General features: G+C 61.2%; 46 protein-coding genes, 1 tRNA gene, 1 other RNA gene and 5 pseudogenes (1 of these 53 running past the window's edge). 21 read left to right on the forward strand and 32 right to left on the reverse strand.

Annotated elements, in window-relative coordinates:
- Positions 1-41: 41 nt before the first annotated feature.
- The gene (locus AIOL_RS00310; protein WP_082152345.1) at positions 42-1,763 is read right to left on the reverse strand and encodes a tetratricopeptide repeat protein; all 1,722 of its coding nucleotides are present in this window, start codon (positions 1,761-1,763) and stop codon (positions 42-44) included.
- A 168-nt stretch (positions 1,764-1,931) separates the two neighbouring features.
- On the opposite strand from AIOL_RS00310, the gene AIOL_RS00315 reads away from it, so the two are divergent.
- Positions 1,932-2,417, forward strand: a complete 486-nt coding sequence (locus AIOL_RS00315) for a DM13 domain-containing protein (RefSeq protein WP_049641061.1) — start codon at positions 1,932-1,934, stop codon at positions 2,415-2,417.
- A 106-nt stretch (positions 2,418-2,523) separates the two neighbouring features.
- Positions 2,524-3,482, forward strand: a protein-coding gene (locus AIOL_RS24130) for an IS630 family transposase (protein ID WP_152912289.1) whose coding sequence is annotated in 2 segments (ribosomal slippage) — positions 2,524-2,865 and positions 2,868-3,482 — 957 coding nt in all. Because the reading frame shifts where the segments join, the coding sequence is not laid out codon by codon here.
- Positions 3,483-3,494: 12 nt separating this feature from the next.
- Here the strand turns inward: AIOL_RS24130 and AIOL_RS00330 are convergent.
- The 4 genes from AIOL_RS00330 to AIOL_RS00345 all read right to left on the reverse strand — a co-directional run bounded on the left by AIOL_RS00330 (position 3,495) and on the right by AIOL_RS00345 (position 7,062).
- On the reverse strand, positions 3,495-4,412 hold the full coding sequence (locus tag AIOL_RS00330; RefSeq protein ID WP_049641063.1) for an alpha/beta hydrolase: 918 nt from the start codon (positions 4,410-4,412) through the stop codon (positions 3,495-3,497).
- A 215-nt stretch (positions 4,413-4,627) separates the two neighbouring features.
- Complete coding sequence (locus AIOL_RS00335; RefSeq protein ID WP_049641064.1) at positions 4,628-5,800, reverse strand: hypothetical protein; 1,173 nt, start codon at positions 5,798-5,800, stop codon at positions 4,628-4,630.
- A 57-nt stretch (positions 5,801-5,857) separates the two neighbouring features.
- Positions 5,858-6,637: an alpha/beta hydrolase family esterase gene (locus AIOL_RS00340; protein WP_049641065.1), complete on the reverse strand. Its 780-nt coding sequence runs from the start codon at positions 6,635-6,637 to the stop codon at positions 5,858-5,860.
- A 140-nt stretch (positions 6,638-6,777) separates the two neighbouring features.
- Positions 6,778-7,062 carry a hypothetical protein gene (locus tag AIOL_RS00345; RefSeq protein ID WP_152912290.1) on the reverse strand — a complete coding sequence of 95 codons (285 nt, stop codon included), beginning with the start codon at positions 7,060-7,062 and terminating at the stop codon, positions 6,778-6,780.
- Between the two features lie 272 nt (positions 7,063-7,334).
- Here AIOL_RS00345 and AIOL_RS00350 point away from each other — a divergent pair, with 272 nt between their 5' ends.
- From AIOL_RS00350 to mdoH, 4 genes are read left to right on the forward strand one after another with little or no spacing between them, the layout of a single operon-like run.
- Complete coding sequence (locus tag AIOL_RS00350; RefSeq protein WP_049641067.1) at positions 7,335-8,699, forward strand: tetratricopeptide repeat protein; 1,365 nt, start codon at positions 7,335-7,337, stop codon at positions 8,697-8,699.
- A gap of 21 nt (positions 8,700-8,720) precedes the next feature.
- Complete coding sequence (locus tag AIOL_RS00355) at positions 8,721-9,980, forward strand: OpgC family protein (protein WP_049641068.1); 1,260 nt, start codon at positions 8,721-8,723, stop codon at positions 9,978-9,980.
- Entirely contained in the window at positions 9,980-11,509 is a 1,530-nt protein-coding gene (locus AIOL_RS00360) for a glucan biosynthesis protein (protein ID WP_049641069.1), read from the forward strand. Before AIOL_RS00355 ends, AIOL_RS00360 begins: the two co-directional genes overlap by 1 nt.
- Entirely contained in the window at positions 11,506-13,395 is a 1,890-nt protein-coding gene (gene mdoH / locus AIOL_RS00365) for a glucans biosynthesis glucosyltransferase MdoH (protein ID WP_053101192.1), read from the forward strand. Before AIOL_RS00360 ends, mdoH begins: the two co-directional genes overlap by 4 nt.
- Before the next feature lie 122 nt (positions 13,396-13,517).
- Here mdoH and AIOL_RS00370 read toward each other — a convergent pair whose 3' ends face one another.
- The 10 genes from AIOL_RS00370 to AIOL_RS00415 all read right to left on the reverse strand — a co-directional run bounded on the left by AIOL_RS00370 (position 13,518) and on the right by AIOL_RS00415 (position 28,419).
- On the reverse strand, positions 13,518-13,811 hold the full coding sequence (locus AIOL_RS00370) for a hypothetical protein (protein WP_049641070.1): 294 nt from the start codon (positions 13,809-13,811) through the stop codon (positions 13,518-13,520).
- 19 nt (positions 13,812-13,830) lie between these two features.
- Complete coding sequence (locus AIOL_RS00375) at positions 13,831-14,658, reverse strand: alpha/beta hydrolase family esterase (RefSeq protein WP_053101122.1); 828 nt, start codon at positions 14,656-14,658, stop codon at positions 13,831-13,833.
- Positions 14,659-14,676: 18 nt separating this feature from the next.
- Positions 14,677-15,129 (reverse strand): rhodanese-like domain-containing protein, encoded by a 453-nt coding sequence (locus AIOL_RS00380; protein ID WP_049641071.1) that lies wholly within the window; start codon positions 15,127-15,129, stop codon positions 14,677-14,679.
- Between the two features lie 9 nt (positions 15,130-15,138).
- Positions 15,139-15,651 carry a YHS domain-containing (seleno)protein gene (locus tag AIOL_RS00385; RefSeq protein ID WP_049641072.1) on the reverse strand — a complete coding sequence of 171 codons (513 nt, stop codon included), beginning with the start codon at positions 15,649-15,651 and terminating at the stop codon, positions 15,139-15,141.
- Positions 15,652-15,911: 260 nt separating this feature from the next.
- Positions 15,912-17,438, reverse strand: a complete 1,527-nt coding sequence (locus tag AIOL_RS00390; protein WP_049641073.1) for a complex I subunit 4 family protein — start codon at positions 17,436-17,438, stop codon at positions 15,912-15,914.
- An 18-nt stretch (positions 17,439-17,456) separates the two neighbouring features.
- Positions 17,457-19,052, reverse strand: coding sequence for a complex I subunit 4 family protein (locus AIOL_RS00395; RefSeq protein ID WP_049641074.1), 1,596 nt, complete (start codon positions 19,050-19,052; stop codon positions 17,457-17,459).
- Positions 19,052-21,295 carry an NADH-quinone oxidoreductase subunit L gene (locus tag AIOL_RS23870; RefSeq protein WP_053101125.1) on the reverse strand — a complete coding sequence of 748 codons (2,244 nt, stop codon included), beginning with the start codon at positions 21,293-21,295 and terminating at the stop codon, positions 19,052-19,054. Before AIOL_RS23870 ends, AIOL_RS00395 begins: the two co-directional genes overlap by 1 nt.
- Before the next feature lie 14 nt (positions 21,296-21,309).
- Complete coding sequence (locus AIOL_RS00405; protein ID WP_152912292.1) at positions 21,310-25,065, reverse strand: DUF2309 domain-containing protein; 3,756 nt, start codon at positions 25,063-25,065, stop codon at positions 21,310-21,312.
- A 5-nt stretch (positions 25,066-25,070) separates the two neighbouring features.
- Positions 25,071-26,531 (reverse strand): complex I subunit 4 family protein, encoded by a 1,461-nt coding sequence (locus tag AIOL_RS00410; RefSeq protein WP_049641076.1) that lies wholly within the window; start codon positions 26,529-26,531, stop codon positions 25,071-25,073.
- Positions 26,532-26,676: 145 nt separating this feature from the next.
- Positions 26,677-28,419 carry a SulP family inorganic anion transporter gene (locus AIOL_RS00415; protein WP_049641077.1) on the reverse strand — a complete coding sequence of 581 codons (1,743 nt, stop codon included), beginning with the start codon at positions 28,417-28,419 and terminating at the stop codon, positions 26,677-26,679.
- 324 nt (positions 28,420-28,743) lie between these two features.
- Here AIOL_RS00415 and AIOL_RS00420 point away from each other — a divergent pair, with 324 nt between their 5' ends.
- Positions 28,744-29,475, forward strand: a complete 732-nt coding sequence (locus AIOL_RS00420) for a response regulator transcription factor (protein ID WP_049641078.1) — start codon at positions 28,744-28,746, stop codon at positions 29,473-29,475.
- 21 nt (positions 29,476-29,496) lie between these two features.
- Positions 29,497-32,286, forward strand: coding sequence for a PAS-domain containing protein (locus tag AIOL_RS00425; protein WP_049641079.1), 2,790 nt, complete (start codon positions 29,497-29,499; stop codon positions 32,284-32,286).
- Positions 32,287-32,433: 147 nt separating this feature from the next.
- On the opposite strand, the gene AIOL_RS00430 is transcribed toward AIOL_RS00425, so the two are convergent.
- Positions 32,434-32,718, reverse strand: a complete 285-nt coding sequence (locus AIOL_RS00430; protein ID WP_152912293.1) for a hypothetical protein — start codon at positions 32,716-32,718, stop codon at positions 32,434-32,436.
- Positions 32,715-33,809 (reverse strand): LacI family DNA-binding transcriptional regulator, encoded by a 1,095-nt coding sequence (locus AIOL_RS00435; RefSeq protein WP_152912294.1) that lies wholly within the window; start codon positions 33,807-33,809, stop codon positions 32,715-32,717. Before AIOL_RS00435 ends, AIOL_RS00430 begins: the two co-directional genes overlap by 4 nt.
- Positions 33,810-34,248: 439 nt before the next feature.
- Between AIOL_RS00435 and AIOL_RS00440 the strand changes: the two genes are divergently transcribed.
- The 4 genes from AIOL_RS00440 to ffs all read left to right on the forward strand — a co-directional run bounded on the left by AIOL_RS00440 (position 34,249) and on the right by ffs (position 36,990).
- Entirely contained in the window at positions 34,249-35,256 is a 1,008-nt protein-coding gene (locus tag AIOL_RS00440; protein ID WP_049641082.1) for an ABC transporter substrate-binding protein, read from the forward strand.
- A gap of 45 nt (positions 35,257-35,301) precedes the next feature.
- Positions 35,302-36,084 (forward strand): ABC transporter ATP-binding protein, encoded by a 783-nt coding sequence (locus AIOL_RS00445; protein ID WP_049641083.1) that lies wholly within the window; start codon positions 35,302-35,304, stop codon positions 36,082-36,084.
- Positions 36,081-36,845: an ABC transporter permease gene (locus AIOL_RS00450; protein ID WP_200898711.1), complete on the forward strand. Its 765-nt coding sequence runs from the start codon at positions 36,081-36,083 to the stop codon at positions 36,843-36,845. Before AIOL_RS00445 ends, AIOL_RS00450 begins: the two co-directional genes overlap by 4 nt.
- A 48-nt stretch (positions 36,846-36,893) precedes the next feature.
- Positions 36,894-36,990: signal recognition particle sRNA small type (gene ffs, locus AIOL_RS24135), an RNA gene on the forward strand.
- A gap of 48 nt (positions 36,991-37,038) precedes the next feature.
- On the opposite strand, the gene AIOL_RS00455 is transcribed toward ffs, so the two are convergent.
- From AIOL_RS00455 to rlmB, 3 genes are all read right to left on the reverse strand, one after another.
- On the reverse strand, positions 37,039-37,491 hold the full coding sequence (locus AIOL_RS00455; protein WP_235438815.1) for a CoA-binding protein: 453 nt from the start codon (positions 37,489-37,491) through the stop codon (positions 37,039-37,041).
- Positions 37,492-37,717: 226 nt separating this feature from the next.
- Positions 37,718-38,023, reverse strand: coding sequence for a hypothetical protein (locus tag AIOL_RS00460; RefSeq protein ID WP_049641085.1), 306 nt, complete (start codon positions 38,021-38,023; stop codon positions 37,718-37,720).
- Positions 38,023-38,793 (reverse strand): 23S rRNA (guanosine(2251)-2'-O)-methyltransferase RlmB, encoded by a 771-nt coding sequence (gene rlmB / locus AIOL_RS00465; RefSeq protein ID WP_049641086.1) that lies wholly within the window; start codon positions 38,791-38,793, stop codon positions 38,023-38,025. Before rlmB ends, AIOL_RS00460 begins: the two co-directional genes overlap by 1 nt.
- A gap of 156 nt (positions 38,794-38,949) precedes the next feature.
- Between rlmB and AIOL_RS24750 the strand changes: the two genes are divergently transcribed.
- Positions 38,950-39,033: transfer RNA gene (locus tag AIOL_RS24750), tRNA-Tyr, on the forward strand.
- Positions 39,034-39,349: 316 nt separating this feature from the next.
- Here AIOL_RS24750 and AIOL_RS00470 read toward each other — a convergent pair.
- A pseudogene (locus AIOL_RS00470) lies at positions 39,350-39,703 on the reverse strand (integrase core domain-containing protein); the annotation flags it as partial.
- 14 nt (positions 39,704-39,717) lie between these two features.
- Between AIOL_RS00470 and AIOL_RS24755 the strand changes: the two are divergent.
- Positions 39,718-39,828 (forward strand): annotated as a pseudogene (locus AIOL_RS24755) (integrase core domain-containing protein); the annotation flags it as partial.
- On the opposite strand, the gene AIOL_RS26295 reads toward AIOL_RS24755, so the two are convergent.
- The 5 genes from AIOL_RS26295 to AIOL_RS00485 all read right to left on the reverse strand — a co-directional run bounded on the left by AIOL_RS26295 (position 39,818) and on the right by AIOL_RS00485 (position 43,317).
- A complete protein-coding gene (locus tag AIOL_RS26295; protein WP_082152347.1) occupies positions 39,818-40,099 on the reverse strand; it encodes a class I SAM-dependent methyltransferase in 282 nt (93 codons plus the stop codon). The pseudogene AIOL_RS24755 and the gene AIOL_RS26295 overlap by 11 nt on opposite strands.
- 14 nt (positions 40,100-40,113) lie before the next feature.
- A complete protein-coding gene (locus AIOL_RS25350) occupies positions 40,114-40,272 on the reverse strand; it encodes a hypothetical protein (protein WP_160314372.1) in 159 nt (52 codons plus the stop codon).
- Complete coding sequence (locus AIOL_RS00475; protein WP_049641088.1) at positions 40,269-41,042, reverse strand: ABC transporter ATP-binding protein; 774 nt, start codon at positions 41,040-41,042, stop codon at positions 40,269-40,271. The genes AIOL_RS25350 and AIOL_RS00475 overlap by 4 nt, the downstream gene beginning before the upstream one ends.
- Entirely contained in the window at positions 41,039-42,100 is a 1,062-nt protein-coding gene (locus AIOL_RS00480) for a FecCD family ABC transporter permease (RefSeq protein ID WP_049641089.1), read from the reverse strand. Before AIOL_RS00480 ends, AIOL_RS00475 begins: the two co-directional genes overlap by 4 nt.
- A gap of 62 nt (positions 42,101-42,162) precedes the next feature.
- On the reverse strand, positions 42,163-43,317 hold the full coding sequence (locus AIOL_RS00485; RefSeq protein WP_049641889.1) for an ABC transporter substrate-binding protein: 1,155 nt from the start codon (positions 43,315-43,317) through the stop codon (positions 42,163-42,165).
- A gap of 212 nt (positions 43,318-43,529) precedes the next feature.
- Between AIOL_RS00485 and AIOL_RS24145 the strand changes: the two genes are divergently transcribed.
- Positions 43,530-44,531, forward strand: a complete 1,002-nt coding sequence (locus AIOL_RS24145; RefSeq protein ID WP_160314373.1) for a cyanophycinase — start codon at positions 43,530-43,532, stop codon at positions 44,529-44,531.
- 323 nt (positions 44,532-44,854) lie between these two features.
- On the opposite strand, the gene AIOL_RS24760 is transcribed toward AIOL_RS24145, so the two are convergent.
- Together AIOL_RS24760 and AIOL_RS00495 are read right to left on the reverse strand one after the other, a co-directional pair.
- Complete coding sequence (locus tag AIOL_RS24760) at positions 44,855-45,190, reverse strand: hypothetical protein (protein ID WP_235438816.1); 336 nt, start codon at positions 45,188-45,190, stop codon at positions 44,855-44,857.
- 699 nt (positions 45,191-45,889) lie between these two features.
- Positions 45,890-46,885: pseudogene (locus AIOL_RS00495) on the reverse strand (IS110 family transposase); the annotation flags it as partial.
- A gap of 88 nt (positions 46,886-46,973) precedes the next feature.
- On the opposite strand from AIOL_RS00495, the pseudogene AIOL_RS00500 reads away from it, so the two are divergent.
- Both AIOL_RS00500 and AIOL_RS24150 read left to right on the forward strand, forming a co-directional pair.
- A pseudogene (locus tag AIOL_RS00500) lies at positions 46,974-48,387 on the forward strand (IS1182 family transposase); the annotation flags it as partial.
- Between the two features lie 446 nt (positions 48,388-48,833).
- Positions 48,834-49,223 (forward strand): NUDIX hydrolase, encoded by a 390-nt coding sequence (locus AIOL_RS24150; protein WP_082152349.1) that lies wholly within the window; start codon positions 48,834-48,836, stop codon positions 49,221-49,223.
- Between the two features lie 458 nt (positions 49,224-49,681).
- Here AIOL_RS24150 and AIOL_RS00505 read toward each other — a convergent pair whose 3' ends face one another.
- The gene (locus AIOL_RS00505) at positions 49,682-51,448 is read right to left on the reverse strand and encodes a helix-turn-helix domain-containing protein (protein WP_049641091.1); all 1,767 of its coding nucleotides are present in this window, start codon (positions 51,446-51,448) and stop codon (positions 49,682-49,684) included.
- 381 nt (positions 51,449-51,829) lie between these two features.
- Here AIOL_RS00505 and AIOL_RS00510 point away from each other — a divergent pair, with 381 nt between their 5' ends.
- Complete coding sequence (locus AIOL_RS00510) at positions 51,830-53,140, forward strand: hypothetical protein (protein ID WP_049641092.1); 1,311 nt, start codon at positions 51,830-51,832, stop codon at positions 53,138-53,140.
- Between the two features lie 85 nt (positions 53,141-53,225).
- Positions 53,226-53,432: a hypothetical protein gene (locus AIOL_RS24765; RefSeq protein ID WP_152912296.1), complete on the forward strand. Its 207-nt coding sequence runs from the start codon at positions 53,226-53,228 to the stop codon at positions 53,430-53,432.
- A gap of 112 nt (positions 53,433-53,544) precedes the next feature.
- Here the strand turns inward: AIOL_RS24765 and AIOL_RS00515 are convergent, their stop codons facing one another.
- Entirely contained in the window at positions 53,545-54,510 is a 966-nt protein-coding gene (locus AIOL_RS00515) for a LysR family transcriptional regulator (protein ID WP_082152350.1), read from the reverse strand.
- Here AIOL_RS00515 and AIOL_RS00520 point away from each other — a divergent pair.
- Complete coding sequence (locus AIOL_RS00520) at positions 54,504-55,730, forward strand: MFS transporter (protein WP_152912297.1); 1,227 nt, start codon at positions 54,504-54,506, stop codon at positions 55,728-55,730. The two genes, AIOL_RS00515 and AIOL_RS00520, sit on opposite strands and share 7 nt — an antisense overlap.
- An 82-nt stretch (positions 55,731-55,812) precedes the next feature.
- Complete coding sequence (locus tag AIOL_RS00525; protein WP_049641095.1) at positions 55,813-56,544, forward strand: 3-keto-5-aminohexanoate cleavage protein; 732 nt, start codon at positions 55,813-55,815, stop codon at positions 56,542-56,544.
- 59 nt (positions 56,545-56,603) lie between these two features.
- On the opposite strand, the gene AIOL_RS00530 is transcribed toward AIOL_RS00525, so the two are convergent.
- Both AIOL_RS00530 and AIOL_RS00535 read right to left on the reverse strand, forming a co-directional pair.
- Entirely contained in the window at positions 56,604-56,870 is a 267-nt protein-coding gene (locus tag AIOL_RS00530) for a hypothetical protein (RefSeq protein ID WP_049641096.1), read from the reverse strand.
- 206 nt (positions 56,871-57,076) lie between these two features.
- Positions 57,077-57,671: pseudogene (locus AIOL_RS00535) on the reverse strand (IS1182 family transposase) (it continues 882 nt past the right edge of the window).

Genomic DNA, 57,671 nt, shown 5'->3' on the forward strand with positions numbered 1-57,671 from the left:
AAAGGGCGGTAGGGAGGGGGTAACTCGGCGCGCAAACCCGGTTAACCATCCTGCGCCGCGAACGTGATAGGCTCTTCGCGCTCTTCTTCAAGCACGACATCCAGCCCGACCTCAAGCTTGCGGCGGATACGCTCTGCGTCCTTCTCTTCGGGCTCAAAGGATAGCGCGCGGCTCCACTGGAATTCGGCCTCTACACGCCGGCCAACGGCCCAATAGGCATCGCCCAGATGGTCGTTGATGATGGGGTCCACGGCCAAAAGTTCGGTCGCGCGCTCCAGGTTCACCACGGCGTCTTGGTACTGCCCCATCCGGAATTGCACCCAGCCAAGGCTGTCGACGATGTAGCCAGAGTTGGGCTGCGCCGCGACGGCCTCTTCGATCATCCCCAGCGCCTCTTCCAGGTTGATGCCCATCTCGACAAAGCTGTATCCGAGATAGTTCAGCACCTGCGGCTGGCCGGGGTTCAGCTCCAGCGCGAAGCGGAAGTCAGCCTCGGCCTGGTCCCAGCGCTTCTCGCGCTCATGGGTGATGCCGCGGGCGAAGAAGGCAAGCCACTGCATGCGTCCGGGCTCTGGGTAGAGCGCAATGGCGGCGTCATAGGCCTTTGTCGCCTCGTCATAGCGTTCCTCGCGGCGCAGGGCGTCGCCCAGCGTCATGTGAACCTCGGGGTTTTGCGGCTCCAGCTCGGTCAGCCCTTTGAGCACCTCGATCGCAGCGTCGGTCTTGCCCGACTGGCGCAGCGCCTCGGCTCGGCCGATCTCGGCTGCGCTGAAGGAGGGGTGATCATGCGGGATCTTGTCATAGCTTTGGGTGGCCAGCGTGTGCTGGTTCAGGCTCTCCAGGATTGCCGCACCCAGCAGGATCGCGTCCACATGGTCGGGCCGCAGGATCTCGGCCAGGCGCGCGTAAAGCAGCGTATAGCTGTCATTGGCCTCGCCGTTCAGCGCGCCGGCCACGACCACAAACACCTCTGCGGCGCCGTCCTTTGCGTTGCGGACCGTGTCAAAAGCCAGGGTCTCTCCGGCCTCAAGCGCGCCCCGCACCTCTTGCAGCCCCGGGTCCAGATCGTCGCCAAAGGTGGCGTCAATCAGCTCGACCGCGTCGCCGTTCCGCTCAAGCTGGCTGAGGACCTGCGCAAAGGCGATCACGCCGCGGCGGCTGAGTTGCAGCGGGCCCGCGGCATCGCCGGAAAGGATCTCTTCGGCGCCCTCGAAATCCCCGACAACGGCAAGGGCCAGGGCCTTGTGGTAGAGCCCGAAGACCTCGACGCCCTGCGATTCCGCCATGGCGTTGAAACGCTCCAGCGCGCCGGTCATCCGGCCCGCGCCGAGCTCTGCCCAACCCGCCAACAGCCCATCGACCAGCGGACCAATCGTCATGCCAGCGTCGATGTCTTCCACGACGTTCTCGAACCGCTCGCGCTGGAACGCGTCCACCAGCAGGGCCATATGCGCGATCTGGCTAGATGCGCCGACCTGCAGCAGCCGCCGCGCCACGGCGGCGGCGCGGTCGCCATCGCCCAGGCTGATATAGGCCAGGATGGCGTTCTCCATCAGGACCGGGTTGCGCGGGTCGGCGATAATGGCGCGCGCGAAGTAATCCGCCGCAATGCGGAAATCGCTGTTCGAACTGGCCTGCCGCGCAGCCAGGTAGGACCCCGCCACACCCTGCGCCTGTGCCGGTAGGATCGCCTGCGCGCCTAGGAATAAAGCGGTGGCGGCGGGTAAGATGTTTCGGATTGCCACGAATATTGCCTCTCTCATCTTTGCCGCGAAGCCTAGCCCGCACGCCCGCGCGACGCAATGGAGCGATGACCCGGAACCGCGCTAGCCCGCGCGCTTGTGATCATAGCCCGAAACCGTGGCGTTTCTACCGCGCAGAGGCTAGCATGCAGGGATTAACGCATGTTGTAGGCTGTAGGGGTATTTCTGATGTGGCGGATGGTTGCGGTCTTCTTGTTGGGCGGGGTGCTGGGCACGGGCTTTGGCGTGGCGCTTGGCTTTCTTGCCTTTCCCTACGTGTTCCCGCCCCCGGCGGCGATGGACCAGCTCACCGAGGCGGATGCCGAGACCCTGGTGGCCACAGGCACGTTTATCCACGCCAACCCCGCGGACCCGATCCATTTCGGCTCGGGCGGGGTCGAGGTCTACGAGAGCGTGGTCTTCCTGCAGAACGACTTTAAGGTCGGTCCGGGCCCCGATTTCCACGTCTATCTGGTGCCCAGCGCCGAGGTGCGGGCCTCTGGAGACGTCAAGGACATGATGTTCGTGGACCTGGGCAAGCTGCGCGCCTTCGAGGGCAGCCAGCGCTACGAGATCCCGGCCGGGGTGAACCTCAAGGACTACCCCAGCGTGGTGATCTGGTGCCAGCAGTTTGGCGTGCTGATCTCTCCCGCGGATCTGGCGTTCGAAAGCTGACGCCCTCGCGCCAGCCCCCCGCCTAAAGCGTTTCGACAAAAGTTTGAATCGGTTGGATTCCCACAGAGCTTGAACTGTGATTCACCTTGATAGGGAGGATCACATCATGCCAGCACCATTGTCGACAGAACTGCGCGACCGCTTTGCGCGTTTGATCAGGGAAGGACTGTCCGGGAGAGAAGCCTCACGCCGCCTTCAGGTTTCTGCCGCCACTGGCGCTCGATGGGCCGGTCGAATCCGGAGTACCGGGGCTGCCACTGTTGCACTGATGGGACGTCCTGCGGGATCGGGCAAGCTGGCCGACCATATAGAGTTCTTTAGGGAGTTGGTGACGCAGGACCCGGACATCACGTTATTCGAACTGCGTGATGCACTCGCTGATGCGGAAGGGGTTGCGGTCCATCATTCCGCCATTGCGGGGTTGCTCAAGCGCCTCGGCTTCACGCACAAAAAAAGTCGTTGGTGGCCTCCGAGCGCCGCCATGCCAAGGTAAGGCGACGGCGGGCTGATTGGTTTGCTCATCGCATTCCGGCCGTCGGGGCCTCACCGGATCGTGTTGTCTTCATTGACGAAACCGCCGTGAAGACGAACCTCACGCGGCTACGGGGCTGGGCGTCACGCGGCGAGCGCCTGACCATGGACGCGCCCTTCGGCAGTTGGGGGACGCAGACACTGATTGCCGGTCTGAGCTATGATGCGCTGATCGCACCCTGGGTCATCAAAGGCGCAATGGACGGTCCTGCTTTTGCCGCCTACATCCGCGAAGTGCTGGTGCCCGAAATCACACCCGGCACGGTGGTGATTCTCGACAACCTGGCCACGCATCGCAACAAGGAAGCAGCAGCCGCGCTAAAGGCGCATGGCTGCTGGTTTCTGTACCTGCCGCCACACTCCCCAGACCTCAACCCGATTGAACAAGCTTTCTCGAAGCTCAAGGCCCATCTCCGACGGATCGGAGCACGCTCGTTCACATCCGTCTTCAAAGCCATCGGTGAAATCTGTGACCTGTACGATCCGGAAGAATGCTCGAACTACTTCAAGGCCGCTGGATATGTCTCAAACTAATGTCGAAACGCTCTAGGTGTCCAGGAACGCCTTGATATTGCGCGACACTTCAGGCGCGCGCAGATAGCCGTAGGACTTGTGGTAGTTCGGCTCTTTCGAGAGCCCGACATAGGCGTTCTCGACCAAGTCATCGACCACGCGGACGCCGTCACGATTGGCCGAGAAATCGTCGCGCAGGTGCCCGTCTATGGCGACCACATCGCGCCGGTCCCAGTAGTTGACCCAGGCGCCGCGCACCACGGAGGGCGTGCGCACGGCGTCACGCTCGCCGCCGATCATGCGCCGCACATAGGGCAACCCCAGGGGAGAGCCAATCGTGGCGAGCTGCGCCAGGCGATAATCCGGCTCGCGCTGGCCAAGGTCGCGCAGCACGTCATAGGCAATGATCGTGCCCATGGAATGCGCAATCAGCATGATCTCCTTGCCCCGGTGCCGCTCTAGCGCCTCGATCAGATCCGCCTGAAGCACCATGCGCGCCAGTTGCATTGTCTTCGGCTCCGCGCGGTTCAGGATCTCGCGATTGGTATCGTAATAGAAATCAAGGTCTTTCAGGTGGCGCTGCAGGATCGCGCTTGCCAGCCCGTCCGTGCCCAGCCGCTGCCGCGCCAGGTCCGCCAGCCCACCCAGTAGGCTCGAGCCGCCGATGCGCACCATATCCACCAGCCCAGCGTCATAGTCGTTTAGCTCTTCCGTCGCCTCGATATAGGGCTCGGTGTTGAAGAGGTCGTCGAACTCGAACCCCTGCTCGTTATGCAATGAGTGAAGGTAGAGCAGGTCCGCCCAACACACCATGTCGAATTCGAACACCGCGTCTGGCATGCCGCAGGTCTTTGCAAGGCCCTCCTGGATGGCAGACTTCCACCACTTTTCGAGAACCGATTTCTTGGGCTTATTGGCCAGACCGTGGATACCGATGATCACTTTTGACATAAGAGGAACCCTTTTGCACAAATAACTTTAGGGTTGATATTATGACGGCGGAGGCACGCAGAGGCAAGTGTGGGGGCGCTTCGCAAGGGCAAACCGGTGAGCGACTCAAATCCCGGTTTTGCGCAAACTCGCGACATCAGATGTGCCAGAACCAATGCGGCGAAGCCGCCCGAGCTTGCCGCGCGGCAGCGGCTCCACTCAAACATGTGAACGTGTCACGGCAAGAGCGCCCTTGCCTCCTCCCAAACACGCGCAACCGGGCCGCCGAAATACACGTCGCGCACATGCATCGGCGCGATCAGCTGCGCCGCCACAAACAGCCCCGTCAACAGGAAGGCATTCAAGCGTCGGACCAATCGGACCCGCCCCAAGCGGATCGCCACCGCGAACAGCAGGAACGCGGCGAACACATGAAAGCTGATCCAGCGCCCATGATCCGTGGACACCGCAAATAGCGGCAGGAACAGCAGGAACGGCAGGATGATCAACGCGGCGCAGAGCCGCCGCGCATCGGTGAGATAGGCGACATAGGCGAACGGGGCGACGCTGGCCGCGTAGGCCAGCAGGAACCAGAACATCAACTCGGGCGTGGTGCGGGAATAGACAAAGTCGAACCCATGGACCGCGTCGTATTCCAGCCAGCGGATCGCGCCCTGGCACATATGCTCGGCCACGCCGCGCTCCAAAAGAGGCGCGCAGACCGTCATGAAGTCCTCAACCCTGCTGCTGCCCATGGCGCTTAGGAACAACAACAGCGCCGCGGTGCTGGTAAGCGAGAGCAGCACGACCTTGCCGCGCGCGCCCGGTGTGCCGGGCGCCAGACAGAGCACGCCCCAAAACACCGGCAGGAACAGCAAGAGCGCCTCATGCGCGGCCGCCGCGACGAGAAACAGCGCGCAGCCTAGGGCCGTCCACACTAGGCTCGGGCGGATCACCCCCTGCGCGAACAGCAGCAGCGCGGCGAAGGCCAACATCTCTTTTCGCGCAGAGCCCAGCGGGTCCGTCACCCAGAACGCCATGAAGAACGCCGGAGAAAGCGCCAGGATCAACGGCGCGGCGCCGCCCGCCGACAGCGCCAATCGCAGTGAAAGCACGTAGACGAGCGCAACCACGACCACCTGGACCACGATCACCAAGAGCACCGGATCCATGGCCAAGGCATCCGACATCGGCAGGATGACATCCCCGGCAAAGCTGCGGCGGACGGGGCCGTTCTGGCCATTGATCAGCCAGTCGCCCTGCTTCCAGGAATGCCCGCCCGCGCGGTAATCCAGCACGAGGTTGTAGACAAAAAAGAGGTAGCTGAGCGGCGCCAGCACCAGCAGCCAGAGCCGCAGAAGCCCCTCGGTGTTCAGCCACCCAATCCGCTTGCCTAACGACGCCGTCATTCTGCCGGGCTAGAGGCAAACGCGCCAAGGTGCAACGAGCGCCCCCGCGCGACCACGCTAGCGCAGCCCCAGGATTTCGCCCACTTGTATCGGGATCCAGTCATGCGGAATGAAATGCCCGCCGGGGTGCACATCCAGCACCACCTTGCCGTCAGCACAATCCCACCGCGTGCGCTCAAACGTCAGAAAGGGCCGCGCGTTCCAGGCGCCCTCGGAAACGCCCTCGCCACAGCCCATCCGCTGCCGCCAAAGGGCCACCGGATAGGTCTGATCGCCGCCAGGGCCCATCGGGAAGGCCAAGACCCCGTCACCCAGGCCGAACACCTGCCGCATCTCTCGCGGCGCGCGGGCGCAGGTCTCGCGCTGCGACAGCGTGCCCGAAACCGCCAGAAGCCCGGCCACGGCGACGCGGCTCTCGCAGACAAACCGCCAGGCCATGTTCGCGCCCCAAGAATATCCCGACACGAAGATGTTTTGGCGATCGATGGGATAGCGCTTGGCCACGTCCGCAAGCACCGCCTCGGCAAAGTCAGTGTCACGAGAGCCGGGGCGCCGGAACGCCCAGCTGCCGTTCAGCCCGTTCGGCGCGACCAGCAGCACATGCTCGGCCACGTAACCGACGGCAATGCGACCGTGCCGGACCGTAAGGCTTCCCTGCCGACCCCAGCCGTGAAAGTGCAACAGAACCGGCAGCGGCGACACGCCGTCCCAACCATCGGGCACGCGCAGGTGATAGGATCTGTCGCCGACCGCGCAGGGCGTCTGCCCGGCGCACTCCGCTGCGGCTGCGGAGAGACCCACAAGGCATAGGAGCGCCGAAAGGAACAGTCTGGTCATCGTTGCGCCCCTGCCGCCAGCCGCGGCGCATGCTCACCGCCTGCGCACCTAAGCGCATCGGGCCAGGCCTGTGCAATCCGAACCATCTGCTGGCGCGCGTCACATCTGTGTGACGCGCCGGCCCTGCATCTGGCCCAACTTCACGCGTCGGTGGTTTTCGCGACCTTGGCCTTCGCCGTTTTCTGCCGCATGCGCCGCGCCCAGGTCAGGTAGCGTTCCTCAAGGGCGTGTTCCGAGACCTTGAACGCCAGCCAACTCGCCAGCGACATTGCCCCCCAGACCAAGAGCTCTGCGACCTGCCAAAGCGCGCCATGCATGATGGCCACCGCGCCGAATTCGCGGATGAACTCCAGCGCCGCCATGGCCTGGGTGAACAGGTTCACGGTGATCAGCGCGAAACAGGCGATGGCAAGGCCTGCAAACACAAAGATGCAAATGGCGGGCCAACGTGTTATGTCCAAAATGCGCATGGGCTTAGGATAACCGCTTCGCGCAGCATGCGCAAAGCCCTTGCGGCGATCCACGCGGTGCAAGAATCGCCTCATATTTGGGACCCACGCCCCAAATGGGCATGCTCACGAAAAGTTCAGAAATGATCACAAAACTGAGGCCTGGCAATCAGTTGATATGCGCTTTGTTCTGGTTCGGATAATGGTGCCCAGGCTGGTCACTCTCTGGCGGAACAAAAGGTCGACGCATGCTCATAGATATCTGCTCTTGCCCCACAAGCCTCACTGAACGTGAGGCGCTCGACGCCTGGAACGGCGTAGTGCTGGGCGTTCTGTCCCACGGGCAAGCAACCGGCGGCCATCTTTCGAACCTGCTCGAGCTGGCCCCGGGATTCGCAATGGGCCACGCGATGAAGGGCCTGGCCTGCCTGATGCTGGGCCGGTCCGAAATGCTGCCCCCTGCACGGGCGGCCGGCGCCGAGGCCCAGCGCGCACTGGCGCTTGGCGGCGCGACAGAGCGCGAACGGCTTTGGTGCCTTGCGCTAGAGGACTGGCTGCGTGGCAAGCCCAGCCAATCGGTGGCGCGGATGGAGGCGGCCCTGCGGATCGACCCCGCCGACACCATCAGCATGAAGCTCAGCCATGGCATTCGGTTCATGCTGGGCGATCACCACGGCATGCTGCGCTCTATCGGGCGCGTGCTGGGCGCCTATGATCAAACGCACCCGCTCTTCGGTTATGCGCTTGGCTGTCACGCCTTCGCGCTGGAGGAGACCGGCCAGTACCGCCAGGCCGAGATCACCGGGCTGCGCGGACTTGAGTTTAACACCGACGACGCTTGGGGGCTGCATGCGGTGGCGCATGTCTATGACATGACGCACCAGGTGGATCGCGGCATCGACCTGATCGAAAGCAACGCAAACGCCTGGGGCCATTGCAACAATTTCCGTTTCCACGTCTGGTGGCACAAGGCTTTGTTACACCTCGACAAGGGCGAGGTGGACGCCGTTCTGGACCTCTATGACACCAAGGTGCGCGACGAAAAGACCGACGACTACCGCGATTTCTCTAATGCAAGCTCGCTCTTGATGCGGCTAGAGCTTGAAGGCGTGGATGTGGGCGCGCGCTGGGTCGAACTGGCCGAGCTGGCCGAGAGCCGCACGGATGACGGCAGCCTGACCTTTGCGGATCTGCACTATATGCTGGCGCTGATCGGGGATGCGCGGCCCGACGCCGTGGCGCGGCTCAACCTCTCGGTGGCCAAGAACGCCAGGCAGGGCGACGACATGGCCGCCGTGATGCACCGCCCAGGCATGGCCACCGCCCAGGGCCTGGCGGCCTTCGGCGACGCACAATACGACGCCGCCTTTTCGCACCTCAAACACGCCCAGCGCGACTTTCAGGCGATGGGCGGGAGCCACGCGCAACGCGACATCTTCGAGCGCTTGACCATCGAGGCGGGCCTGCGCGCGGGGCGCCTGGCGGAAAGCGAGATGCTGATCCGCGCCCGCTCGGCGCTGCGCGACGGCGCCGCGGACGCATTCACGGAAACGCGCTTGGCCGAGATCGCGCGGTTGAACGCGCTCGCCACCTCCTCTACTGCCGCCGAGTAATCCTGGAAATGACTGACTGATATGGCCGCCGCAGACCTCTCATTTGCCAACTCACCGCTCGCGCACGCAGCCGCGGCTGCGCCGCCGGCGTCCAAGCGCGACGTGCGGCTGGATTTCTTTCGGGGCGTGGCGATGTTCATCATCCTGTTTGCCCACACGCCGGGGAACTGGTTCACCAGCTGGATCCCGGCGCGCTGGGGCTTCTCGGATGCGACCGAGATGTTCGTCTTCTGCTCTGGCATGGCCAGCGCCATCGCCTTTGGCGCGACCTTCGACCGGGCAGGCATGCTCTTGGGCAGCGCGCGGGTCGTCTACCGCGTCTGGCAGGTCTACTGGGCGCATGTCGGGCTGTTTTTTGCCACCGTGGCGCTGGTGGTGTTCTTCACCGATCTGGACGTGAACACCAAGAATTACTGGGGCAACCTGAACCTCTGGATGCTGTTCGTGGAGGGCAAGAACTGGGAGAACCCCAACATCCTGTTCAGCTTCATGACGCTGCAATGGGTGCCGAACCTCTTCGACATCCTGCCGATGTATATGGTGATCCTGGTGATGATGCCCGCGGTGATGCTGCTGCAGCGGGCGCATTTCGGGCTGGTGGTCGCGGCATCGGTGGTGATGTGGTTGTTCGCGCAGCGCAGCCTGACCGAGGCGCTTGGCCTGCCCTATCTGAACTTCACCGCCGAGCCCTGGGTTGGCGATGACGACTGGCAGCGGCGCTGGTTCCTCAACCCCTTCGGCTGGCAGCTGGTGTTCTTCACGGGCTTTGCCTTCATGCGGGGCTGGATCCCCAAACCGCCGGTGAAAATGTGGCTTATCGCGGCCGCGGCCCTCATCGTGCTGGCCAACATCCCGCTGTCCAATATCGGGGTGCGCGAGTTCGGGTTCGAGTGGGCCCGTCAGTGGCGCGTCGACAACCCGCAATGGTTCTCTAAGACCGATTTCGGCGTGCTGCGCTATGTGCAGTTCCTGGCGCTGGCCTATCTGGGCTGGGTGATCGCGGGCGACAAGGGCGACCGTATCCGCGCCGGGACAAGCGCGCTGGGGCGCGCCTGGGCGCCGATGCTGGCGATCATCCTCAAGGTCGGGCAGCAATCGCTGGCGGTCTTTGTGGTCTCGATCATCGTGGGCCGCCTGAACGGGTTCCTCTTGGACATCATCGGGCGCGACATCTGGACGATGGTGGGCATCAACTTCTTCGGCATGGCGCTGCTGGTGATCACCGCCTACGGCGCGGGCTGGTTCAAGGCGCAGCCCTGGCGCGCAAAGAGGCCCGGGTGATGCTGCGGCGCGAGTTCATAGCAAGCCTTGCGGCCTTGGTCGCCACGCCCGGCCTTGCGCAGGAAAGCGTCGAGCCCGGTCTGCAAACCAAGGGCAATGGCATGCCCTTCGACGCGCAGGGCGTGGTCGATCTGGCCCGCGGGCTGAGCCGCCACAACTACCGAGCGCCGCGCCGGGTGCCCACGGCCTGGACGGATATCTCCTACGAGGATTACGTCTCGATCTGGTTCGACGGGCGCAACGCGCTTTGGGAGGGCCAGGACGAGACGCCGCTGCGCATGGATGTCTTCGCGCCGGGTCTCTACTTTCCTAACCCCATCGACATCTATGTGGTCGAGGAGGGCGTGGCGCGATCCTTGGCCTTCGATCTGGGCGTCTTTGACAAGACCGACAAGTTTCCCGACCTGCCTATCGACGAGACCCTTGGCTATTCCGGCCTGCGCCTGCGCGCCGAGCTGGAAAAGCCCGGCATCTACCAGGAGTTCGCCGTCTTCCAGGGCGCCAGTTATTTCCGCGCGATCGGCACCGGCGACATCTACGGCACCTCGGCCCGCGGGCTGGCCATCGACACCGCCGAGCCGCAGGGCGAGGAGTTCCCCGAGTTCCGCGCCTACTGGCTGGAAAAGCCCGCCCCCGGCGCGCCGAGCTTCACCCTGCATGCGCTGCTGGACAGCCCCAGCTGCACCGGCGCCTACACGTTCCAGATCACCCCCGGCGCGCCCCTGACGATGGAGGTCACCGCGCGGGTCTTCCCACGCCGCGATTGCGACAATATCGGGATCGCGCCGCTGACCTCGATGTTCCAATACGATCAGACCAACCGGCACATGTTCGCAGATTTCCGCCCCGCAGTGCATGACGCGGACGGTCTATTGATGCTCAACGGCGCGGGCGAGACGATCTGGCGCCCGCTGGCCAACCCCAAGGCACTGCAGGTCAGCGCCTTCGTGGATGAGAACCCGCACGGCTTCGGCCTTATGCAACGGGCGCGCAAGTTTAGCGACTTTGCGGATTTGCAGGCCCTGTACCACCGCCGCCCGGGCGTGTGGATCGAGCCGTTGGAGGGTTGGGGCAAGGGCACGGTCTCGCTGATCGAGATCCCAACGCCGTCTGAGATCTACGACAATATCGTCTGTTATTGGCGCCCGGAGGGCGGGCTGGGCCGCGGCTCTGAGGCCGAGTTCCGCTATCGCCTGACCTGGGGCGACGAGACCGCTTATGGCCAAGGCCTAGAGGTGCTGAACACCATGATCGGCGCGGCGTTTGAGAACAACGGCACCATCGTGGCGATTGACTTTGCCCCCGGCGAGGGCGTGCCCGAGGACCTAAGCGAGATCACCAAGGTGATCCAGGCCAGCGCGGGCGAGGTCTCCACCGGGGTCCTGCAGCGCAACCCCGAGACCGGCGGGCCGCGGCTCGCGTTCAAGTTCCACCCCGGCGACGAGAAGCTGATTGAGTTCCGCGCGCAGCTCCGTGTTGGAGACGCGGCGCTTAGCGAGGTCTGGCTTTACAGGTGGACCGCCGCATGACGCGCTATGCGTCCGAATACATGCCCCAGCGCGCACCGCTGGAGATGTCGCCGCAGACCTTCCGAGCGGTACCTGCCTCGCGGCAGATGCTGCGCTCGTGGCGCGCGATGGACCTGATCTGGCGGCTGTCGGCCTTCATCCCGACCCTTATCGTGACGGCGCTGCTCTGCGTGTCGATCAAGCGCTACTTGGACCTGGGTGGGGTGCCATTGCTGGAAGGCGTGGCGCTGGCCCTGGTGGGCCTGACGCTGGTGTGGCTGGTCTTTTCGGTGAACACGGCCTGCCTTGGCCTGCTGCGCGTGGCCTTTGTGCGCTCCGCAGCGCCGTCCAGCCAGGCGCCACGCAGCCCGATGAGCGTCGCCCTTTTGGTGCCGGTCTATAACGAGGCCCCCTGGGACGTCTTCGGCAACGCCTCGGCCATGCTCAAAGAGCTGACCGCCCAGCCCGACAGGGACCGCTACACGCTCTTTATTCTCAGCGACACCCGCGAAGACGAAAATGCGGCGCAGGAAGAGCGTGCCTTCGCCGCGCTGCAGGCAGAGCACTTCCCCGGCGCACGGGTCTACTACCGGCGCCGGCTTGAGAACACCGACAAGAAGACCGGCAATATCAACGATTGGATCGAGAACTGGGGCGCGGCCTACGACGCGATGCTTGTGCTGGACGCCGACAGCCTGATGAGCGGCCCCGCGATCCGGCAGCTGACCCAGGCGCTGGCCACCGACCCTGACGCGGGGCTGATCCAAAGCCGCCCGACCCTGATCGGGGCGCAGACGCTCTTTGGCCGGGTGCAGCAATTCTCGAACTCGGTCTATGGCTGGCTGCTGGCCGAGGGGCTCGATAGCTGGTCGCAGCACGAGGGCAACTACTGGGGCCATAACGCGATCATCCGCACCCGTGCCTTCGCCGAAAGCGCCCGCCTGCCCTATCTGAAGGGACGCCGCGGGTCCCAGCACCTGATCCTCAGCCATGACTTCGTCGAGGCGGGCATGCTGCGCCGCGCGGGCTGGGCCGTGCGGTTTCTGCCGCGCGTTGGCGGCAGCTACGAGGAAACGCCGCAGACGCTGATCGACTACATCCAGCGCGACCGGCGCTGGTGTCATGGCAATATGCAGCACCTGCGGCTGCTGGCGACGCGCGGGTTCCACGTGATCTCGCGCATCCATTTGCTGCAGGGCGCGCTGGCCTTCCTGATGTCGCCCGCCTGGCTGTCCGTGGTGATCCTGTGGTCCTTCGTGGGCATAAGCCAGGAGGTCCCGGGCAGTTACTTCTCAAGCGCCAACCCGCTTCAGCCGATCTGGCCCGAGCAGCAGCAGAACCTCGCCTGGTTCTATCTGCTGTTCGTCTACGGCATGTTGTTGTTCCCAAAGCTGGTGGGCGGCGTGCTGTTCGGCCTGCGTCGCCGCACGCGGGTGGCCTATGGGTCCAGCCTGATGCTCTCGGGGTCGATGCTGTTCGAGCTGGTGCTCTCGGTGCTCTACGCACCCATCATGATGGTGCAGCACACGGTCGCGACCCTGCTGGCGCTGCTTGGGCGGTCGGCGTCCTGGGCGCCGCAGAACCGCGGCGGCGAGGGCTATGGCTGGCTGCAGACCCTGCGCTTCCATTGGGTGGAGACGCTGCTGGGCGCGGCGCTGCTGAGCGGGATCGTGCTCATGAGCGTCTCGGTCCTGATCCTGCCCATCGCGGTCAGCCTGGCCGCCGCAGTGCCCCTGTCCAAGCTCAGCGCGATGCGCATTGACCGGATCGGGCCGCGCATTTTGCGCCTGGACACCCCGCACACATTGATCGAGCCACGCATTGTCTGCTCGGCCCGCACCGAGCGCGCCTGGCTGAAGACCCTCCTGACCGAGCGCCCGCAACCAGAGGCGATTGCGGCGGAGTAAGGCGGCACGCGCCAGCCCTAGGGCCAAGTCAGAGCCCTCGGAGAGCGATTGGACCCAGGGGCCATGGCAATGGAGAATGGTTGGCGAATGGAGTGATCTGGCCAATCCGCGGCAAGACTACGCTAAGATTGCCGCCGCCCCAACCGCCAGATAAGCGGCACCGCCAATGCCAGCAGCACCGGCGCGAAGGCGCGGTAGGTGACCTGCAGGTTGAACCCCAGATAGGACACCCAGGATCCATTAAACAGCAGCAGGCTTTCCTCGATGCTCGACCCTGCAAACCCGGTGCCCGCGCTCACCGCCACCTGGATCGCAAAGAGCGACGCAGCCGCGCCCAAGAACCCAAAGACGCCCCAACGGATCGGCATCAAAGCCCCCAGGACAAGCCCGCCCAACGACATCACCAGGATCAGCATCGCGCGCGCTCCCCCCTGCCTAAAGCGCCTCGAACCAGTCCAGCACCATGCTGGCCCAGCCCCTCGGCACGGAATGCCCGCCCGGATGCAGCGCAAGCTCCAGCGCCGAGCCCTCGGAGCAGCGATCCCAGATCCGGCGCCAGAATCGCCCGTGTGTGACAAAGCGGTCCGCCTTGCCGAAGACGCAGCCATTGGTCTGCCGCCAGATGTCCATGGCATGAAAGATGTCGCCCTGAGCACGGGCTTCCGGGTCATTGATCGGCAGGCGGTTTACCGCCCTGCCCTCTAGCGGCACCGTCCCGTCCGACCAGCCATGGGTGTGCAGCATGCGCACCGGCCCGGCGCAGCCCGTCGGGTGCGGGCGCCAAAAGTTGCCGCCCAAGGGCGCAAAGGCCGCAAAGCTCTCGGGCGCAAGGCAGGCGGTGTAGGCGGTCATCGAGCCGCCGATAGAGAAGCCCACCAGCAGCACCTTTGAGGGATCGACCGACATGCGTTGAACCACGTCGTCGCGCACCGCTTGCAGGAACGCGACATCGGCGCCCTGATCCGCGCTGGGATGAAAGCGCCAGCTGCGCCCGTTGCGCCCCTCGCGCGGGACGCCATCCGGCGCCACGACCGCATAGCCGCGGTCCATGAAGGCGTTCAACATGCCAGAATTGCGCAGCGCCCCGGCGCCGCTGCTGCCCCAGCCATGGATATAGACCACCGCACCCACCGGCGCCTCGGGCGCGGCGTAGTAATAGGCGCGCTCGCCCACCATACAGGGCGTCTCTTTGGAACAGGCATGCCCGCCAGAGGCGGGCAACAAAAGAGCCATCAAGAGGCCAAGCAACGCCCTAAGCGTCATGTTAGAGCATCCAATTCGCTATTCATATTGCACGACTGGCAGGCCGCCCTTTAACCAGCCGGGACCGGCGGAGGAACCAAGCATTCCCTCGGGGATGTCGACAATCGGGCCAACCTGGGCCTGCTCCAAGAGCCGCGTCATCCGGGCCGAGCGCACGCCGCGGGCGCATATCACGGCGACGGGCTGCGTTTCTGAGGTGCGTGCGGCCTTCACCCTCGCAATGAATTCGTTGTCCCGCATGTCTATGGGCACGGCATGCGCGCCCAGGCCGGTCTTTTTCCACTCATCCGGGCGGCGGATATCCACCAGCAGGATCTCGCCCGCGGCGGCGGCGGCCAGCGCCTCGGCCGGCGTCATGACCTCGGCGGTCTCGGCACGGGCGCGTGAGACCTGCACGCCGGTATAGGCCCCCACGCCAAGGATCGCGGCACCACCAAGGGCCAGAAAACTTCGGCGTGAGAGCATGTTCATGCGACCATTCTAGTTGGTCGGCGCACTGGAGGTAAACTGCGGAATGGTGCGCGACGAGGCGCCCGAACCCTCAATGCCCGGCCAGTTATTGCCCGCCAGCGAGATGTTGCCCGGGATGTCCTCCTCCCAGAAGCCCACTACGTTCTTGGTGATGTTCAGATAAAGCTGGCCGTCCACGATGCGCCACAGGTTGGGGTTCGCGGGCACCTTGCCGCCCTTGGCGACGCCATAGGCGCAATGCCCGTCGAAGGCAGGCACATACTTGGCCGGATCGGCAACAAAGGCGTCGCGATTGGCGGCGCTCGAGAACGCCCAGGTCGCGCCGTTGTATTCGGCGGTGATGGTGGAATTGCCAGGCACGCCCTTGGGCTGCGAGGAGCCCACCGAGGACTGATCTAGACCGAAATAGGCAACAACATCATACCCAGAGACGGCAAAGCCCGTCTCGTCAACATATTGCTCGCCGGCGAAGGCGAAGGAAGAGCTCGCTGCAAAGACAGCGGATGCGATGAGCCATTTCATGGTAATCTCCTATTGGGTGTGCGTTCGACCTCTCTTAGCGCAGCCGAACGGCCCCGTGCACCACACCTCGCGCGTGTGTGATCAGATGTGTGAGTTCGTGGGCGGCAGGTCGATGCGCGCGGGCATGTTCCACGCAAATGCCAGCATCGCAAAAAATGCTCCGCCATGCTCGGGCGGGCGAGAGGCCCAACTTCGCATAACGGAGCTTGCAAGTTTGTCCGCAGCGCAAAGGGGATAGCGTCGCGGACCGATATTTTCGCTCAGTCCTGCTCGACCACCAAAGCGGTCTGCACCGGCGCGTCCTTGACCTGCAGGGCAGAGGCCATCTGGTCAGTGGTCCCAGACACGGTCGGCACCGCCAGCATGGGCGCCAGGCCAATAACCAGCGCGCAGGCCACGGCGATGCCAGCGCCCCAGCGCTCGTTGCCGTTCAGGTCGCGCACCCGGCGCACGGCCTCGGACTTCGCAGGCCCGAAGAAGGCGCGCTCGTAGAACCACAGGATGTAGCCCGCGCCCAGGATCACGCCCAGCAGCGCCACCGCACCCGCCCAGGCGCCATAGCTGAACACGCCCGAGAGCAAGGCGAACTCGCCCTGGAACCCGCTCGTGCCCGGCATCCCGATCGAGGCCAGCCCGGCCACAAAGAACGCCACCGCCAGCAGCGGAGCGTGCCGCGCGATCCCACCAAGGCCGGTCAGCTCGGTCGTGCCCAGGCGCTGATAGAGCCCGCCCGCCAGCAGCATAAGCACCGTCGAGGCCAGGCCAAAGTTCACCATCGCCATCACCGCGCCCTGCAAACCGGCCGCGTTCAGCGTGAAGATGCCCGCAACGACGAGGCCCACATGGCTGACCGAGGCATAGGCAAGCATCCGGCGCATATTGGTCTGCGCCAAGGCGATCACGCCCGCATAGAGCATCGCCGCGATCCCGATCCAGACCAGCACCGGCTGCCAGGCCAGCGCCACGTCCGGCGCAATCGGCAGCAGCACCTTGATCATCCCGAACGTGCCCATCTTCAGGCCCACCAGGAAGATCGCGATGCCCGCCGGGCCCTCCATGGCCACGGTCGGCAGCCAGGTGTGAAAGGGCGGCAGCGGCGCCTTCACGGCAAAGCCGATGAAGAGTAGCGCAAAGATCATGGTCTGCATCCCGAACGGGATCTCGACCTGCGACAGCTCGACCAGGCTGAACGAGCCATAGTTGGCGCCAAGCGCTGCGATGGCCACCAGAAGCGGCACCGAGCCCATCAGCATATACAGCACGTATTTCATCGCCGCGGCGTTGCGCGCCGGGCCCACGCCCCATAACCGGATCAGGTAGTAGGAGGGGATCAGCATCAGCTCCCAGAAGAGGAAGAACAGCACCATATCCAGCGCGGTATAGACCCCGATGGCCGCCGCCTGCAGCAGCAAGAGGTTGGTCCAGAACCAGCGCGCCGAGCTGGCGGCGACGCCCGCGCCGCTCACCATGGCCAGGCCGATCACCAGGGCCGTCAGCGGCAGGAACAGCACGCTTATGCCGTCCACGCCGAGGTGGAACGAGGCGCCCAAAGCGGGCATCCAGCTTGCCTTTTGCACCAGCTGCGTGGCCGCGGCCGCGCTTGGGTCATAGGCGATCACCGCGATCAGCCCCAGCAAGAGCTGCCCCCCGGCCGCGCCCAGCGCGACCATGCGCTGCTGCGCCGCCGAGCGAACCGCGTAGAGGCCCCCCACCGCCAAGAGCGGCAGCAGGATCATCAGCGTCAGGATCGGGATCCCGATCTGTTCTGTGGCGAATACTTCGGTCATTTCATTGTCTCCCTTCGCCTAGTCTGTGGTTTCGCCGCCGAGCACCTGCGCGCCAGAGGCAAGCAGCGTCTCGTCGCCCGTCGCGTCGTCTGCCTCTTCGGCATGCGCATGGGCCTTGTCGGCGTCATGGGGGTGGAAAGTGGCCGAGATCGCCTCGACGCTGCCGCGCATGGTCGAGATGAACGGCGTGGTGGCCAGGCCGATCCAGAGGACAACCGCCACCAGACCGCCCACGATGAAGCGCTCGCGCCCATCGAGGTCCAGCACCACGCGCTCCTCACCGCTTTCGGTCTTTGCAGGCTCGCCCAGGAACCCGCGCTGATAGAAGCGCAGGAAATAGGCCGCGGCCAGGACCGGGCCGATGCCCACGCAGACCGCCATCAGCCAGTGCTTCTCGAACGCGCCCAGCAGCACCATATGCTCGCCGTTGAAGCCGCTGGTGCCGGGCATGCCGACCGCGGCCAGCGCAATCACCAGGAACCCAAGCGCCAGGTATGGCGCGCGGGCATGGATCCCGCCCATCTGGCTGAGGTCCGGCGTGCCGACCCGGCTGCTGAGGAAGCTCGCGATCAGGAACAGCCCCGCGCCGGTGATGCCCAGGTTCAGCGCCTGCAGCAGGCCGCCCTCGATCCCGGCAACGTTCAGCGAGAACAGCCCCAGCGTGACCACGCCCATGTGGCTGACGCTTGCGAAGGCCATCAGGCGGCGCAGGTTGGTCTGCACCAGCGCGATCAGCGCCCCGTAGACCAGGCTCGCGAACCCGAAGGCTGCCATCAGCCAGTACCACTCCGCCGCGGCCTCAGGCAGCAGCGGGATGACAAAGCGGATCAGGCCGTAGGCGCCCAGCTTGATGCCCACCAGGAACACGCTCATGCCAATCAGCGGCCCGTGCTCTAACACCTTGGGCAGCCAGCTGTGCAGCGGGAACAGGGGCGCCTTGATCGCAAAGCCCAGGCAGAGCACGAAGAAGATCAGCGTCTGCAGGGTCGGGTCAATAGTGCCGTTCGCGATGGCGATCAGGTTAAAGGTCGCCCCCTCTTGCACGCTAGTGGCCATCAGCAAGAAGCCGATGCCCAGCGCCAGCGCCGAGAGCCCCATATAGGTGAGGTAGTTGCGGGCCACGTCATAGCGCCGCTCGCTCGTGCCCCAGCTCTTGATCAGGTAGTAGGCCGGGAAGATTTCCGCGACAAAGAAGATCCAGAACCAGGTCAGGTTGGTCGCCGCGAAGGCCCCCATCAGCGCCGCCTGGCTAAAGAGCAGCGCCGCAAGGTACCCGCGCAGGTTAGAGGTGACCGATTTGGTGGCGTAGACCACCGCGAAGAGGCTCAGCAGAGCCGTTGCGGGCAGGAACATGGCGCTGACCCCGTCCACACCCAGGGTGTAGCCGGGCAGCAAACCATTCTCTGCCAGTTGGATCGCCGCAGAGGCTGGGTCATGCACCCACCACACCATCCCGGCGAGGACCAACTGGAAGGCCGACACGACCAACGCGGTTGCCAGCGCCGAGCTTTCCTTGAGGTATTGGATCACCACCGCCACGATGGCCGGCAGGAACACAAGCAGCGACAGAATTGGAAAGCCAATCTGTGCCGAGGCTGAGATTTCAGGCAACATCACAACATCACTCCCAAGATAATGCCACCGACCACGGCGATCACCGTGACCCCTAGAACGGCCGGGCGCCCAAGCATCTCTTCGATGCGATAGAGCGCGCCGCCCATGCTGCCGCCCGTGCGGGCGACGCCGCCGTGAAGCCGGTCAAAGACTGTCTTCTCGATCCAGCCCGTGATGCGGGTCGCGATCTCGGTCAGGCGACCAAAAAAGCCGGACCCGCGCGGGATCTCATCCGCCGTCACGGCAGACGCAGCGCCACTGGGCTCGGCCCCCAAAGCCTCAAGGCGCGCCAGCAAACCGGCCTCCTCGTCACTCTTCTTGCCAAGCACGTCATCCATGCCCTGCGCGCGCGCCGCCAGAAAACTTGCCTCCCAGGCCGCGTCCACGCCGACCGAGCGCGTCTCTGGGCTTGGCGTGCCGGTCACGGCGTCAATCGCGTCGCGGTCGAACCCTTCCAGCGTTCTGCCAAGCTGCACCGAACGGCCCACCACGAACTTGTGGTAGAAGTCGTCCAGCCAGAAGCGCTTTTGCGCCGCCACATAGAGCCCACGGGTGTTCAGCAGGCTGTCACCCGGCAGCTCGGGGGCGTAGCGCTCGGTATAGATCGAGGCCGCCCAGGCGGTCAGCATCAGCAGGCCAAGCACGGTGATCACGACCCAGCTCATCAGCGTGCCGCTGTCACCCAGCGGGGACACGTTGACCACCGGCGCCAGGAAGTCCTGGAACCAGCTCCCGGGCGTGCCGCCGGGCAGCAGCCCAATCAGCGCGGCGACGATGGCGCCCCCTAGGATGAACAGGACCGGGATCAGGATCGGCGCCGCCGAGCGTGTGGGCTCGTGGGCGTGATCATGGCTGTGGTCATGCGTGTGGCTGTGATCGTGGCTGTGATCGTGGCCGCAAGCCGCGTGATCATGCCCGTGGTCATGCCCATGATCGCCAAAGATCCGCTGCGTGGCCGACACCGCATGGCGCAGCGTCGCGAACAGACCCATCACGAAGATGCCGATCAGCAGGTAGTAGGAGGGCGCAAGACCGCTCTCGTTGCCAAAGGCCGTGATGCCGAACCCGCCGCCGATCAGACCAATCGAGCCGATCAGCACGAACCAGAACATCACCGGCACAGGCGCGGTGGGCGAGCCCGCCGCGGCCTTTGGGTCGGGATTGCTGTGGAAGTAGCCCAAGATCGAGGGCGCCGTCAGGAAGAGGTAGGTCTTCAGAAAGGCATGCGCCACCAGATGGAACACCGCCACCGGGTAAGCCCCCAGACCGCAGGCCACGAACATCAGGCCCAGCTGCGTCACGGTGGACGAGGCCAGGATGCCCTTGATGTCGCTGTTGGTCATGCCGTTCAACGCGCCCATGATCGCGGTGATCGCTCCGATGATGGTCACGGCAGCCAGGGCCACCGGGGCCATGTCGTAAAGCTCGTGGCTGCGCACGATCATATAGACCCCCGCGGTCACCATTGTGGCGGCGTGGATCAGCGCCGACGAGGGCGTCGGGCCCTCCATCGCGCGCGCCAGCCAGGTCCCCAGCGGGAACTGCGCCGACTTACCAATCGCGCCGCAGAGCAGGCAAAGCGCGATCGCCGTGGCCATGGCCGGGCTGATCTCGCCCAGGCGCGAGAACACCTCGGTATACTGCACCGACTGGAAGTTCATGATGATCAGGAAGATCCCCGCAAGGAAACCCGCATCGCCCACGCGGTTCATCACAAACGCCTTGGTGCCCGCCGCCGCTGCCGACTTGCGTTGATAGAAGTGCCCGATCAGCAGGTAGGAACAGAGCCCCACGCTCTCCCAGCCCACAAAGAGCAGGATGAAGTTGTTGCCCAGGACCAGGATAAGCATCGCGAAGACAAACAGCATCACCGCCGCGAAGTAGCGCGAGAAGCTGTCGTCATTATGCATGTAGTTCTTCGAGAACACGCCGATCAGGAAGCTAAAGCCCGAGATCATCAGCGCCATCAGCGCCGAGAGGCTATCGACCATAAAGCCGATATCCACGCTCATCTCGCCCAGGGTGAACCATGTGTAGGCCGTGACCTCACGCGGGCTGGGGTCGATCAGCACCGCGACAAACATGATGGCCGCACCGACCATCGCGATGAAGAGCGCCCCAATGGCGGTGTTTTGCACCTGCCGGTAGTCGAGCGCCTTCTCCCCGCCAAGCAGGTTCAACCCGATGACGGCCGCCGCGCCCAGAGGCAGCAGCAGGGTTATGAACAGGATCAGTTCAAACATTGATCTCTCTCCCTTTACTCAAGCCAAGGCTTGGTGGGTTCGGTGATGCGCGCAGGCGGCAGGAAGCACTGGTACTTGCCCTTGAACCAGTCGTAGCTCTCGGCCACTTCCGGGATCTCTTGCAGGTCGCTGTCGTCCCATTTCTCAAAGCCCACGCCGGGCACAAAGCGCAGCAGGTCCCCGGTCGCCGGGTCATGCACGATCAGGATCACCCATTCGCCGTCCAGAAGCTGCTGGATGCCGGGCTGGCGGCCATAGATCGCGCCTGCGATGTTGGGGTCAGCATCCACGATCAGATGCAGGCGCATGGGCTCATGCACCTCGGTCATCTGACGCGGCAGGCCGGTGCGCAGGTCGCTATGTGCGCCCTCCATCACCCCAATCAGCCCGCTGACGTTATGCGGCACCTTGCTGTCAGAGCCATAAACGCCCGGATCAACCGTCGAGAAGTAGTACTCAAGGTTGATGCCCGCGCCCACCGGACCCACGGCCAGAAGGATGCGCTCTAGCACGGTGCCCTCTGGATCGGTGGTCGGGTCATACGAGATGACGAACGACCGCCGGTCAAAGAACACGCCCTGCGTCAGCGCGCGACGGCCCACAACGGCGCAGGCGTTGGTGGCGTGCCCAAGCTCTGGGCGGATCTGGCTGAAGTCAGAGGCCCGCTCCATCGTGTGATGCAGCGAGGTGTCCAGATCGCTGTCCTTGGGCGCCGATGCGAACCTGCGGCAACGCTCGCGCGCCGCGCGGCGCACCGCCTCGGCCATGTCGCGCTTGACCGCCTCGTAGTTGGGGCGCAGCGCGTCGGGGATGTCGACCTCGTCCGTGAGCGTCACGATCTCGGTCGCCGTATTGTGGAAGCCGCCGACGAACCAGGTATCCTCCGGGATGTGGATACCACGCTCGGCCAGGACCTCGCGCACCTTTGGGTTATTGGCCATCACAGCCACGGCCCGCGAGTTCGGCTCGCCGCCCTTGCCCCCACAAGCGCCGCAGTCATAGGCGTTGATATAGGGGTTGTTCTCGGACGACGACCCGTGCGCGCAGATCACCACGATGGGCGCGAAATCGTCCAGAAGGCCGATATTCTGCAACAAACCCATCACGCGGTCCGCCTGCTCGGTCACCGTGAATCCGAAGTTCACGATACCATCGGGCGCCCTGTTCTCGTCGCGATCCACGGCCAGCCGCGTCTCGACATCCGGCACGAAGGCCTTGCCCATCTGGTCCATCGCGCCGAAATACTTCAGCGGGAAGAACATCCGCCCAAGCAGGGGGATGGACATCAAAAAGCCCGAGACGTCGATCAGGAAGTAGCTCGAGATCGGGTTGCGCTTCATCTCCCAATAGGTGTCGTGGAAGACCTCGGCCCACTTGGCGCGGCGCGTGTGCTTGTCCAGCGGCGCGCCTTCTTCGTGCGAGCGCGCGATCTCGAGGATGCGGTGCTCTGGCGTGACCGGTGCCGGGCAAAGCGGCGTGTGGCCATGCTCGTCGAGCCCGCGATACTCCATCGCAACGCCAAAGAAGCCCGCGGCCCCCAGGGTCTCGTGCCCCGGATCCAGCTCTTCGTAATGGCGGTGGATCGATTCCTCGCGCTCGTCGATGCAAAAGACGATCTGCGATTTAGGCCGGCTTTCCTTGCGGCTCAGCCAGCGCCCGCGGCCCCGGTTCAAGGCCAGCGCATTGCAGATCTCGTCACGATAGTTCTTCTCGAAGGCCAAGAGCCAAGCCGGCCCGTGATCCTTGCCCGCGAACTCGTCCATCGCAGTCAGCAGCCCGTCGCGGTTCTTCTTGGACATCTTGCGGATCTCCGCGGCGGGAACGCCCAGATGCTGCGCCAGACGGTAGAGCCGCCAGCCCTTGTCCGCAGCCGCGCGGGTTTCATTGCCGCGGTGGCGCTCCGCCCAGACCTGGTCGGCGAGGGCCTGCCAGCGCTGCGACAGGTCCCGGCGGCGGCCCGTGGCCTGCACCAAAGCCTGCGCCTGCTGCGTCAGGGCATCGCTGAGATGGCCCGCGTAAAGCTCGCGCCGGACAAAATACTCGTCCAGATGGCTCGAGAAATGCGCCCGCAGCGCCTCCATGCCCGGCTGCAGGTTCCAATTGCTCGTGGCGGCCTTGGTCACCAGAAGGTTCTGATAGAACAACCGCACGGCCAGATACTGCATTAAGTCAATGGGCTGCGCCTGCTGGCGGCCATAACCGCCGTTCTCCTGGCGCCAAAAGATCATCCCGGCCCAGCCGCGCAGATGCGCCAAGGCGCGCCCGCAATAATCCGACCAGGCACTTTGATCGATGCCCAGTTCGACAAGCTGGCTGATCACCGCATCCGTGGCGCTGAGCGGCAGTTGCCCCACCGCGCCGCGCCAATCGGTGACGCCGTCGAAGTCAAAGCTGCGATCGTTGCGCACCAGGTTCCGCCAGCTGTCGAAAAAGCCCGTCGCCCGGCTCGGCATGTGCCAAGAGGCCAGCCCCTCGTCCAAGAAGGCAGAGCACACGCCGATCATGTAGTCATTGACGTGCTTGGTGATCTCCGCATCCGTGATCCGCTCGAGGAAGTCGGCGTGGTTCTCGCCTGCTTCCAAGGCGCTGAGATCCGCGGTCAGCATGTCCTCGGCATAGCGGGTCATCTGCCCGCGCGGGTCGATGCGGCGCAGGTCATCGGGCAGCTTCGCCTCGGCGCCGGTTTTGGCGCCGCGCTGCGTGAGCAGCGTGGTCAGCGCCGCGTAGCCTGCCCGGTCGATGCTGTCCTCACCCAGCCCATGCAGGATGGTCCAGGCAACGCGGGCGCGTTCGACTTCAGCAGGACCGCGCGCTTCTATCTGGTCCAGAGCGTCGATCTCTTCGGTCACGACCTCTTTGATCGCGGCGCGCCTTTTGGGCTCGGTGGGGATCAGCGGACCGCCGAGCTGCGCCATCGTTTGGGCATCCGCATTGACGCGGTCCATCTCGGCCTCGTCAGAGCCTTCGGTCGGCGCCTGCAAATCAAGCTGATCAAGGACAGCGTGGAACAGGTTGCGCGCGGCCCAGGCCTCGGGATGCGCATTGATGAACGCCGCCAGGTCAGAGGGCGTTGCCTCAATGTCGAAGAGATCCCGCAGCGTCGCCTCGACCTCGTCCTCGAGCAGCGCCATGTCCGGCCCGCTTTCCGCCAGTTCGAGGCCCAGCGTCGCGCCCAGCCAGGCCGCGAATTCAACGAGGTTGTTGATCTTGCCCAGCTCGGCTGCGTCCTCGCGTGCCGCCGCCACCAGCGCGGTGCGCGCGGTCTCTGAGATGCCCGCATCCAGGCTGCTCAGCGCGTCGTCGCCAAACAGCTTGTCCTTGAGCTGGTCCGGCGAGAGCCCATCGAACCCATGCACCATGTTGAGGTGATAGATCTCGCCCGCGGTGATCTTGCCGGCGGAGGTCTTGGCGACCTCCTTGTCGAGATCCAGGTCCTTGCGCTGGCTCAGGGCATCCCGGATGTCGCCATCCGTGATCCGGCCCCGTGCGTGGTAGTCGCGATAGGCCGCATTATCCAGATAGCCACGACCGCCCGAGAAGCTCTCGGACTTCTTGATCGCGTCCTCAAAGTGCATGCTCTGGAGCCCCAGAAGCGTGTTGTTGTGCACGAAGGTTACGCTCATCGGCCCCTGCTCCGAGAGCATGTGGGCGATATGGGCGACATGGTGGCTTAGATCCTGACGATCCTTGTCCGATATCACCCGCGGGTCAAACACCCCGGTCGCGCTGCGCACGATCTGCCTTGTGGTGTCTGCTGCGTCCAATGCCATCACGGTCACCTCCCAATCATTGTGACAATCTCGGCGATCGTCGGGCTAACGTAGATAAGGGCCAGCCCTGGGATGATCCCCAGAAGCAGCAAGAGGCCCACCAGCGGCACCGCCGTTGCGGTTTCGCTCGCGTTCAGGTCTCCAATCGCACCGTGGCGCGGATCCGGACGACCGGTGAAGAGCTTGGCGATCACCCGCAGCGAGTAGGCCGCGGTCAGCAGCACGCCCGCGCTGATCAGCAGCACCGCCAGGCCGAAGCCCTCGAAGGCGCCCACGATCACGTGGAACTCGGCCACAAAGCCCGCAAAGCCGGGCAGGCCCATCGCGGCCAGCAGCGTCAGCGAGGTCGCCAGCGCCAGCTTGGGCACCTGACGGCCGATCCCGCTCAGCGCGCGGATGTCGCGCGTGCCGGTGCGCTCGTAGAGCACGCCCACCAGGAAGAAGAGCGCCGCGCTAACAAAGCCATGGGCGACCATCTGCATGACCGCTCCGGTGAAGCCCGCAATGCCCGCGCCCGCCAGGCCGATCAGGACAAAGCCCATATGGCTGACCGAGGAATAGGCCACCATCGCCTTCAGGTCGGTCTGCCGCAGCGCCTGCAATGCGCCATAGATCAGGCTGATCACGCCCAGCGCGAAGAGGATCGGCACGAACCAGGCCAGGCCCTCGGGCAGCATCACGCCCGCACGGAACAGGCCATAGGCGCCCATCTTCAGCATCACCGCCGACAGGAACATCGAGGCCGGAACCGGCGCCTCGACATGCGCCAGAGGCAGCCAGCCATGCATCGGCACGATGGGCATCTTGACGCCCAAACCAATCAGGAAGCCTAGGAAGATCACGATCTGCATCTCGGTCGACAGGCCCGCGCCCGCCTCGGCCAGCACGGCCATCGAGAAGTTGTGATCCGCCACGGTGGCATAAACGGCGACGATGCCCAGCAGCATCGCGACCGAGCCGGTCAGCGTGTAAAGAAAGAAGCTCAGGCTTGCGCTGTCGCGCCGCGCGCCGCCCCAGACACCGATCAGGAAGAACATCGGGATCAGGGTGAATTCCCAGAACATGAAGAACAGGAACCAGTCCATCGCGCAGAAAACGCCGATCACGGCGGTCTCGAGCAGCAGGAACCAGGTAAAGAACCCCTTGGGGCTCTTGATGTCGGCCTTGGTGGCCATCAGGCAGCAGAATGTGATGATCGTGGTCAAGAGGACCATCACCAGCGCGATGCCGTCCACGCCCAGCGCGTAGGTCATGCCCATCTCGGGCACCCAGGCCAGATTCTCGGTGTATTGCATGCCACCGGCGGCCGTATCGAAGCCAAAGGCCAGATACAGCGCGCCCAGCAGGCTGAGGCCCGCCGCGCCAAGTGCCACTCTGCGGATCAATTCCTTCTGCGCGCTTGGCAGCAGCAGGACCGCGGCGGCGCCGATCAGCGGCAAGAGAAGGATGAAACTTAGCAAGCCCATGTGCTTAATTCCCTTCGTCGTTTCGTTTCTCAAGGGCAGTCGGTCGCAGAGCCCGGTCGCAAGGACCGGTGTCAGCAGACTGCTTCATCATGCGGGGAAGAAGAGCGCGGGGCCTTCGAAAGGACCCCGCGCCGCTTCGGTTTGTCTAGGTCGCGACTAGGGTCGCCAGCTTGTGGTCGTTGGTCGGCTTGTGCCGATCCGTGCCGATGACCTCCATCGTGCCACCGGTGCCGCGGGCATACTCTTCCGAGATGTCGCTCAGCTTCTCGCGCACCGTGTGGTCGACCATATTGGCCGCGCTCATGTCGAGCGTGACGGTCTTGCCCTCGGGCAGCTTGTCGAGCGCGGAGCGCACGGTGATCAGCGAGGTGAAGACAACCGGACCCGAGAATTTGACGTTCACGTCGCCGCCATTCTCTTCCACGTCCAGGCCGGTTTTAAAGCTCAGTACACCCATGACCACGTTCACGATCATCAGGCCGATGGCCTCCAGCTTCATCTCAAGGCCGATGAAGAGGTAGAACACCGCCACCGCGAACACCGCATGCACGGCCAGGAACAGTGGGCCGGAGCCAAAGCGGTTGGCGTTGCCAGCGCGCACTGCGTTCAAGGCAATCGACAGCCACATGCCGCAGAACACGCCGAACAGCAGGTCGACAAAGACCACACCCAGCACCGTGGCGATCATGAACACCAGCTCATCTTTGCCGGTCTCGGCGATGTGCTTGAAGATGCTCGGATGCGCCAGCCGGAAGCCGATCACGATCAGCATACCAGCCAGGGCGGCCAGCGGGATCATGTTCAGCACGAAGGGCAGCGCCACCAGGAACAGCAGGATGAACGAGCCATGGAAGATGTTCGACCAGCGGGTGCGCGCGCCGACCATGATGTTGGTCGAGGAACGAACCACCTCGGCGATCATCGGGATGCCGCCGATAAAGGCAGCGCCCGAATTCGCGATCCCCTTGGACCACAGCTCGCGGTTCATATTGTTGCGGCGCTTCCAGGGGTCCTTCTTCTCGATGGCCACGGCGGTCAGCAGGCTCTCAAGCGAGCCAACCATCACGAAGCTGACCACGAAGAGGATCGAAGCAGAGTGCAGGATCATCTCGAAGTTCGGCGTGGTGACAATAGCGCTCACATCGGTCGGCACCTTCACCAGGGCCACGATCGGCTCGGCGGCGCCACCGTTGAAGAACGCGGCAAGCGGGATGGTCACGGCCATGATCGCCAGCGGGGGCGGGATGAACTTTGCCAGCGGACCGGCGATCTTGGGCCAGTACACCATCAGGGCGACCGCGATGGCGCCGATGATAGCGGCCTGCGGGGCCGCGCTTACGACGGCATCCGGGATCGCCAGGAAGCTGTCGAACATCTTCTTTGGCGCCTTCACGCCCAGCGCCACGAAGAGCTGCTTGGTCATGATGATGATGCCGATGCCCGCGATCATGCCCTCCACGACGGAGAACGGGAACACGTTGGTCATCGGGCCCGCGCGCATCGCGCCCAGAAGGATCTGGATCAGACCGGCGACCACACCAACCGCCAGCAGGTACTGGTAGGCCAGGGTCGGATCACCGCCCGAAAGCTCGCGCATGGCCTCAAAACAGCCCAGCACGATCACGATCATACCGGCCGCCGGGCCGTTGATCGTCACGTATGAGCCGCCGAGGAACCCGCCGATAATGCCGCCCACGATGGCGGTGATCAGGCCGGCCACAGCGGGCACGCCCGATGCGGCGGCAATCGCCAGGCTCAGCGGTAGAGCCACAAGAAACAGAATGAAGCCCGCCATAACGTCGAACTTCGCGTTCTGAAAAAGACCGGACACATAGTCCTTGGGCGGATCGCCCATGTCCAGGTCCGTGTTGGTGTCGCTGTTTGCCACTTGGTGACCTCCTCCCAATCATGTACCGCGGAATGGCATTCTGCGGCCTACTCCAGTCGGTAAACGCCCCCCTCCCGGAGCGTCACGCAGACCCAAGCCAGGCATCTGCCCGTGGGTCTCTCTGCACTGTATGCAATCGGGTACATCGGCAGCGTTGAGTTTTGTTGGTGGGGGTTTAGATTTGTTAAGAAAATGTTGGGAAACCATACAAACAATTGACAAATGACCAAACAGGCCAAAAAATATATGCAAAACCATAGGATAGAACGACCGTTTGCGACCATTCTAGTGACCTGAAAGTGCGGCAATTTCCGGGAGGGTGGATTGCAAAAAAAATCTCCGAAAACAATTCTGATCGTCGATGACGAGGCCGAGATACGAAGCACGTTGACCAGCTATCTCACGGGCGAGGGCTTTGAGGTCGAGGCGGCGGCGGACGGGGCGGAGATGGCCGATTGCCTGGCCCAGAACACGGTCGATCTGGTGCTGCTGGACCTGGGATTGCGCAACGAATCCGGGCTAGACCTGCTCAAAAAAATCTCTGCCGAAACGGACATCGCCGTGGTGATCCTTACCGGAAAATCTGATCCGATAGAGCGCGTTGTGGGGCTAGAGCTTGGCGCGGACGACTATATCGTCAAACCCTTCCTGCAGCGCGAGCTGCTGGCGCGGATCAACGCGGTGCTGCGTCGGGCGGCGCCTCGGCCCGCGGACATTCAGCCCCCCGCGCCGTCCAAACCGCGTCAACTGCGCGTCAACAATTGGAACCTGGATATGCAGCTCCGGCTGGTCGAGACCAATGATGGCACGCGAATCGACTTAACGGGCACCGAATTCGAGCTGCTCGCCGTGTTGGCCAACAATGTCGGCGAGGCGATGAGCCGCGACCAATTGAGCATGGCGGCCTTGAACCGCGCCTGGGATCCCAGCGACCGCAGCGTGGACATCCATATCTACAACCTGCGACGCAAACTGGCGCGCACGATCGGCCAGGACGACTCGATCGTGACCGTGCGCAACTACGGCTATACGCTCGCGGCCGAAGTGCACTCTTAGTGCGCGACGGAGCCTGAGGGAATGTTCACCTCGCTACGCGCGCGTTTTGTCGGCTTGCTGGTGCTCGGGCTGACCTTGGCGGTCCTGGCGATCGGCGTTCTTTTCTTTCAGTACCGGGCGCAGATCGCGCATACCGAACAGCTCGGCCAGGCGGCAGCCGTGGCCACAACGCTGGACGAGCTATTCGCGCATGTGATTCACGCCAGCAATACCAGCCGCCGCTATGTGCTTAGCGAGGACCAAACCCAGCTTTCCGCCTATCAGGACGCGGTGGCTGCGGTGCCAGCCGTGCTGGACCGGATCCAAGGGCTCACACAAGAGCAGACCGGGTTCGAAGAGGCGTTCGAAAACCTCACCTCCCGACTGGACCACAAGCTTTCGCATCTGGGCGAGATCCTGGACCTGCACCGGGACGCGAATGTGGCGCAGATGCGCAGCCTCCTGATCGGTGGCGACGGATTGCAGCGCCTAGAGGCCTTTCGCGACGCGGTGGCGGCGTTCCGCAGCATCGGCTACGGGCTGGCCGACACGCAGCTCGAGCAGGTGCGCATCGGCGTGCTGGTGCAGGTCGCCATCGTGGTGCTGATGGTGTTCTGCGGGATCGTCTGGGCCGCGATCCTGGGCAACGAGGCGATCCGAAACATCCTGGTGCCGGTCTCTTCGATGAACGCGCAGATCAAGCGCATCGCCGCCGGTGACTTCCGCGATACGTTGCCCGTTGGGCGGCGCGACGAGATCGGCGGCCTGGCCGAGCAGATCAACATCATGACGGCGCAGCTTCGCACCGCGCGGGACGAACGCGAGCAGGCCCAGGCCGAACTCGCCACCGAACGGCAGAACCTGGTGGACGCGATTGAGGCCATTGACGAAGGCTTTGCCGCTTATGACAGCGAGGGGCGCTTGCTGCAGTGCAACCGCCGCTTCCTTGACTATTACCCAACCCTCAAACCCATCGCCAAGCCCGGCATCACCTACGAGGCGCTGCTGCGCAAAAAGGCAGAAAGCGGGGCCGAGCCCGTGGCCGTGGGCCGCGAAGACGCATTCGTCGCCGAGCGACTGGCGGACATCCTCGTCACCAACACCGTGAGGGAATGCGTGCTGGCCGATGGCCGCGTTTTGCAGCGCTCCTCTTACCGTACCAGCTATGGTGGGCTGGTCGCGGTCTATGTGAACCTCACCGAGATCAAGCGCGCCGAGGAAAGGCTGCGCGAGTTGAACCGCGAGCTGGACGCGCGCGTCCAGAAGCGCACGGTTGACCTCAACACAGCCAATGAGAAGTTGCAGCTTGTGAACGCCGAGCTTGGCGCGATCATCCTTTCCGCCCCGGTGGCGGTGGTGGTGCTTTCACCAGAGCGCCACGTGACCACCTGGAACCCCGCGGCAGTGGACATGACGGGCCTGCAAAAGGCGTCCGTAGAGCCGAGCCTGGCCAACATCGTCGAGCCCAACAAACGCAACCAGATCGACGCCTTCCTGAACCGGGTCTATGCTGGCGAAAGCCCCGCAAGCACCGAGATGCGCCTACGCCACCAGAACGGGCAGACGATCGAGGCCAATCTGTCAGCCTCGGTGCTGACGGACGGCGCCGGCGAGCCCATTGGCGCGATCTTAATCATGGCCGACCTCACCGAGTCCCGGGCGCTTCAGCAGCAGTTCCAGCAGAGCCAGAAAATGGAGGTGGTGGCCAAACTGACCGCAGGGCTGGCGCATGACTTTAACAACCTGCTGGCCATCGTGATCTCTAATATCGAGCTATTGGAAAGCCGCGTCCCCGACGACCAACACACCCAGGAGCTGCTGCGCTCTGCCAAGAAGGCCAGCCTGTCCGGCGTGGCGCTCAACAAAAAGCTCCTGGCGTTCTCGCGTGATCAATCGCCGGAACTGGAAGGGCTGGATCTTGTGCAAGAGCTGACCTTCCTGGAACCGCTCTTGCAGGTCACCCTGGGAGAAGGCGTCAAGCTGGACATCGCGCCCCGCGAAGAGCTGTGGCCGGTGCTGACCGATCGGTCGCTGCTGCAATCGGCGGCGCTGAACCTTGCGGTCAACGCCCGCGACGCGATGTCGGGCGACGGCGTCTTTGACATCTCGGCGCGCAATGTCACACTGGATCGCAGCGCGGGCGGTGTCGACTTGGCGGGGGACTTTGTCAGGGTCTGTTTCTCGGACAGCGGCGCGGGCATGTCGGCGGATGTGATCTCGCGCGCGTTCCAGCCGTTCTTCACGACCAAAGATTTCGGCAAGAGCAGCGGCCTGGGCCTCAGCATGGTTTACGGCTTTGTTAAGCAGACCGGCGGCGACATCCGCATCGAAAGCACGGTTGGGGTCGGCACGCAGATCACCATGTATCTGCCCCGCGCCACAGAGATGACGCGCGCGGATGACGTCCTACTGGAGGGGCTCAACATATCCGCAGGCAACGACGAGCACATCCTGGTGGTCGAGGACAATGCCGAGATGCGGCGCGCGTTGACGTTGCAGTTGGCAGAGCTTGGCTTCCACCCGATCCAGGCCGAAAGCGGCGCCACGGCGCTGGATTTGATCCAGGCTGATGTGCCGGTAGATCTGATGCTAACGGACATCGTGATGCCCGGCGGCATGGATGGGCGCGAGCTGGCCAATCAAGCCAGGCAGATGCGTCCGGACCTGCCCATTGTGTTCATTTCAGGCTATCCGGCGCTCAGCGAAGACGGCATCGAAGTTTCGTGGGAGAGCCTGGGCATCAAGGTCCTTGCCAAACCGGTCAGCCAGATGGCGCTTGGTGCGCGGATCAACGAGAGCCTAAAGACGCAAGCGATAGCGTCCGAGGTCTAACCAGAGCCATCGGCTAAAGGCTGGACGCGCGCAACCTCCTTGTCTTGTGAGCGCACTGCGAAAAGCTGTGTTTCAGGTTTTGGCAGTACGCTGTAGTTCAAAGCGCACAGGAACATAGCCCTGCGCGAAACTCGTTACTCCTGCCACTTAGATGTGATCTGAGTGATCTCTAGAAATCTTCCGCTGCGCCTTCACCAACCGCTCTTCTAGGTCTTTCGCCGCGATGAAGAGCTGGGATGCGACACTCGCGTCCGTCGAGCGCGCTATGTCGTAGGCGGCAAGCTCGAGCGCGCGAACGCTTATGGCGCCCAGGGTGGTGAACCTTTGCGCATAGGCATCATCAGAGATTGCATCCCAGATGGTGGCAAGCATTTCATTGCTGCGCGTATTCGCAAGAACGGCAAGACTGTCAGAAGTTCGGTTGGGTTTCATGGCAAATTCTCTGCAACGTATATGTTAATGGCGAGGGTCTCTGGGTCGGGCTCGCGCCCTTCGCATGCGGCGACCAGCGCGTTCATCGCCAGCCGCGTCATGCTTCGGGTGTCTTGGTGAAGCACCATATCCACGGCGCCGTCGATCAAGGCCTCCCGGACCATTGGCTCCAACTCGTGCACGACGACAAATAGGCCCTCCGGTTTTTCCTGATAGCGCAGCCCGTCAATCACCCCGCAGCTGCCTCCGGCGATAGAGTAAATCGCGGCCAGGTCTGGGTGCCTTCTGATGAGCTGGCGCACGATTGTCGCGTTAGAGGCGTCTTTGCTGAAGCCTTCTTGCGGCGGCAGCATCCGTAGGTCTGGGCGGTACATTGTCAGCGACTGGTTGAACCCCATCATCCGCTCGATATGGTCGCGGATTTGGTTGCAGCCGGTGACGATCCCTACCTCACCCGGACCTGGTCGTGCCAATCTGGAAACAAAACGACCCGCCGTGCGACCCGCCGCGACGTTATCCAGCCCAATAAAGGCCGAGCGCGTGGATGACGGCACATCAGACACGATCGTGCAAACCGCGACGCCCTGCTCAACGAGCCTATCAATTTCATCGCGCACGCCCGGCGCGTCGACGGCGAAGAGGCAGACGCCATCAACTTCGCTCGGGTCGATGCCCCGCAAAGCGCGGAGCGTGCCCAGGCCGCCGATGAGGTCGATATAGCCGAATTCTATCTCCACATGGACGTGGCGCAGCCCTTGCGCGGCGATCCTTGCGTTCTTGATTATTGATTGCTGGAAGAAGTTCTCAAGCGCGGGCACGAACATCACGAAGCGCATCAGTTTGCGCTTGGGCTCTGTCAGATGTGGCTCAAGCGATCCATAGCCCAGGGCCTCGATGGCTTCTTTGACGCGAATTTCAGATTTTGCGCTGTAACTGCCGCGACCGTGAAGGACGCGATCAACCGTCGCGGTGCTCACACCCGCGTGCTTTGCGAGCTCTCGAATTCCAACACGCTTAGACATTGTTAACACTCCGAACACGCAAAGCCTGCCGAACGCGAAAAGCCTGCCGTACTCGCCGCGATCGCACAATAGGCATATTGGTGTTTCTACATCACGGCAATCAATTATATGATTATTTTAAATCAATCTCTGAGGTGATTTATTAATATCTCACATTGTGAGATTAACCTTTATCATAAGGCCTACGCTTGTTTGCGACAACAATCAACGTGCGATCAGCCGCCTCCGGCAATCTAGTATGCGACTGCATGCTGATGCCTTACCATCACGCCCTCAGAATGCCGGCCGACCCAGCACGCTGCATTGCAGCAATTGCGATACAGTTGCCCGAACGTCAATGCCAAGCGCCTCGCAAATAACGACTTGCCCAATCTTTGGACGCAATGCACTCTCACGGGCACGGCTTGTCCCGCTCAATACGTGCAGTGCCGTTGCCTGGCCCGCGAGCTTCCAATCTAGGCGGCCATCGCGCAAGGTCGCTGCGGGACTAAGAATAGGGAGATATTCTATGCTAAGACATGCTGCCGCGGCCCTCCTGGCGGGCCTCACATTCGCGGGGTCGGCGCTGGCCGAGACCAAAGTGCCCTTCGCGCTGGACTGGAAATTCGAGGGACCATCCGCGCCCTACTTTATGGCCATCGACAATGGCGCCTTCTCGGGCGCGGGGCTGGATGTAGAGATCGCGGCGGGCAAGGGCTCGCTGGACGCGATCCCGAAGGTCGCCACCGGAGCCTTCCCGATCGGCTTTGCTGACATCAACTCGCTGATCAAGTTCCTGGACCAGAACCCCGGCGCGCCGGTCACCGCGGTGATGATGGTCTACGACAAGCCGCCCTTTGCCGTCGTTGGCCGCAAGTCACTGGGCGTCAGCGAGCCGAAGGACCTCGAGGGCCGCGTGCTGGGCGCGCCGCCGCCAGACGGCGCCTGGGCGCAGTTCCCCGCCTTCGCCACGGCGAACGGGCTGGATATGTCGAAGATCACCGTTGAGCCTGTGGGCTTCCCCACGCGCGAGCCGATGCTGGCCGAGGGCAACGTGGCCGCGGTCACGGGCTTTAGCTTCTCGTCCTATCTCAACCTGGTCCGCCTGGGCGTGCCCGAGGACGACATCTCGACCATCCTGATGGCCGATTATGGCCTGGCGCTCTATGGCAACGCGATCATCGTGAACACCGATTTCGCCACCGCCAATCCGGACGTGGTCACGGGCTTTTTGGGCGCTGTTGCCGCCGGTTGGAAGGCCGCAATTGCCGACCCGGCCAAGGCCGTTGAGAGCCTGGTGCAGCGCAACCCCGCCGCCGATGCCGCGCTGGAGACGCGCCGGCTGCAGCTGGCCATCAACGCCAATGTGGTCACCGACTTCACAGCGGCCAACGGTATGGGCGCGGTGGATGCCGAACGCATGACCAAGGCGCTGGCGCAGCTTGCCGAGACCTACGACTTCCAGAACGCGCCGGACGCAAGCCTCTACTTCACCGATGCCTATCTGCCCGCGGCAGAGGCTCGGATGCTGAAGTAAGACAACGCGTAGGATGGGTTTCAAACCCATCCTACCGCAAGACGGATGACGGATCTCATTGACATCAAGGGCGTGCGCCACGCCTACAAGACCGCCTCTGGCCCGCTGCCGGTGCTGGATGGGTTGGACGTGGCCGTGCCCGAGGGCGGTTTCGCCGCCGTGGTCGGCCCCTCGGGCTGCGGCAAGTCCACGCTGACCCGCCTGATCGCCGGGCTGATGATGCCTGACGCGGGCGAGGTCCTGCTGCAGGGCAAGCCCGTCACCGGGCCGCGCGCCACCGTGGGCATGGCGTTCCAGAACCCGGTGCTGCTGGAATGGCGCACGATCCTGCAGAACGTGATGCTGCCGCTCGAGATCGTGCCGACAAAGATGTCCAAGGCCCAGCAGGAGGAGCGCGCACGCAGCCTCCTGGCGCTTGTTGGCCTTGAGGGGTTCGAGGACAAGCGCCCCAGCGAGCTGTCCGGCGGCATGCGCCAGCGCGCCTCGCTTTGCCGCGCCATCGTACACAAGCCCGAGGTGCTGATCCTAGACGAGCCCTTCGGAGCGCTGGACGCCTTCACCCGCGAGGACCTCTGGCAGACGATGCACCGCGTGAAGGCCGAAGAGCCCTTTACCGGCGTGCTGATCACCCATGACCTGCGCGAATCGATCTTTTTGGCCGATCAGGTCGTGGTGCTCTCGGGCCGCCCGGCGCGCACGCAATACGTGATGGACATCCCCGGCAAGGGCCCGCGCGACCTTGAAGAGCTCTACACCCCAGAGGCCGCAGAGCGGCTCAACATCCTGCGCCAGCAGATCCGCATCGCCCAGGGACGCGCCGCCGCATGATGACGCTCAAGAAAATCGCCGTCCCAGTGGCCGCGCTCATCCTCTTTGGCCTGTTCTGGGAGTTCCTGGTCTGGGTCAACGGCTGGCCGAACTACAAGATGGCCTCGCCCAGCGACCTCTGGCCCGCCTTCTGGAAGTTCCGCTGGCTGTTTCTGGACTATGGCTGGGACACGCTTTGGCGCACCGTGGCGGGGCTGCTGATCGCGGTGGTCGTGGGGGTGCTTTTGGGCATGGTGATGGGGTTCTCGCGCACCATGCGCGACGCGCTTTATCCGCTGCTGGTGGGGTTCAACGCGATCCCAAAGGCCACGGTGGTGCCGATCATCGCGCTGATGTTCGTGGGCCAGCACGACATGAACACGATCCTGATCGCGTTCCTGATCTCGTTCTTTCCCATTGCGGTCTCGGTCTCGATCGGGCTGTCGACGCTAGAGCCCGAATACCGCGACATCCTGGCCGCTCTGGGCGCGTCAAAGCTGACGATCTTCTGGAAGATCGCGCTGCCCAAGACGCTGCCAGAGTTCTTCGGCGCGCTGAAGGTGGCGGTGACGCTGGCCTTCATCGGCACCAACCTGATGGAGATCGTGGAGCCGCATGGCCGCGGCCTGGGGCACCTGTTCGACAGCGGCAAGATCAGCGCGGATTACCCGCTGATGTTCGCGGTGCTGATCGCCTTGGCGGTGATGGGCATCTTGCTTTATTACATCGTGGTGGCGCTAGAGCACGTATTTGCCGGCTGGGCCGAGCGCACGCCGCAATAGCGCCGGGCGCCCCTTGTACAAACTGCGGCGCGGCGCTATGTACCCTCCCGAGAGGTTGCGCGGGCAGACGCCTCGCCAACCCGGTCAGGTCCGGAAGGAAGCAGCCGTAACGAGCCCCGTTTGGGTCGATGTCAGCCTCTCACCACTTCCCTCATGATCTGCATGGCGGTGAGGCGGGCCCTCGGGCCGCGCCTCAGAAGGGCGGCAGCCGCGACGAGATGATCCGCGTGTTGATCCCCGCCTTGCGCAGCTCACCAAAGAGGCGCTGATACTCCATCTTCGGGCAGCGATCCTGCACCGCGTCTAGCCCGTCCTGCTCGGCCTGGCGGATCGTTTCATCATGGATCACGCCGATCTGCAGCCAGAGCGCCTTCAGCCCGGGCAGATGCCGCCGCGCGTTGTCATAGATGTCCGGCACGAATTCCGAGCGCCGGAACACGTTCACCATGTCCACGGGCTGGTCCTTGGGGATCTCCGACAGGTCGCCATAGATCGGCTGGCCGAACAGCGTCTTGCCCGCATGCATCGGATTGACCGGGATCATCTTGTAGCCCCGCAGGTGCATGTAGCGGAACACAAAGTAGCTGGGGCGCACGTCCTTGGGGGACACGCCGACCGCCGCCACGGACCTTACGTTGCGGAGCATGCCGCTGAGATACGAATCGCTATATGTCATGACCCATGACCTATCACAGCTGAGCGGACAAAAAAGAGCGCCCGAACCTGGGGGGAGGCCGGGCGCAGTGCGGAACGAGGGACAGTGAAGTTCGGCACGGGTGTTCCGAACCCGCGCCCTATGAGACATGTAGGGCGGCGGGCGGATCCTTAAAGGCCAAGTAATAAGCTTGTGATGATTGCCCAGGCGGGCGCGGTCAGTCGAAGATATCCTCGAGCACGTCAAAGGCCTCCTCGAAGAACCCGCGCATCCGGCTCTTCTTCTTCGACTTCTTGCGCTTTCTCTGCGGCTTGGACTTCTTTGGCGACGGCGCGTGCGAGATGCCGTACTCGCGCGTCTGGCGGGTCTTCTTGCGGCTTGGCTCGAGCGGCAGCGATTTGAGGTCATGCAGCGGCGCGCCGCAGCCCGAGCAGGCCAGTTCGTGCCGCGTGCGCCCGGTCAGCACCAGCGCCGCCCGGGTCCCGCAATAGTTACAGGTCGCAATTTTCGTCGGGTGCGCCATCAGCTCTCCATTTGCCGCTTGACCGCATATAGGGCGACGGCGGCCGCGTTGGAGACGTTGAGAGAGCCGAAATCACCGGCAAACGGAATTTTGACCAGCTGATCGCAGGTTTCGCAGGTCTTTTCGCGCAGCCCGGGCCCCTCGGCGCCCAGAACCAGCGCAACCGGGCGCCCCGCATGGGCGCTGGCGGCGCTGGCCAGGTCCTGCTCGGCGGTGCCGTCCAGCCCCAGCAGCACATAGCCCATGCCGCGCAGCTGCTCCATGGCGTTGGCCAGGTTGCCCACCCGCAGATAGGGCTGGCGCTCCAGCGCGCCAGAGGCGGTCTTGGCCAGGGCGCCGGTTTCAGGCGCCGAATGCCGCTGCGGCGCGATCACTGCCGCGGCGCCGAATACCTCCGCCGAACGCAGGATCGCGCCCACATTATGCGGGTCCGTCACCCGGTCGAGCATGACGACAAGCTGCCCCTGCGAGCAGATCGCATCCAGCGGCCCCCAGTCCAACGCACGCACCTCGATCGCCGCGCCCTGATGCACCGAGCCCGGGTCCAGCGGCACGGGGAACTTGCGCGGGTCCGCGACCTCCACCGGCACCTCGCCGGTGTCGACGTCCAGGCGGTTCAGCGCGTTCTTGGTCACCACCAGGCGCAGCTTGTTGCGCTCCGGATTGGCCAGCGCATCGCGCACCGCGTGCAATCCGAACAGCCAGAAGGTCTCTGCCGCCGCCGCGCGCCTGCCGCGCTCTTTCTCGATCACCCATTTGGGTTTCTTCATCGCTTTGCCCTGCCCGTTCGACCAGGGCCGATCTGTACCACGCGCAAATCGCCGGGAACAATGCAATCGGCGCGATTTTCCCCATTGACGGTTGGCGGCGTCGCGCGTATCCAACGCGCCACGCCAGAGGGGGCCTTGCTCCTGACGGCGCCCGGTGGGCGACAGGCCGCAAGGTGTGGCAGGGGACTGTAACTCCCTCGCGGAGACGCACGCCTGGTTCGATTCCAGGGTCGCCCACCAATTAATCCCTCAGAAAAACGCAATAAGCCCCAAAAGCCCTTTTTTCCTGGAAAATAAGCGTTAGCTGAAAGAGGAAATTACATCATAAAGCGCAACAGATACAATAGTACGCAAACAGAATGTTGGTCAAATACCCCCCCTGACCAACACGCTGACCAACAAAGCGTTGGTCCTGAGACAAACCGGAGGAATTAATCATGTTGAGTGTAGAATGCATCAGAGCCGTGAGGCCGGGACCACAGTGTCCGTCGTCAGAGTTTTTGGACCCACGAGCGGCCTGAACTAAGAGAGAGTTCGGCTCATTTGGTTGGTTTGGTTATGGGGCGTGCTGGCGGTGATGCAAGCGTCGCGTTTCGAGTGTTTTCTGTTTGATCCTTTCCCTTTGTTTTAGAATGGCCTTGTCCCGTCCGAAGTAGACATCGGCGGGTGTGACGTTGTTGATGCTCTCGTGATATCGCTGATGATTGTAGTGGTCGACAAAGGCTTCAATCTGAGCCTCGAGATCGCCAGGTAGGAAGTAGTTTTCCAGCAGGAGGCGGTTCTTTAATGTCTGATGCCACCGTTCGATCTTGCCTTGGGTTTGGGGGTGATATGGCGCATCGCGTGAGTGCTTCATCCCTTTGTCCTGCAGCCACTCAACCAGATCCCCTGAGACATAACTTGAACCGTCGCCCATTGGGCTCGAACCAATGGCGCATCCACTACAACACCATCAGGCCACACAGCCCCCTGGGATACCGACCGCCCGCGCCAGAAAGCCTCGTCCCGATAGACCAGAGGCCCATCATGCACTAACAATTGACCCGGACCACCCGATGGCGGCTCTCCAAGGGTCCACGCAAGGTAGCCGGGTTGTAGCGAAGTCAACACTTGCATCAGACACCCCTTTGAGGTCCTCCGCATCGCATAAGAGCGGCACCCAGTTTTGGTCACTCAATTTGACCTGAGCCTTCTTCAGCATGGCTTCAGAGAAATCCAAACCTGTGACATGCGCGCCGAGGGAGCAAAGCATTCTGCTGATCTCTCCTGTACCGCAGGCCAGATCAAGAACCCTTAAGCCGTCCATTGTTTCGCTGTCTTTTAACCCTGCGGCTTGTCGTAAAAAGGACTGCCATTCCGGAAGCCCATAACGGTCTCGATCCGATGGGATGGGCTTTCGTCAAAGTCCTCAGATCGTGCCGACCAGTAGGCCCTGATTTCTTCCTTGAGGTCGAAGTTCGATTGTTCGATCTGGGTCATGCTGGCAACCTAGCATCGACGTATAGTGCGCCTCGGCCTGTGCGCTCAAGATCAGTTTCAACACGGTACGTTTCACCGATTTCCGGGAGTGCCAAGATCTCATGGGGCGGACCGTCAGCAAGGATCACCCCGTCACGCAACAACACCAATCGGTCACAGAATTTGGCCGCGAGATTCAAGTCATGCAACGCAGCCATCACAACTGGTTTTTCACGATCCATTTCATTGCGGATCGAAGTCATAATGGACAATTGGTGATGTAGGTCGAGCGCGCTTGTTGGCTCATCAAGCAAGATTACTTCGGGCGCACGGACGATTGTCTGTGCAACCGCAACCATCTGCGCCTGTCCGCCGCTGAGGTCTGCGATCCCGTGACTGGCGAGATGCGACAGATCAAGCGCATTCAACGTGTCCGAGACACGATCCAGATTGTCAGACTTCACTCGCCAGCCGGTCGTCTGCTTCAGCGCCAAAAGCACGCTTTCAAAGACCGAGAGCAGCGCGTTGCAGCCAAAGGCCTGCGGCATGTAGGCGACGCGCCGCGCCCGGTCCTTGCGCGCCAGATAGGTCACATCATCATCGCCAATGGCTATGCGCCCGGCCATTGGCGTCACAAGCCCCGCCAGCGTTTTGAACAAGGTAGATTTGCCGGATGCGTTTGGGCCAATCAGGCCAACAAACGCGCCGCCCTGAATGCCCTGCACAGACACGTCATGCAGGATTTCCGTTTTTCCGTACCCGGCTTTGAGATGCTCGATATGCAGCGTCATGACAATTTCTCCCGCCGAGTACTCAAGATGATCGAGACGAATACGGGCACACCAATAAGAGCCGTGATGATTCCTATTGGATAGATGATGCCCGGCGTTATTGACTTGGAAATCAGAGATGTGAGCGACAAGACCAGTGCGCCGACCAAAGCCGATAGCGGCACAAAGAAACGCTGATCCTCGCCGACCAGCAAGCGGGCGATATGTGGACCAACCAGACCGACAAACCCGACAGTGCCTACAAATGAAACGGCGGTGGCAGCCAAAAGCGAGACGCAGATGAGCATCTCAACTCTCAGGCGTCCGACATCAACCCCCATGCTTTCCGCTGTCACTTCGCCTATACGCAGCGCAGTCATGGGCCATGTGCGCAGCAAGCTGAAGGGGATTGCTGCGGCCAGCAGCAGCGCGCCGAGCGAGATCTTCTCCCAGCTTGCGCGACTCAGGGATCCCATCATCCAGAACACAATGCGCGCGATCTGGTCTTCGGAGGCCATGTATTGCATCAGCGCCAATAGCGCCGAGAATGTGAAGAATATCGCGATCCCGAACAGGATCATCGTCTCGGAGCCGACCCCCTTCAGCCGCGTCGCAAATAGGATGAACCCACATGTCAGCAGGGCAAAGACAAAGGCATTCACCGTGACCAGCAGCGGGCCAACCGAGGGGATCACGCTGAAACCCAACACAATCGCAAGAGATGCGCCAAAACTAGCGGCGGCAGAAACACCAAGGGTGAATGGCTCGGCCAGCGGGTTGTTCAAGATCGTTTGCATCTGAGCCCCCGCCACGGCCAAGAGCGCGCCGACCAATACTGCTGTGATTGCCACAGGCAGACGATAGTCCCAAACGATCACTTTCAACCGCACACCGTGCGACAATGGATCGGTAAAGACATCAAACACAGTCGAGAGTGGGTACTTCCCTGGGCCGGTCGCGACATCAAGAAAGAAACTTAGCACAAGTAGCCCGAACACAATGGCAATCATCGCGTATCTGCGTGCGTTCTGCGCAGCATAAGCTTGCCGCATGCCTGCCGCGTTTGCATCAATCGTCATAGGGAATGCCCTCCAAAGGCGTAACGGCCCCGCAAATGTTGCGAGACCGATGTTTGGGGGCCTTAACCGCCAGCCTTTAAACTTCCCCAGAACACGCCTGAGTAATCGATTGGCAGGAAGTTGTCGTGCAGCTCTTTCATCGTTGCATCGGGATCGATGTCTTCAAACAGCTCAGGATGCATCCATTTGGCAAAAGCCTGCATGGCCACAAAATGATAAGGGCTGTTGTAGAACTGATGATACACCGAATGGAAACGACCGTTCTTTACGGCGGACAGCTCTGGCCAACCTTCACGAGAGGCAAGAATGCTAAGGCGGTCTTGGACCATTGCTTCATCTGCATCGTAGCCAAAAAGAACAGCTTCAGTGGCTGGATTGATTTCGGCCCAGTTCGCGCCGGTTCCAATGATCACGTCAGGATCATCAGCGAAGATTGCTTCCAGGCTAACGGCGGTTGAAAAGCCGGGTGATTTCAGTGACCCCCAATTCCGGCCTCCGGACAAATCCACCAAGCGGCCAAGGTTTGCGGCTCCAAACGTGCGGCAGCATGCGCCGGGGTTGTACCCCGCGGCACGTTCAATAAAGACAATTGGTTTGTCTTTGTCGGCAATGCCCTGAACGCGCGCATAAATCAGCTTCATCTGAGCCTGATAGTAGTCGCCGAAGGCATCCGCCTCGTCACGTTTGTCAAAGATGCGCCCGAGCAATTGGATGCTCGGGATAGTGTTTTGTGTTGGATCCTGACGGAAATCGACAAACACCGTGGCAATACCGGCCTCTTCGAGCTTATCAATAATCCCACTTTCTTGCGCCTTCAGCAAACTGCCAAGGTTCATCAAGACAACTTCGGTCCCGAGGGAAATAACAGCTTCAAGGTTCCATTCGTCGGCATAGGGACTGCCAAAGCTCGGCAGGTCAGCGATATCTGGGTAAACGGCCAGATACTTGCGGTAAGCATCGGGGTCAGCCCTCACCATATCGTCCTTCCAGCCAACGACGCGTTGGAAAGGGTTGTCTTGGTCCAAAAGCGCGATCGAATAGATCATGCGCCCTTCACCAATCACAACTTTGGACGGATTTTTCTCTACTTCGACAACGCGGCCTGCGATGTCGGTTACGGTAATTGTCTCTGCGATGGCGATCGTGGCGGACGCAAAAGTGAGCGTTGCAGCTGCGGCAGCGGAGCAAAGACCCCGCGTCAGTGATCTGACATTCATGGGTCTCTCCTTGATGTTTCCCATGGCAGAAATCCATGGGTCGGAAGCACACAGACATTTCCTTACAGATCTTGTCAAGTATAAGGTGAGGAGCGGTCATTTGTGACGCTTGAAGCATCGGTCATAGTGGGCTCTCAGCGGTCATGCGGCGATGCAGTACCAAAACCAGAAAAATCGAATATACTGCCGTCGAGAAGAGCCCAATTTGTCTGATGCTGCGCGATGCGCGGATGACGGCTTTATCCGGAATTGCGGTGCAACAACTGTCACGCGAAGTCTTAGGGAGGATTAAACCCCAAACGTCGTGCAACGGGTGTTTTGTGATGAAGCCTGGGATTGAAAATCAAACAGTTCTGCATTTCATCGTTGGCTACCACGTCGATTGTGTAACATCTTGTCAAGATCGGAAGGAAAGCATGAGCTTGAGAGCGTTAGGTATAGGAGAAGCAATGCCTGCCCTCACCCGTCGGCGCTTCGTTTTGGGCTCTGTCGCAACTGTTGGGGTATTCTCCGCCATTGAGACAATTGCTGCTGCAAAAACACCAACAATCTGTGCCAGTGGTGGCGGGCAATTCCCGCGTGATATGTTAAAACGAGCAATCCGCCAGGCAGGCGGAGGCCGCTCTCGCGTCCTAATCTGTCCATTTGCATGGCGCGATCCGAAAGAAGCCGCGGATTTTGCAAAGAAGTTATTTCGAGGGCTTGGTGCGCGGAGCGTTGAAGTGCTCGACATTCGCGACCATGCACAGGCGGTGATGCAAGTATCCAATGCGGACATCATTTGGTACAGCGGGGGCCTTCAAAAACGGCAAGTCTTGGCTTTGGCCGGAGTGCCCGGCTTGGTCAGAACACTACAAACGGCTTACGCCAACGGAACGGTGATGGTTGGTGGAAGTGCTGGAGCCGCTGTGATGAGCAAATTAATGATTAGCGGTGGATCAAGCGGCACCGCACACACCCGGTCAGGCTTAGGTTTCCTTCCTAAGGTGGTACTCGATCAGCATGTGATTGCGCGCAGCCGGGAGTGGCGGTTAAGGCAAGTCATTTCAAAAAACCGACGGCTGGTTGGCGTCGGCCTGGACGAGCGAACCGGAGTACTCATCCAGAATGGAATCTTTCGCGTCTACGGCAAAAGTCAGGTGATCGTGACGGAATGGAAGCAAGGACAATTGTCCGAACGCCGATATAAACGCGGCGACAAATTCACAGTTTGAGTTGGCGAAGGCCGAAAGGATCCTTGTTTAAAACAAGGCCAGGAACTTTGTGAATCCTGGAAACAAATCGGACCACAGAAACGGGCGGAAGATTCTGGATCGTCGCGGCCCTAATCGTGGAAGAAGGTCAGTAGCGGCACAAAACTCCGCCAATTTTTGCCACCGCCTACGATCCGAGGTCTGGTCATCAACGCTCCGGAAGCAACGCAGCGGCAATTACAGAAGGTCTTGAAGTGATAAGCCATGGTAGTTGGCGGTTTAAGCTGCGTATTGCACTCTTGATTTCTGCACGCTCGCCCGTCACTCTTAATGGCCGCAAAGACCTACATCTCCACACTTCTTTTGTACATGACACCAAACCACTCGCCAGTCGGACCAAACCAATTACCCACAAGTTTTCCGGACGAAGATTCACCAACAAAAGCAATGGTATAGACTAGGCTTTCATCGGTTTCGATCTTCAGTGTCCTCGATGTTCCATCAGCGCCAAATGGCACACATACTTTGCTGCGGGCGGCCTCTACGATATCAGGAGACACGTAGGTGCCTTCGCATTGACCGTATTCAAAGGAATAACTGGCATCATCGAGGAGTACTAAGACGCATTCACCCGTAGCGCCGAAGGTCCCCTGGAAAAGGGTGGGCCCTGCAGCGTCCACTGTCGTCGACAAAAAAAGAGTAGTTCCCGCGATGATAACCCGCCTGCGTCGCCTCCGACCCCAATCTAGTTGCCTATAAACTAAGGCAATTTCAGCATCGCGCAAGGCTAGGCCTAGCGCTAAACAACGTCATCAATTCCAAAGCGATAGGACAGCGGAGTTAAGCCTGCCAGATGATGCTGAGGCGATCATGATCTTAACAAATTGTCGGTTAAGGGCTGAACGGCGCATTTGGTTTGATTTTTAAAGTTTCGCCATGGGCCGAAGTCGCCGTTGGGGCAGCTGCAGCGAAAGCTCGCTTTGTCCGCACACTGTGAGTTCGACCATCTTCGATCTTCGCAGGAGCAGCGAAGGGCCGCTAAGCGGGCTGCGACCGCAGCATCCGGTAGCGGAGCTGAGAGTCCTGTGTGGATGGCTCCTGCATTGCAAGCGATTTTTGCGATTGCGATAGTCTGTCAGTACAGTCGTGTGTCCGGCCTGTTTGCGTGGCGGGTGCCACTGGCCCTGATGAGTTCCGCGAGCAAGGCTCCTATCGGGAATACGACCTTTGAGGGCCGCGACATTCATCGGAGTGTCCTTACTCTTGGTTGACTTCGTTTCGCATCATCACATCAAACGTCTTGCATTTCTTGGCAGGATCAGGCGATCGGCTGCCGGTATTCCTCTCCCTTGGTCAGGATTGCCCAGAGTGAGGCATTGACCGCCATTGGTTCGAGAGAAATGCCGAACCCGGGCGGATTTGTTGGCCATTGCGACGGTGGCGAGCCTGAAGGGCTTCTGGTCAAGTAATTTCGCTGTCCAGATGTCTGCCTTCTCAGGCTTGTTCCTCGCCATGAGCGCCCGTGATGTCATCCCAACAATCAGCAGCTTTCGGATATAGCGATTACCTTTCTTGGTGATCCGTCCAAGCCGCTCTCGGCCGCCACTGGATTTGTTCAGCGGCGTCAGACCCAGCCAAGCTGCCAAATCGCGTCCGGTCTCAAACTGTTTTGCATCGCCAATGGTGGCGACGATGGCCGAAGCTGTTATTGGCCCGATCCCTGGCATACGCATCAGTCGTCGCGCATCGGCATCCAGCCATGCGTGCTGTTCGAGCAGTTTGGTCAGCCCGTCGATCCGAGCATTGAGGCCGTTCAGCTGATGGCACATCACGCCGAGAATACCGTCCGCGATCTCGGGCATTTCCAACTGCTCTTCGGTGCCATGCTCTCTGGCGAACGTGGACACAGCCTCAATGCCCGTTGGCAGGATGTGCCCAAACTCACGCAGGATGCTGCGGATCATGTTCACAACCTGAGTACGCTGACGAACAACCAGATCCCTGGCACGGTGTATGGCAAGAACCGCCTGCTGGTCTTCCGATTTGATCTCAACGAAACGCATGGTTGGGCGGCGCACAGCTTCGCAGATCGCTTCTGCATCGGCCGCGTCGGTCTTGCCACGCTTCACATATGGTTTGACGTATGCTGCAGGCATCAGGCGAACATCATGACCAAGCTTGTGCAACTCGCGACCCCAGTGATGAGCCGAACCGCATGCTTCCATGCCGACAACACATCTCGGCAACGTTTCGAAGAACGCCAGTAGCTTAGCGCGCTTGATCTTTTTGTTGATGATCTTGCGACCAGTCGCTGAAACGCAGTGTACCTGAAAAACGTCCTTGGCCAAATCCAGGCCCACGGTCTTTACTGTCATTGGGTGGCTCCTTTCCTAGCAGTCGATGACAACTGCACTTTGGCACGTTCGATGCCGGTGGAGCAGGAGCCATCCACCTCATCCGGTNGATTGGATCGACGAGGACAATCCGGTTCGCGTGATTGATCTCTTTGTGGAGGAGATTGATCTTGGGGAGATCGGTTTCCTGAGAGCCTTGCCGGCGCGGACAGGGCGGCCTGGGTATCATCCATCAGTGCTGCTGAAGCTGTTCATCTACGGCTATCTGAACCGCGTGCCCTCCAGCCGCGCGCTGGAGCGGGAGGCTGTTCGCAATGTCGAGGTGATGTGGCTGACCGGGCGGTTAGCTCCGGACCACAAGACGATCGCCGATTTTCGCCGCGATAACGGCCCCGCCATTCGGCGAACCTGTGCGCAATTCGTCGAGCTCTGTCGCCGGATCGGGGTGCTGAAGGGGGATTGCGTCGCCATTGATGGCTCCAAATTCAAGGCGGTCAATAATCGAGATAAGAATTTCACCAAGGGCAAGGTCGCCAGCCGTACCGCCCATCTGGTCGCGAGCATTCAGCGTTATCTTGATGAAATGGTCCGGATCGACCGTCAGGAAGAGGGTGAGGTCCGGGCCGAGAAGATCGCCAACCTGGCGCAACGCTGCGAGCGCATCCGGCAGGAGATCGAGTGCCTGGTGGACATGGGTGAGGCGCTCAGACAGAGCCCGGACAGTCAGATCTCTCTGACTGATCCGGATTGCCGCTCGATGGCCACCAGCGCCAAAGGCAGCGGTTTTGTTGGCTACAACGCCCAGTCGGCGGTGGATACCGAGACCCATCTGATTGTCACGCATGACGTGATCAATGCCGGGCACGACCGTGAACAACTGTCGACGATGGCCAAGGCGGCGAAGGCCGCTCTCGTGCGCGACGAAATGAGCGCGGTGGCAGACAAGGGCTATTTCAGCGGCCGGGAAATTCTGGTCTGCCACGAGGATGGCATCACCACGACCCTCCCCCGGCCTGAGACCTCGGGCAACCGCAAGAAGGGCAAGTATGTGAAGGCCGACTTTGCCTATGACGCGGATGCGGATATCTACCAATGCCCGGCAGGCGAGACGCTGACATATCGCTACACGACTGAAGAGGGCGGCCTGGTGGTGCAGCGATACTGGACCACCGCCTGTCTGAACTGCCCTGTCAAGGCGCGCTGCACCACGGGCAAGGAGCGCCGGATCACCCCCCTCTCATCGCTGCAAGCAGCGACTGCGGGGCAATGGATGGGAGCACGAACATCTGGTCGACGAGATGCGCGACCGCCTGATCCGCGACCCGGCCCTAATGGGCCTCCGCCGCTCGACCGTCGAGCACCCGTTCGGCACGATCAAGGCCTGGATGGGAGCGACGCATTTCCGGATGCGAACGCTCACGAACGTCCGAACCGAGATGGCATTCCATGTCCTCGCCTATAACATCAAACGGGTGATTTCCCTGATCGGGGTGCGTGGGCTTCTGACCGCCCTTCCGGCCTAAACCCGGGCGTCCGGCTCAAATTACACCGCAGAAAACGCCCTGAGAGCTCGGTTTTGCCTCCCTCCGGCGAAATGCGCCCCAAAATGACCCAGAAACCGGAAAACCCAAAAGAAACCAGTAGAAAACCCTGAAAGCCAAAGTACCAAAAGAGTTTCCACACACCCTCGGCCCACAGCAGCCATCGGTCGGGTCGCGCAGCATTGCACTTGCAGCATCTTGGATCGGTCCAAAGCAGCCACACGATTGGTGCCTCGAATGCTGCGGGCGCAGCCCGCTTTGCGGAAATTGGCTGTTTCCTGCAGCCTTTCGGTCTTGGCAATGACGGGGTTGCGGACTTTGCTGCCGTAGGAGCTTAAAATCTAAAGGTCGGCTTTAGCATCATGGCCGTTGTTGCATTCTGATAGTACCACGTCAGTAATTCTTGGTAAGAAACGGGTGCGAAAGAAATGCGTGACATAGTTAATGGACTGCTTTTGCAGCGAGAGAGCATACTCCTTGCACACCGCTCACCGGCCCGTTCAAGTTATCCAGATACTTGGAGTTTTCCCGGCGGTCATGTCGAAGATGGTGAGACCTTACAAGAAGCCCTCGTGCGTGAACTTGACGAAGAGATCGGGGTTTTGCCTACATCATGGCGGCAGCTAGATAGCTTCACTTACAACAGCGGAAAGGCAAACTTTCATTTCTTCGCTGTCGATCATTGGCAAGGAAAACTGACCAACCTTGGGGATGAACATAGCGAGCTTCGATGGGTAAACCTAGGCGTCGCTCACGAAATGCCAAAACTAACGTTCCCAATCTACACTGACATTTTTGCGGCTCTCTTTCAGAGCTGACGTCGGTGTTACGTGGAATGCCGACATTCAAGCACATTGCAGCATCATGCAGTATGGGCTCTCAGCGGTCATGCGGCGATGCAGTACCAAAACCAAAAAAATCGAATATACTGCCGTCGAGAAGAGCCCTCAGCAGCCATCGGTCGGGTCGCGCAGCATTGCAACTGCAGCATCTTGCATCGGCCCAGAGCGGCCATTGACCGGGGAATTCGATTGCTGCAATCGCAGCCCGCTTAGCGGCCCTTCGCTGCTCCTGCGAAGATCGAAGATGATCGAACTCACAGTGTGCGGACGGAGCTGCCGTTCGCTGCGTTTGCAAACCTTGACCCGACCAACGCCACCCAGGGCGGAGTGCCGTCATTCGCTGCGAGTGCAGAAGTGCATCAGCAATTTGTAAGAAGCGGACATTAGCCATAACTCAGATCGGTGATACCAAGAGAGAGCCAGAACCGTTCAGACTATTCTTCTGAAAGCTCATCCTTTAGTTTTGCGATGTTTGCTTCGCAAGAAGTGACGCCTTCACTGAAGCCAACCTCTCGATAAGCTGTTAAGCCGTTTTCGAAGAACTCAATGGCATGCTGAATGTCGGATTGGGCGACCTCCGGCTCTGCAATCCTAGAGTGGTTCCCGAAGATACTCCCTAACCTGCACTGAATGTACCCCCATCTTTGCACATCACGTTCCTTGGTAATCCATTCAGAGGCCTTTTCAAACGAAGCCACCGCATGCATGAAATTGACCTCTTTCTGAACGTCATTTTCTGCATGTAGGCCATGTTCGAACAAAACATCGCCAAGACACCTGTGCGCCTCCGCAAACTGATCGGGAAATGCGGTTTCAGAATAGGCTTGGGTGGCATTCTGAAAGCAGGAGATAGCTCTTAGCCGCGCCAAGAGATACACTTCTTCATTATCTTCTTTTGAGCGAGCTAGGCGAAGAACAACATTCCCGAGGTTAAAATTTCCCCCTCCCCATACTTCGATATCACCAAATCTCTCGCTGATCTGTATTGCTTCCCAGAAGGCATTGCGCGCCTCCTCCAGCGCATCTAAATCCAGCGTTTCGCCAAACTCTTCCGCTCGCAACAAAGAAGACCCAAGACCATTATATACATGGCAAAGCAGTTCCCTGTGCTCATTCAATGCCAACAAACTGTCTCGAACGTTCCTGTAGAGGTCGATCACTTGCTCGATCGTTTCGGGGTCTCCTTCGATCCTTCCTCGATCGGACAAACTGTTAGCCAGAGAAATCTGCGCTGAGATCTTCTCGTATGCAAATTCCGTTCCCTCTAGGTGCTTAACAGCTTTCCTTGCGAACCCCTCTGCATCTCGAAGCAACGATGCCCTTTCCTCTGCTCTCAACGCTGCAGCCCTGTTCCTCTGAACAAGACTGATCCTGTAGCATATTCCGGCAACAACATCGGGACACTCCGCGGGATCAGAGATTTCTAAGGCATCCTTGAGAAGGCGTTCTGCCACCCCAAAATCGACATCGTACGAGCGACGAGCAGCTTCGTAAATCCGCTTACCTAGGTTTTGGAGAAGTTCTACCGTCACCTTCTTGTCAAATGACAAGAAGAACATGGCAGCTTTGCGGTAGTGAGAATAACTAGCCTCGAAGTCCCCTGCCATTAATTTAGCGTCGCCCCGTAACGCCCTGATCTCTGCCTGCTTGTCGACCTCCGCCATCGTCTTTTCTTGCTGATGTAACTCCTCTGCTTTCTCCAGGATTTCGTCCACATCAGCATACTCACCAGCTTGCAACGCGGTAACTGCTGTACCCCGCAGTCCTTTGATCTCTGATGAAACAGCCTCCATGTTGGAAATCTTGTCTCGTAGTCGAACAAACTCTGTCGCTTTCTCAACAAGGTATGAGTTGAGTTCCTCAAGGGAGGCCTCGGGATTGTCGTGATCGAATTTTTGCGCCAGCTTTCTGATCAGGCCGGACGCTTCCTTGAAGGCAAGGTCAAGTTCTGGGTTTGGTTGATAGCCGCCGTCCTTTGCGCACTCATCCAACTCCTCGTCCGTAATCTTCAAGTAAACGATAAGCGGATCGATGGTCTTCAAATGCGGGTTGGACACCAGCCCATTTTCAAGCTCGCTGATTCTGCGCACCTTGCCCGATGATCCAAATGCATCTTCTGCAAGCTGCGTCTGTGTAAGACCCAAGACGCGTCTCTTTCTGAGGATCAACGCCCCCAGAGCTTTTCCAAAACTATTGCTCATTCCGCATATTTTCCGCAAGTCACCCGCATGCAAACCGCAAATCTACAATGCAATCATTTCCTATCTTTGGACTGCGCATGTAACCAGTCGTTCGAACGACGATCAACCTCGAAGGAAGATTGTCATATGAAACTCAGCAGCACCTTTGCACTCCTTACAGCGGGAGCGTCTCTCGCGGTAGCATTTGATCTAGACGCAACCCAAATCATCGCGACCTTGAACGCGATAAGCGTTTGGGTAGCCGCCAAAGAGTAGACGTTAGGCGAGTATTCCCCACGGAGCATAAGTGAAAAATCTCACAAAGTGCACCGTGGCCGGTCCGCAATCAAGGGTTGACTACTTATGCATCTAGGATCACGCTTTTCTGAAAGTGAGAACAGCATGATTTTAAAAGAAATTCGCATCAGCGACCTGCTAGTAAATAGAGCCAACGACCGACATGGAGAGCTGGAAAACGAGACAGCGGCTATCTCATGGCTATTCAATACTCGTGAGACGCATATGAAGAACCTTGCCAAGGACATCGTCGCCGAAAGCAAGATTTTCGAACCACCGCTTGTGGCGCCAGAGAACGGCAAATTCGTGGTCTTTGACGGAAACAGGCGCGTAACCTGTTTAAAGGTGCTTGAAAAACCAGTCCGTGCTCCAACGCTGGAACTTCAACAGTACTTCACCAAGTTGCGTGATGGGTGGTCTGGCCCATTTCCCAACAAAATTCTCTGTCAGGTCGAAGAGGACCGAGACCACATAGACAATATCTTGTATCGTAGACACACAGGTACTTTGAACGGCGTCGGGCAGTCGAATTGGGACGACCGGATGAAAGACAACTTCGTTGCTAGGTCGGGCAAGATCGTGGGGTTCAACGTAGCTGACGAAATTGAAAGCAGGCTACGCGAAGCGGGCTTACTCCCTGAAAAAAAGATACCTCGCTCGAACCTGAACAGATTTCTTTCTGCGGAAATCATTCGAAACCGGATTGGGTTTAGCGTTAAGAAAAAAACCTTCAGTTACACACACAAGCCTGAAGTCGTTCTTGGAACATTCCAGAGGCTGGCATACGACTTTTCCAATGGGCGTATAGTTCTTGGTGATATCTGGGATAACGAAGGCAAACTGGCATATGTCGAAAGGCTTGAGGCAGAAGGCGTCCTACCCAGTGACACGGACTTGCTGAGCGAAAAAGGCGACCCCGACAAACCACGGCCACCTTCTCCAAAACCCAAGCCCAAGCCTAAACCGAAGCCTACCCCCACGAAGCGAACGACACTCATTCCACAGAAGGACTTTGGGATTCTTTGGACCGGAAAGCAGCAAAGGCATCACGCCATCTGGGAGGAACTGCAGTTTCATCTCAACATCGAACAGCATCCCAACGCAATTTCCGTGCTTTTCCGCGTCCTGCTTGAGCTTGCTATCGAGCACTATGCTGAAACACACGGAGTTTCTCTTCACCAGAACGACAAGCTAGCGAAACGAGTTGAGAAAGTCGGGAGTGAGCTTTTCTCCCATGGAAAAATCGACGAGAAGCAACATTCGGCGACCAAGAAGTTCTCTCAACTAGATCAGTTGGTGTCGGCAGACACTCTGAATCGATATGTCCATTCCCCCAACTTTGCTCCCTCTGCAAAGCACCTAGAGGCACTATGGGACACAATGGCAGATTTCATTGTCGCGTGCCTAAAGGGTTGATGTTCGAAAACGCCGCGAATGTCGGCACTGCGGGCTGCAACCGCAGCATCTCGACCAACTGGCCAAAGGCAGCTTTGGGCCGTCCATGACGGTGCCGTTCCTGACTTGGGGTTGTGTTGTGTTCCTCAAACATGCTGCAAACGATCTAATGGCGGGAGAGAGCCCATCTTTGCCGGATGCTGCTTTTTGCACCAATGTCCGCTTCTTGGGCACCAGCCAAAAACTTGACAAATCCAAAGGGAGTTTTGCCAAGGGTTTGTGGCACAAGATTTTTCAACCATTCCAGCTTTAGAAAAGCCTGTGACAAAAATGACCGTTTTTGCGGCGATTACCTTCCGAGAAGGAGGCGTGACCCATGAGACACGCTCGACACGTTCCGCCGCAGAGTTTCAAGGGCCTGCAGTCTAACCAAACACCCGTTCGATCTCAGCAGCTGTACTAACGATGGCTCGGCTTGCCTTTTCATCCGCGACCAACCCGAGATGCGACAGCGGAAGCGGCGGCAGGCCTTCCTGGATGATCTCTATCTGCGCGTCCCCAGTCGCAACCGACATAGGAACAGGAGCGATGGCCATGCCGACCCGCACGGCCGTAAGCTGCCCATTCATAGCCCGGCTCGTGCAGCGAATATCGTAAGGACGCCCGGCCTCATCTAGCGCCGTTAGAGCCGCGGCACGCCAACGACAACCTTCCTCCGATAGGGCGAGCGAGACCATACCCTCCGCATTGCGCCAACCCGCGCGACCGACCCACACCAACGGCTCGGGTTGCAACGCAACAACATCAGGCGGAAGTTCAAAGCCCCCGTCCGAAAGGATCGCGAGGTCGAGCGCTTTCGCGGCGATCCGATCCCGTAGGTCGGAGGAATCGGCGACTGTCAGTTCGATCCGCAGCCCGGGATGGGTTGCAGTGCAGCGACGGAGCAGTTCAGGCATTCGAGCAAGCCCGACATCGTCGGTGATGCCCAACCGCACCCGGCCGCTCACCAGTTCGCGCCCGAACCGCTCGCCCATCTCGCCAGCAAGCGCCAGAAAGCGGCGCGCGAAGCCGGTGATGGCCTCGCCCTCGATGTTCGGCGTGAGCCCCGAATTCGAACGCACGAACAGCACTCGCCCCAACTGCTCCTCGACGCGGCGCACGTGCTTTGACACGGCAGATGGAGTGAGCCCGACTGCCTCAGACGCCGCTCGGACTGATCCCAATTCGGAGACTGCGAGGACAACCCGCATGGCGTCCGATCGCAGGACGTTACGCACGGCAGGTGATCCATGGTGGTGTCCATTTGGTTTACACTGTAGAGACAAGTTTTCCATATCGGACATGGTGGCGAGATTATATGATTTTGGCAAGTCAGGAGAATCCTTTGCCATTCACATCCAATCGCAACACCGCTGAGGGCGTGCCCAGGGGTCGTCCCGCATGGTTGCCCGCTCCGCTGAAGCGGATCGCCATCCTGCAAGCGTGCATGAACGCGGCGCACTTTGCGGCCATGCCCATGCTTGCGGTGCTCGTTGCCGGGATACCAGGTGCCGGAGCGAAATTGGCGGGCACCGCGTTGGTCATTTACTTTGTGCTGTCACGGACCGGACCGCTAGTGCTGGCCCCACTGGCGGAACGGTTCGGGCTTTGGAACACGGTCACGGTCGGCCTATGCCTGCGCGGTGCGTCGTTTCTCTTCCTTTCCTTCCTCGCCTGGACGACTGCGGCTGCGAGTGGTGCGATCCCGGCCGCAGCACTTCTCGGCCTAGGGCAAGCGGCCCATGAGGCGGGGATTTACGGCGTCATGGGTCGGCAAGCCGCCCAATGGCGCGACCGGTTGCTCGTACTCAACGGTCAGGCCCTCAACGTCGGCTGCGTCGTGGGTCCACTCGCTGGGATGGGGCTGGCGTTGTGGTCTCCAGCGGTCGCGTTCGCCGGAGGCGGCATTGCGCTGCTGGTGCTCGGCATCTGGAGCGCGACCGAGCGGTCCGAGCTGCTGCGTGTTCGCGCGTCTACCGGTCGTGGCTTCGGCCTTTCGCGAGTGCTGACGGATCGCCTCTTTCTTCTTCTTTGTGTTGCGCTCGTGCCGTTCTGGGCGGTGTTCGCACAGCTCTTCGCAGCCTTCCCAATGCTCGCGGCTGAGCTTGGCGGATCGGCAGCTTGGGCAAATAGCATCCTGATCGTGAACGGCCTCGTCGGGGTCGTCGCGCTTGCTCTGGTCGCTCGCTGGATCGAGTGTGGATTGGTTGTGTCCATGCTGTTCGCCGGGCTTGCCGTCGCCTTTGCGACAGTCGCAGGCACCACTTTTGTTCAGACCCTTCTCGCACTCTTGGCACTCGTCGTTCTGTTTTCGGTCGGAGAATCCTTCGTCATGGCCGCAAGCGATATCCTGACCGGGCGGCACGCTGACGGACGCTCGACGGCGCTCTACTTCGGTTGCTTGAATGCAAGCGCCGGGATCGGTGCCGCTATCGGTGGGTATGTGGGGGCATGGGACGCAAGCGGATCGAAGGGAGGCCTGCTCGTGCTTGCGGCGTGCGGCGCACTCTCGGTCGTACCTATGGCCATCTACGCGACGGACCTCAAAAGATTGCGGGGTATGTCAACATGATCACTTCTCTGTTCCCCTTGTCGGTCCGCGACCGCATGCAGACGCCGTTTTGTTGGGCGTCGTCACGTCGGGAGGACCGGCAATGATTGTGCAAGGATGCCTGAACGGGGCGAGGTCGAACGACTATCATACAGCATTGCCGATCACGGCCGAACAGATCGCAGCGGATGGCGCGCGCTGCGTGGCGGTCGGCGCGGCAGAGCTTCACGTCCACCCGCGTGGCCCAAATGGCCTCGAAAGTCTCGAAGCAGTTGATAACACGGTGCGAGCCTTGCGGCGCAAGTGCCCAGGAACGCTGATCGGCGTCTCCACCGGGGCGTGGATCGAGGGCTGTGTGACGCGCACGCGGGACTGCATCCTCGCGTGGCGGGAGCGACCCGATCACGCCTCGGTCAACCTCTCAGAACCCGCTGCTCCAGCGGTGATGGCTCTACTCGATCGCATCGGGGTTGGCATCGAAGCGGGGCTTGCAACCGTTGCAGATGCCGAGCGGTTTGTATCGCTTGCCGAACGATCTCGAGTTCTCCGCATACTCATCGAAATCGAGGAGACGAACATCGCCGCAGGGGATAAGATCGTCAATGGTATCTGCCAAGTTCTGGCCCAGTCCGGAGTGCGCCGACCCATTCTGTTGCACGGCTTCAACGACACTGTTTGGCACTTTGCCGCGCAAGCCGGGATGAGGTGTTGGTCCACCCGTGTCGGCCTGGAAGATTGTGACCGTAGGCGAGATGGACGCCGCACAACCGACAACGCAGCGCTCGTTCGTGATGCAGTGGACCTGTATGCCAATCCCCTTCCCGCGAAGGTTTAGCGGATCAAGGAAAGGGGAGCGGAACGTTGCGCCGGGTAACACCCAATGAGCACTGTGTTTCACAAACCAGCGGTTGCGCGCTGCTGGAACTGGTCAAAAGCCGCCCAATACCGTGCCACCCCTATCGGAAGTTTCTGGCCGCGCAAAATCTCTGACCCTGCGAGGCGCAGGAAAAGCGGACAGAATCCACCGTTTTTGACCCGTTCCGATTTCAGATAGCGGCCATTGGCGCAGCCGCCGCGAAATGGTGCTTTGTCCGCGACCCGGTCATTACCAAATTCGATGTGCTGCAGATGAGCGCCAATGTCCGCAATGCGGGCTGCCACTGCAGCATCAGAACGCCATGATCAATGTCGGCTGTGGGCCGAGGGTGTGTGGAAACTCTTTTGGTACTTTGGCTTTCAGGGTTTTCTACTGGTTTCTTTTGGGTTTTCCGGTTTCTGGGTCATTTTGGGGCGCATTTCGCCGGAGGGAGGCAAAACCGAGCTCTCAGGGCGTTTTCTGCGGTGTAATTTGAGCCGGACGCCCGGGTTTAGGCCGGAAGGGCGGTCAGAAGCCCACGCACCCCGATCAGGGAAATCACCCGTTTGATGTTATAGGCGAGGACATGGAATGCCATCTCGGTTCGGACGTTCGTGAGCGTTCGCATCCGGAAATGCGTCGCTCCCATCCAGGCCTTGATCGTGCCGAACGGGTGCTCGACGGTCGAGCGGCGGAGGCCCATTAGGGCCGGGTCGCGGATCAGGCGGTCGCGCATCTCGTCGACCAGATGTTCGTGCTCCCATCCATTGCCCCGCAGTCGCTGCTTGCAGCGATGAGAGGGGGGTGATCCGGCGCTCCTTGCCCGTGGTGCAGCGCGCCTTGACAGGGCAGTTCAGACAGGCGGTGGTCCAGTATCGCTGCACCACCAGGCCGCCCTCTTCAGTCGTGTAGCGATATGTCAGCGTCTCGCCTGCCGGGCATTGGTAGATATCCGCATCCGCGTCATAGGCAAAGTCGGCCTTCACATACTTGCCCTTCTTGCGGTTGCCCGAGGTCTCAGGCCGGGGGAGGGTCGTGGTGATGCCATCCTCGTGGCAGACCAGAATTTCCCGGCCGCTGAAATAGCCCTTGTCTGCCACCGCGCT

Origin of the sequence: Candidatus Rhodobacter oscarellae, from assembly GCF_001078595.1 — a bacterium.
In the GTDB taxonomy this organism is placed as follows: Bacteria; Pseudomonadota; Alphaproteobacteria; order Rhodobacterales; family Rhodobacteraceae; genus Rhodobacter_B; species Rhodobacter_B oscarellae.

Bases quoted from the DNA above. Each gene is read 5' to 3' on its own strand.
- AIOL_RS00450 (WP_200898711.1), top strand. From the start codon at position 36,081: ATGATGACGCTCAAGAAAATCGCCGTCCCAGTGGCCGCGCTCATCCTC.
- AIOL_RS24145 (WP_160314373.1), top strand. From the start codon at position 43,530: ATGCTGCGCGATGCGCGGATGACGGCTTTATCCGGAATTGCGGTGCAA.
- AIOL_RS00350 (WP_049641067.1), top strand. From the start codon at position 7,335: ATGCTCATAGATATCTGCTCTTGCCCCACAAGCCTCACTGAACGTGAG.
- rlmB (WP_049641086.1), bottom strand. From the start codon at position 38,793: ATGAAGAAACCCAAATGGGTGATCGAGAAAGAGCGCGGCAGGCGCGCG.
- AIOL_RS00375 (WP_053101122.1), bottom strand. From the start codon at position 14,658: ATGACGCTTAGGGCGTTGCTTGGCCTCTTGATGGCTCTTTTGTTGCCC.
- AIOL_RS00340 (WP_049641065.1), bottom strand. From the start codon at position 6,637: ATGACCAGACTGTTCCTTTCGGCGCTCCTATGCCTTGTGGGTCTCTCC.
- AIOL_RS00410 (WP_049641076.1), bottom strand. From the start codon at position 26,531: ATGGGCTTGCTAAGTTTCATCCTTCTCTTGCCGCTGATCGGCGCCGCC.
- AIOL_RS00485 (WP_049641889.1), bottom strand. From the start codon at position 43,317: ATGAATGTCAGATCACTGACGCGGGGTCTTTGCTCCGCTGCCGCAGCT.
- AIOL_RS00455 (WP_235438815.1), bottom strand. From the start codon at position 37,491: ATGCTCCGCAACGTAAGGTCCGTGGCGGCGGTCGGCGTGTCCCCCAAG.
- AIOL_RS00370 (WP_049641070.1), bottom strand. From the start codon at position 13,811: ATGCTGATCCTGGTGATGTCGTTGGGCGGGCTTGTCCTGGGGGCTTTG.
- AIOL_RS00315 (WP_049641061.1), top strand. From the start codon at position 1,932: ATGTGGCGGATGGTTGCGGTCTTCTTGTTGGGCGGGGTGCTGGGCACG.
- AIOL_RS25350 (WP_160314372.1), bottom strand. From the start codon at position 40,272: ATGACCCAGATCGAACAATCGAACTTCGACCTCAAGGAAGAAATCAGG.
- AIOL_RS00380 (WP_049641071.1), bottom strand. From the start codon at position 15,129: ATGAACATGCTCTCACGCCGAAGTTTTCTGGCCCTTGGTGGTGCCGCG.
- AIOL_RS00525 (WP_049641095.1), top strand. From the start codon at position 55,813: ATGATTGTGCAAGGATGCCTGAACGGGGCGAGGTCGAACGACTATCAT.
- AIOL_RS00460 (WP_049641085.1), bottom strand. From the start codon at position 38,023: ATGGCGCACCCGACGAAAATTGCGACCTGTAACTATTGCGGGACCCGG.
- AIOL_RS00310 (WP_082152345.1), bottom strand. From the start codon at position 1,763: ATGAGAGAGGCAATATTCGTGGCAATCCGAAACATCTTACCCGCCGCC.
- AIOL_RS00390 (WP_049641073.1), bottom strand. From the start codon at position 17,438: ATGACCGAAGTATTCGCCACAGAACAGATCGGGATCCCGATCCTGACG.
- AIOL_RS00385 (WP_049641072.1), bottom strand. From the start codon at position 15,651: ATGAAATGGCTCATCGCATCCGCTGTCTTTGCAGCGAGCTCTTCCTTC.
- AIOL_RS00395 (WP_049641074.1), bottom strand. From the start codon at position 19,052: ATGTTGCCTGAAATCTCAGCCTCGGCACAGATTGGCTTTCCAATTCTG.
- AIOL_RS00430 (WP_152912293.1), bottom strand. From the start codon at position 32,718: ATGAAACCCAACCGAACTTCTGACAGTCTTGCCGTTCTTGCGAATACG.
- AIOL_RS00515 (WP_082152350.1), bottom strand. From the start codon at position 54,510: ATGGCAAAGGATTCTCCTGACTTGCCAAAATCATATAATCTCGCCACC.
- AIOL_RS00360 (WP_049641069.1), top strand. From the start codon at position 9,980: ATGCTGCGGCGCGAGTTCATAGCAAGCCTTGCGGCCTTGGTCGCCACG.
- AIOL_RS26295 (WP_082152347.1), bottom strand. From the start codon at position 40,099: ATGGACGGCTTAAGGGTTCTTGATCTGGCCTGCGGTACAGGAGAGATC.
- AIOL_RS24150 (WP_082152349.1), top strand. From the start codon at position 48,834: ATGCGTGACATAGTTAATGGACTGCTTTTGCAGCGAGAGAGCATACTC.
- AIOL_RS00425 (WP_049641079.1), top strand. From the start codon at position 29,497: ATGTTCACCTCGCTACGCGCGCGTTTTGTCGGCTTGCTGGTGCTCGGG.
- mdoH (WP_053101192.1), top strand. From the start codon at position 11,506: ATGACGCGCTATGCGTCCGAATACATGCCCCAGCGCGCACCGCTGGAG.
- AIOL_RS00335 (WP_049641064.1), bottom strand. From the start codon at position 5,800: ATGACGGCGTCGTTAGGCAAGCGGATTGGGTGGCTGAACACCGAGGGG.
- AIOL_RS00405 (WP_152912292.1), bottom strand. From the start codon at position 25,065: ATGGCATTGGACGCAGCAGACACCACAAGGCAGATCGTGCGCAGCGCG.
- AIOL_RS00475 (WP_049641088.1), bottom strand. From the start codon at position 41,042: ATGACGCTGCATATCGAGCATCTCAAAGCCGGGTACGGAAAAACGGAA.
- AIOL_RS00330 (WP_049641063.1), bottom strand. From the start codon at position 4,412: ATGTCAAAAGTGATCATCGGTATCCACGGTCTGGCCAATAAGCCCAAG.
- AIOL_RS24765 (WP_152912296.1), top strand. From the start codon at position 53,226: ATGACGGTGCCGTTCCTGACTTGGGGTTGTGTTGTGTTCCTCAAACAT.
- AIOL_RS23870 (WP_053101125.1), bottom strand. From the start codon at position 21,295: ATGTTTGAACTGATCCTGTTCATAACCCTGCTGCTGCCTCTGGGCGCG.
- AIOL_RS00480 (WP_049641089.1), bottom strand. From the start codon at position 42,100: ATGACGATTGATGCAAACGCGGCAGGCATGCGGCAAGCTTATGCTGCG.
- AIOL_RS00445 (WP_049641083.1), top strand. From the start codon at position 35,302: ATGACGGATCTCATTGACATCAAGGGCGTGCGCCACGCCTACAAGACC.
- AIOL_RS00510 (WP_049641092.1), top strand. From the start codon at position 51,830: ATGATTTTAAAAGAAATTCGCATCAGCGACCTGCTAGTAAATAGAGCC.
- AIOL_RS00440 (WP_049641082.1), top strand. From the start codon at position 34,249: ATGCTAAGACATGCTGCCGCGGCCCTCCTGGCGGGCCTCACATTCGCG.
- AIOL_RS00505 (WP_049641091.1), bottom strand. From the start codon at position 51,448: ATGAGCAATAGTTTTGGAAAAGCTCTGGGGGCGTTGATCCTCAGAAAG.
- AIOL_RS00355 (WP_049641068.1), top strand. From the start codon at position 8,721: ATGGCCGCCGCAGACCTCTCATTTGCCAACTCACCGCTCGCGCACGCA.